The sequence below is a fragment of the Bradyrhizobium sp. genome (assembly GCF_028868675.1).
In the GTDB taxonomy this organism is placed as follows: Bacteria; Pseudomonadota; Alphaproteobacteria; order Rhizobiales; family Xanthobacteraceae; genus Bradyrhizobium.
The window spans coordinates 1-40,405 of the sequence record NZ_JAGWUA010000019.1 but is presented as its reverse complement, the minus strand read 5'-3'; the positions used below and the strand labels follow the sequence as shown (position 1 = coordinate 40,405).

At 66.2% G+C, this 40,405-nt stretch carries 37 protein-coding genes and 2 pseudogenes; 10 read left to right on the top strand and 29 right to left on the bottom strand.

Translation table 11 applies throughout. The annotated features are described in order from the left end of the window. Window positions 1–70: 70 nt before the first annotated feature. A pseudogene (locus KGM94_RS04810) lies at window positions 71–232 on the top strand (SMP-30/gluconolactonase/LRE family protein); the annotation flags it as partial. 85 nt (window positions 233–317) lie between these two features. Here the strand turns inward: KGM94_RS04810 and KGM94_RS04805 are convergent. Next, window positions 318–1,487 (bottom strand): Gfo/Idh/MocA family oxidoreductase, encoded by a 1,170-nt coding sequence (locus tag KGM94_RS04805; protein WP_300255480.1) that lies wholly within the window; start codon window positions 1,485–1,487, stop codon window positions 318–320. A gap of 119 nt (window positions 1,488–1,606) precedes the next feature. After that, window positions 1,607–2,044, bottom strand: a complete 438-nt coding sequence (locus KGM94_RS04800) for a hypothetical protein (protein WP_300255479.1) — start codon at window positions 2,042–2,044, stop codon at window positions 1,607–1,609. 154 nt (window positions 2,045–2,198) lie between these two features. Here KGM94_RS04800 and murJ point away from each other — a divergent pair, with 154 nt between their 5' ends. Then, entirely contained in the window at window positions 2,199–3,854 is a 1,656-nt protein-coding gene (murJ, locus tag KGM94_RS04795; RefSeq protein WP_300255477.1) for a murein biosynthesis integral membrane protein MurJ, read from the top strand. A 22-nt stretch (window positions 3,855–3,876) separates the two neighbouring features. Here murJ and KGM94_RS04790 read toward each other — a convergent pair whose 3' ends face one another. Further along, entirely contained in the window at window positions 3,877–4,233 is a 357-nt protein-coding gene (locus KGM94_RS04790; RefSeq protein ID WP_300255476.1) for a hypothetical protein, read from the bottom strand. A gap of 340 nt (window positions 4,234–4,573) precedes the next feature. Here KGM94_RS04790 and glgC point away from each other — a divergent pair, with 340 nt between their 5' ends. Together glgC and glgA are read left to right on the top strand one after the other, a co-directional pair. Continuing rightward, window positions 4,574–5,836 (top strand): glucose-1-phosphate adenylyltransferase, encoded by a 1,263-nt coding sequence (glgC, locus tag KGM94_RS04785; protein ID WP_300255474.1) that lies wholly within the window; start codon window positions 4,574–4,576, stop codon window positions 5,834–5,836. Continuing rightward, on the top strand, window positions 5,833–7,278 hold the full coding sequence (glgA, locus tag KGM94_RS04780) for a glycogen synthase GlgA (protein WP_300255472.1): 1,446 nt from the start codon (window positions 5,833–5,835) through the stop codon (window positions 7,276–7,278). Before glgC ends, glgA begins: the two co-directional genes overlap by 4 nt. 10 nt (window positions 7,279–7,288) lie before the next feature. Here glgA and KGM94_RS04775 read toward each other — a convergent pair whose 3' ends face one another. Beyond that, a complete protein-coding gene (locus KGM94_RS04775) occupies window positions 7,289–8,086 on the bottom strand; it encodes a class III extradiol ring-cleavage dioxygenase (protein ID WP_300255471.1) in 798 nt (265 codons plus the stop codon). Window positions 8,087–8,250: 164 nt separating this feature from the next. On the opposite strand from KGM94_RS04775, the gene KGM94_RS04770 reads away from it, so the two are divergent. Then, entirely contained in the window at window positions 8,251–8,430 is a 180-nt protein-coding gene (locus KGM94_RS04770) for a hypothetical protein (RefSeq protein WP_300255470.1), read from the top strand. An 8-nt stretch (window positions 8,431–8,438) separates the two neighbouring features. Here KGM94_RS04770 and KGM94_RS04765 read toward each other — a convergent pair whose 3' ends face one another. After that, entirely contained in the window at window positions 8,439–9,926 is a 1,488-nt protein-coding gene (locus tag KGM94_RS04765) for a carboxylesterase family protein (RefSeq protein WP_300255468.1), read from the bottom strand. 87 nt (window positions 9,927–10,013) lie between these two features. Then, a complete protein-coding gene (locus tag KGM94_RS04760; protein WP_300255466.1) occupies window positions 10,014–10,223 on the bottom strand; it encodes a hypothetical protein in 210 nt (69 codons plus the stop codon). Window positions 10,224–10,450: 227 nt separating this feature from the next. Here KGM94_RS04760 and KGM94_RS04755 point away from each other — a divergent pair, with 227 nt between their 5' ends. Beyond that, window positions 10,451–13,135: an alpha/beta hydrolase fold domain-containing protein gene (locus KGM94_RS04755; protein WP_300255465.1), complete on the top strand. Its 2,685-nt coding sequence runs from the start codon at window positions 10,451–10,453 to the stop codon at window positions 13,133–13,135. A gap of 271 nt (window positions 13,136–13,406) precedes the next feature. Continuing rightward, the gene (locus tag KGM94_RS04750; RefSeq protein ID WP_300255464.1) at window positions 13,407–13,775 is read left to right on the top strand and encodes a hypothetical protein; all 369 of its coding nucleotides are present in this window, start codon (window positions 13,407–13,409) and stop codon (window positions 13,773–13,775) included. Between the two features lie 66 nt (window positions 13,776–13,841). Here KGM94_RS04750 and KGM94_RS04745 read toward each other — a convergent pair whose 3' ends face one another. The 15 genes and pseudogenes from KGM94_RS04745 to KGM94_RS04675 form a co-directional block, all read right to left on the bottom strand. After that, complete coding sequence (locus KGM94_RS04745; RefSeq protein WP_300255463.1) at window positions 13,842–14,021, bottom strand: hypothetical protein; 180 nt, start codon at window positions 14,019–14,021, stop codon at window positions 13,842–13,844. A gap of 129 nt (window positions 14,022–14,150) precedes the next feature. Then, window positions 14,151–14,675, bottom strand: a complete 525-nt coding sequence (locus KGM94_RS04740; protein ID WP_300255462.1) for a septal ring lytic transglycosylase RlpA family protein — start codon at window positions 14,673–14,675, stop codon at window positions 14,151–14,153. Between the two features lie 162 nt (window positions 14,676–14,837). After that, window positions 14,838–16,487, bottom strand: a complete 1,650-nt coding sequence (locus KGM94_RS04735; RefSeq protein WP_300255460.1) for an NAD-dependent malic enzyme — start codon at window positions 16,485–16,487, stop codon at window positions 14,838–14,840. A 159-nt stretch (window positions 16,488–16,646) separates the two neighbouring features. Then, window positions 16,647–17,591, bottom strand: coding sequence for a tripartite tricarboxylate transporter substrate-binding protein (locus tag KGM94_RS04730; protein ID WP_300255482.1), 945 nt, complete (start codon window positions 17,589–17,591; stop codon window positions 16,647–16,649). An 827-nt stretch (window positions 17,592–18,418) separates the two neighbouring features. Next, a complete protein-coding gene (locus KGM94_RS04725) occupies window positions 18,419–18,688 on the bottom strand; it encodes a DUF3551 domain-containing protein (RefSeq protein WP_300255458.1) in 270 nt (89 codons plus the stop codon). Between the two features lie 98 nt (window positions 18,689–18,786). Beyond that, a complete protein-coding gene (locus tag KGM94_RS04720; protein ID WP_300255457.1) occupies window positions 18,787–19,722 on the bottom strand; it encodes a polyphosphate kinase 2 family protein in 936 nt (311 codons plus the stop codon). Continuing rightward, window positions 19,685–20,702, bottom strand: a pseudogene (locus KGM94_RS04715) (branched-chain amino acid ABC transporter permease); the annotation flags it as partial. The pseudogene KGM94_RS04715 and the gene KGM94_RS04720, both read right to left, overlap by 38 nt. Beyond that, on the bottom strand, window positions 20,699–21,580 hold the full coding sequence (locus KGM94_RS04710) for a branched-chain amino acid ABC transporter permease (RefSeq protein WP_300255455.1): 882 nt from the start codon (window positions 21,578–21,580) through the stop codon (window positions 20,699–20,701). The gene KGM94_RS04710 and the pseudogene KGM94_RS04715, both read right to left, overlap by 4 nt. A gap of 12 nt (window positions 21,581–21,592) precedes the next feature. Then, a complete protein-coding gene (locus KGM94_RS04705; protein WP_300255453.1) occupies window positions 21,593–22,297 on the bottom strand; it encodes an ABC transporter ATP-binding protein in 705 nt (234 codons plus the stop codon). A gap of 4 nt (window positions 22,298–22,301) precedes the next feature. Continuing rightward, window positions 22,302–23,069, bottom strand: coding sequence for an ABC transporter ATP-binding protein (locus KGM94_RS04700; RefSeq protein ID WP_300255451.1), 768 nt, complete (start codon window positions 23,067–23,069; stop codon window positions 22,302–22,304). Between the two features lie 29 nt (window positions 23,070–23,098). Further along, window positions 23,099–24,409: an ABC transporter substrate-binding protein gene (locus KGM94_RS04695; RefSeq protein ID WP_300255449.1), complete on the bottom strand. Its 1,311-nt coding sequence runs from the start codon at window positions 24,407–24,409 to the stop codon at window positions 23,099–23,101. A 138-nt stretch (window positions 24,410–24,547) separates the two neighbouring features. Then, the gene (locus tag KGM94_RS04690) at window positions 24,548–25,252 is read right to left on the bottom strand and encodes an NUDIX hydrolase (RefSeq protein ID WP_300255448.1); all 705 of its coding nucleotides are present in this window, start codon (window positions 25,250–25,252) and stop codon (window positions 24,548–24,550) included. Between the two features lie 15 nt (window positions 25,253–25,267). After that, entirely contained in the window at window positions 25,268–26,293 is a 1,026-nt protein-coding gene (locus KGM94_RS04685; RefSeq protein ID WP_300255446.1) for an ABC transporter substrate-binding protein, read from the bottom strand. 104 nt (window positions 26,294–26,397) lie between these two features. Beyond that, window positions 26,398–27,186 carry an ABC transporter permease gene (locus KGM94_RS04680; RefSeq protein ID WP_300255443.1) on the bottom strand — a complete coding sequence of 263 codons (789 nt, stop codon included), beginning with the start codon at window positions 27,184–27,186 and terminating at the stop codon, window positions 26,398–26,400. Further along, entirely contained in the window at window positions 27,186–28,010 is an 825-nt protein-coding gene (locus KGM94_RS04675) for an ABC transporter ATP-binding protein (RefSeq protein ID WP_300255441.1), read from the bottom strand. Before KGM94_RS04675 ends, KGM94_RS04680 begins: the two co-directional genes overlap by 1 nt. 128 nt (window positions 28,011–28,138) lie before the next feature. On the opposite strand from KGM94_RS04675, the gene KGM94_RS04670 reads away from it, so the two are divergent. Then, a complete protein-coding gene (locus KGM94_RS04670; RefSeq protein WP_300255439.1) occupies window positions 28,139–28,924 on the top strand; it encodes an ATP-binding cassette domain-containing protein in 786 nt (261 codons plus the stop codon). Next, window positions 28,921–30,480 (top strand): ABC transporter permease/substrate-binding protein, encoded by a 1,560-nt coding sequence (locus KGM94_RS04665; RefSeq protein WP_300255437.1) that lies wholly within the window; start codon window positions 28,921–28,923, stop codon window positions 30,478–30,480. Before KGM94_RS04670 ends, KGM94_RS04665 begins: the two co-directional genes overlap by 4 nt. Window positions 30,481–30,491: 11 nt before the next feature. Here the strand turns inward: KGM94_RS04665 and KGM94_RS04660 are convergent, their stop codons facing one another. The 7 genes from KGM94_RS04660 to KGM94_RS04630 form a co-directional block, all read right to left on the bottom strand. Beyond that, window positions 30,492–31,454 carry an ABC transporter permease gene (locus KGM94_RS04660; protein ID WP_300255435.1) on the bottom strand — a complete coding sequence of 321 codons (963 nt, stop codon included), beginning with the start codon at window positions 31,452–31,454 and terminating at the stop codon, window positions 30,492–30,494. Then, window positions 31,444–32,430, bottom strand: coding sequence for an ABC transporter ATP-binding protein (locus KGM94_RS04655; protein WP_300255433.1), 987 nt, complete (start codon window positions 32,428–32,430; stop codon window positions 31,444–31,446). Before KGM94_RS04655 ends, KGM94_RS04660 begins: the two co-directional genes overlap by 11 nt. After that, complete coding sequence (locus KGM94_RS04650; RefSeq protein ID WP_300255431.1) at window positions 32,427–33,491, bottom strand: NEW3 domain-containing protein; 1,065 nt, start codon at window positions 33,489–33,491, stop codon at window positions 32,427–32,429. Before KGM94_RS04650 ends, KGM94_RS04655 begins: the two co-directional genes overlap by 4 nt. Window positions 33,492–33,802: 311 nt before the next feature. After that, window positions 33,803–34,198 (bottom strand): rhodanese-like domain-containing protein, encoded by a 396-nt coding sequence (locus KGM94_RS04645; protein ID WP_300255429.1) that lies wholly within the window; start codon window positions 34,196–34,198, stop codon window positions 33,803–33,805. A gap of 91 nt (window positions 34,199–34,289) precedes the next feature. Further along, complete coding sequence (locus KGM94_RS04640) at window positions 34,290–35,222, bottom strand: aspartyl/asparaginyl beta-hydroxylase domain-containing protein (RefSeq protein ID WP_300255428.1); 933 nt, start codon at window positions 35,220–35,222, stop codon at window positions 34,290–34,292. Between the two features lie 104 nt (window positions 35,223–35,326). After that, complete coding sequence (locus KGM94_RS04635) at window positions 35,327–37,039, bottom strand: sulfatase-like hydrolase/transferase (RefSeq protein WP_300255427.1); 1,713 nt, start codon at window positions 37,037–37,039, stop codon at window positions 35,327–35,329. A 212-nt stretch (window positions 37,040–37,251) separates the two neighbouring features. Continuing rightward, a complete protein-coding gene (locus tag KGM94_RS04630) occupies window positions 37,252–38,109 on the bottom strand; it encodes an SDR family oxidoreductase (RefSeq protein WP_300255426.1) in 858 nt (285 codons plus the stop codon). Between the two features lie 409 nt (window positions 38,110–38,518). Here KGM94_RS04630 and KGM94_RS04625 point away from each other — a divergent pair, with 409 nt between their 5' ends. Continuing rightward, window positions 38,519–39,760: a DUF2336 domain-containing protein gene (locus KGM94_RS04625; RefSeq protein WP_300255425.1), complete on the top strand. Its 1,242-nt coding sequence runs from the start codon at window positions 38,519–38,521 to the stop codon at window positions 39,758–39,760. Between the two features lie 99 nt (window positions 39,761–39,859). On the opposite strand, the gene ilvC is transcribed toward KGM94_RS04625, so the two are convergent. Then, window positions 39,860–40,405: ketol-acid reductoisomerase (gene ilvC, locus KGM94_RS04620; protein WP_300255423.1), on the bottom strand; the 546-nt coding region annotated here is incomplete at its 5' end.

The window sequence follows — 40,405 nt, the reverse complement described above, 5'->3', positions numbered from 1 at the left end:
TAGACGAGAATTGACCGCATCTGCAACGCCAAAAGATGGTCAGCATAGGTGACCTTCCGTCGGCTTGACCGACGTCGTGAGCTGCGACGTCAACGTCTGGGCCTCCGGCAATGCCGGGTGCGCGGCAGGCTATAGCCGAGCGACGGCGTGGTCGCCGGCAGGCCAATTGCTCGGCCGCATCCGCATTCCCGAGGTGTGCGGCAACATCTGCTTCGGCGGCCCCAAGCATGACGGCACCGTGGCGCGGATGTGCCGAAAGAAGCCGATCCGCATATGCGATAGTCCTGCCCTCGTGAGCGAGGGTGGCTCGCCGCGGTTCAGAAGCTCACCCGCCTGCCCTCCGCCGCGGCCCAGTAGCCGGCGTAGTTGACCTTGATGGTCTCGAAGGCGAGCGCGAGGTCGGACAGCGGCTGGCGGCCGGTGGCCGCGCATTCCATGAAATCCTGGATCTCCTGCAGATAGCCGCGCGTCCATTCCTCCTCGAGGCAGACATATTGCCAGCCGGTCTTTCGGTCGACCTTTTCTGTGATGTAGATGGAGGCGAGCTTCTCCTCACTGGTCTGGTAGCTGACGAGATGCGTGTTCGGCGTAATGTTGGCGAACAGCGCACCGCCCGAGGTGTAGGTCTCGATCAGATTGCGCACACCACCCATGATCATGTCGCCGGAAAACACCGTCGCCTTGGTGCCGTCGGAGAAAGTCTGGGTCAGCGTGCCCCAATCCTCGACATCGACCGGATTGGCCTTGATGAACGTGCGCTCCTCCGCCTTCAGCCCGGCAGTGACGTTGCCGACGTCGCAGGTGACGCTCGCAACGGAGATCGCCTCGCCGCGCGCACGCGCCTCGACCTGCTTGAGATAGAGAATCGCCGACAGCGGATGGCACCCCATGCGGATCAGCGCGCCGCCGCCGGTCATCGCCCACTCCGCCGCGTGTGCGGCATGCGAGCCGGAGTGGCTCTCCTCGCCTTTCATGAACAGGATCTTGTCCTTCGTCGCCCTGACGATCTCGGCGGTCTTGGTCACCGCCGGCGCGTAGACCCAATCCTCCGCATACATGAAGAGCCGGCCGCTGTCCGCGATCGCCTTGCGCGTCGCCTCCATCTCCTCGAGCACGCGCTCGTACATCAGCGCCTTCGGCACATGCTTGCCGACCGGCTGTCTGTCGCCGTCGCGTCCGAAATAGCCGGCGAACGGCTTTTCGCAGATCACGTGCTTGCCGCCTCTCATCGCCGCGACGATCATCGCGGCATGCAGATTCGGCGGCGTGCAGATGTCGATCACGTCGAGCGCGCGGTCGGCGACGAGATCGGCAAAGCTGCGGTAGCTGCGCGGGATGCGGTGGCGACCGGCGAAGTCGACGACATGGTCGCCGCGTGCGGCCACCGCGACGACCTCGACGTCCACGCCATAGACGCGCCGGTAGGCATGCATGTGCAACTCCGCGACGAAGCCGCAGCCCACCAACCCGACCCTGATCTTCGTCATCGAACGCACCTCCGCCCGGGCCGCGTCAGGAGGGCAGGATAGCGGCCAGGCGCGCAAGAGACTGACCGGCCGCAAGCGACCGGTCGTCGTCCCTCAAACCAATGCCGTGACCCGTGCGATCACCAATAGCGCCGGTAGTAGTGGTGGCGGTAATAGGGCCGGTACGGCCGATAGTAGCCGTAGCGATAGCCGTAATACGGCCGATAGACGCGGCGATAATACGGGTACGGCTGGGCATAATACGGCCCGTAGCCGTAATAGGCCGGCGCGTAGCCATAGCCGTAACCGTAGCCAGGATAACCATAATAGGGGCCGCCGCCATAGTAGCCGTAGGGGCCGCCCGCGATGGCACCGCCGATGATCGCACCAGCCGCGAGCGCGCCGATGCCCCAGCCCCAGCCGCCGCCGCGCCAGTGCACCTGAGTGGTGTCGTCAGAAACGATCGCCTTCATGGCGCCGACATTGGTCGGCATCGGCGCCGCGGCGACCTGCTGGACCTCGCCGGCGATCAAAGCGCCTGCCAGCGTGCAGGCAATTGCGGTTTTCCAGGTACTCATCGCCATACTCCTTGGTTGACCTGCTTCATTGAAAAATGATCGCATGCCGCGATCAAGCTTCTTTGCGCTGAATCAAGGCTTTGTGTTGCGTGCGCCGCACAAGAAGGAACCCGCAAGACCAGGACAGGATCAGGATCTGGTTCGACCCACCCTCATGTCCCACCCTCCTCCGCCACATCCGCCGAGCCGGATCCGCGTCATCGGCATCGCCTCGCTGCTCTGGGCGGCCTCGATCTTCCTCAGCCGGCTGATGGGGCTCGTCCGCGAGCAGATCATCGGCCGGACGCTGGGGGCGAGCCGGCAGGCCGACCTCTATTTCGCGAGCTTCACGCTGCCGGACTTCCTCAACTATCTGCTTGCGGCCGGCGCACTGTCGATCGTGTTCATCCCGATCTTCCTGCAGCATATCGAGCGCGACGACGAGGAGCGCGCCTGGCGCGCGTTCAGCGCGATCGCCAACTTCATCGCGGTCGCCGGCACGATCGGGATCGCCGCGCTGATGATCTTTGCGCGGCCGCTGGCCGCGCTGATCGCACCCGGATTTACCGAGGCCGCCGAGATCGACACGCTGGTGCGGCTGACGCGCATCGTTCTGCCGGCGCAGTTCTTCCACGTAGTCGGCGGCCTCTTGTCGGCCGCGCTGCAGGCGCGCAACCAGCACGCCCTGCCGGCGATGGCGCCGCTGGTCTATTCGGCCTGCATCATCGTCGGCGGCCTGATCGGCAGCAGCTTTCCCGGGCTCGGCGGCGAAGGCTTCGCCTGGGGCGTGCTCGCCGGCTCGATCGCGGGACCGTTCGGCCTGCCGCTCTACGGCTGCCTCAGGCGCGGCATGCGCTGGCACAAGGTGCTGCCGCTGCGCGATCCGGATCTCGTGCGATACCTGGCGCTGTCGCTGCCGATCATGATCGGCTTCTCGATCGTGGTGGTCGACGAGTGGATCGTGAAGAACCAGGCCTCCTATCTCGCAGCCGGCGCGCTGTCCTACCTGCAATACGGCCGCACGCTGATGAAGGTGCCGATCGGCATTTTCGGCATGGCGGCCGGAGTTGCCTCCTATCCGACCATCAGCGCGCTGGTCGCGGCCGGCAAGGTCGCCGAGGCCTACGCCCTGCTCTGCCGCGCGGTGCGGCTGATGCTGGCGCTGACTTTTGCGGCGCAGGTCTGCCTGACGGTCGCGGGCTACGAGGCCGTCTATCTGATCTGGGGCTTTTTCGCCCGGCGCTTTTCGACCGTCGACGTGCAGCATACCGCAGATGTGCTGGGCTTCCTCTGCCTCGGCCTCGCCGGCTGGGCGGCGCAGACCGTCATCAGCCGCGGCTTCTACGCGCTCGGCAACACCTGGCTGCCGACCGTGGTCGGCACCGCGGTCGCGGCCGCGATGACCCCGCTCTACGTGATCCTGCGGCAGCAGAACGGCGCGGCCGGACTCGCGGTCGCGAGCGCGGTTGCGATCACCGTCTACGTGCTGCTCCTGGGCCTGTTGCAGCGCCGTCGCTTCGATCGCGAGGTCGCGGCGCGCGGCGAGAGCCTGGAGGGCGTGGCGATGCTCGGCGCGGCGCTCCGCATGGCGCTCGCCGCGGCGCTGGCGATCGGCTTCGGCCTCGCGGTGCGCGGGGCGCTCCTGCACGTCCTGCCGGGCACCGGCTTTGCAGCGGTCGTGCTGCGCGCCGCGTTGCTGTGTGCCTTCAGCCTCGCCGCCTATGCGGGACTGGCGCATCTGTTCGGCGTGCGCGACATCGTCGAACTGCGTGACGTGATCGTGCACAGGCTGTGGCGGCACGCCGAGCCCGTGGCAGCGGAGCCGCATTAAAGAACGTTCCCGCGCGCCGTGGCTATTTGGCCATCAGATGCGATACCGACACGACGAGGTCGCCGCCGTCGCGCTTCTCGCGCGAGAACCAGCTATGGCGCACATCGATGTTCTTCAGGGTGCCCGATCCGAGCAGGCAGCCCGCTCCCGTGGGGACGACGACGAGGTCGCCACCAAAGGTCAGCACGTCGACCCGATAGGCCCGCGCCGTCGCGTCGACAGGCTCCCAGCGTCCCTGCAGCCGCTGTCCGTGCCGGTCGCTGTTCAGCGTGGCGGCGCCGTCCTCCCGCAGCGACAGCGTCCAAGCGCCGTCGAACGAAACGGTCTCGGCGCAGGGCGACAGCATCAGCCAGGATTCGCGGAGATCTTGTCGCGGCATTGCGGGATTGAAAATCCCAGCCAAGGAAGCCAGTCCGGCCGAAATCAATCGAGCAAGCCCGAACAATTCATGAGCGCAGGCCATGGCAGCTCCAACAAATAAAAAATTGGCATTGAAATATCGTTCAACCTACCACGTTTTCCAGATGATCGGAAAGGCCTGCCGGAAGCACGTCGGGTCGGGCCTGGTCCGCCGGGCCGGGGCCGAGAAGGCACGAAGCGCCATGACCGTCGCAACCAACAACCTACTTTCCGACTTGATATCCGTGCCGCTACTATCCCTCGCTCCAGGCTCCCTGGCGGCGGGAAGACCAGGGATTTCAGGCGTGCGGGAGGATGACATGAGGACCGTCGGAAATGAGCCGCTCGCCCGCCAGGCGCTCGCCTTCGTTCTCGCCGGCGGCCGGGGCAGCCGGTTGCTCGAGCTGACCGACCGCCGCGCCAAGCCCGCCGTCTATTTCGGCGGCAAGTCGCGCATCATCGATTTCGCGCTGTCGAACGCGGTCAACTCCGGCATCCGCCGCATCGCGGTCGCGACCCAGTACAAGGCGCACAGCCTGATCCGGCATCTGCAGATGGGCTGGAACTTCTTCCGCCCCGAGCGCAACGAGAGTTTCGACATCCTCCCCGCGAGCCAGCGCGTCTCCGAGGCGAACTGGTATCTCGGCACGGCGGACGCGGTCTATCAGAACATCGACATCATCGAAGCCCATGGCGCCCGCTTCATCGTGCTGCTCGCCGGCGACCACATCTACAAGATGGATTACGAGCTGATGCTGAAGCAGCATGTCGAAAGCCGCGCCGACGTCACCGTCGGCTGCCTCGAAATGCCGCGCGCGGAATCTTCCGGCTTCGGCATCATGCACGTCGACGAAAACGACGTCATCCAGTCCTTTCTCGAAAAGCCGGCCGACCCACCGCCGATGCCCGGCAAACCCGACAAGTCGCTCGCCAGCATGGGCATCTACGTGTTCGACGCCAAATTCCTGTTCGAGGAGTTGAAGCGCGACGCCGCCGACCCGCACTCGAACCATGATTTCGGCAGGGACGTCATCCCCCATATCGTGAAGAACGGCCGTGCGGTCGCGCACCAGTTCAGCCAGTCCTGCGTCAGGTCGGGCAGCGAGGCCAGCGCCTATTGGCGCGACGTCGGCACGGTCGACGCCTACTGGGCCGCCAACATCGATCTCACCGACGTCGTGCCGGAGCTCGACCTGTTCGACCGCGCCTGGCCGATCTGGAGCTACGCCGAGATCACTCCGCCGGCCAAGTTCGTCCACGACGAGGAGGCGAGGCGCGGCCAGGCCGTGACCTCGCTGGTCTCCGGCGGCTGCATCATCTCAGGTGCGTCGCTCCGCCGCTCGCTGCTGTTCACCGGCGTCCGCATCAACTCCTACGCCAACGTCGAGAACGCGGTGATCCTGCCCTACGTCAGCGTCGGCCGGACCGCGCGACTGAAGAACGTCGTGATCGACCGCGGCGTGCAGATTCCGGAAGGGCTCGTGGTCGGCGAGGATCCGGAGCTCGACGTGAAGCGCTTCCGGACCTCGCCGCAAGGCATCTCGCTCATCACCCAGCCGATGATCGACAGGCTGAATGCATGAGCGACATCCGCGTCCTTTCGGTCGCCTCGGAGGTCTATCCCATCGTCAAGACCGGCGGGCTTGCCGACGTCGCCGGCGCACTGCCGGCGGCGCTGACGGCGCACGGCATCGCGACGCGGACGCTGCTGCCGGGCTATCCCGAGGTCCTGAAGGCGCTGCCCGCGGCGAGCGAGCTGTTGCACTGGGGTGATTTTTTCGGCGGGCCGGTGCGCCTGCTCGCAGCATCGCCCGACGGTCTCGATCTCTTCGCGATCGACGCGCCGCATCTGTTTGCGCGGCCCGGCAATCCCTATCTCGGGCCCGACGGCAGGGACTGGCCGGACAACGGGGTGCGCTTTGCCGCGCTGTCGCGGATGGCGGCCGAGATCGGCTTCGGCATCGTTCCCTCCTTCGTGCCCGATATCGTGCATGCACATGACTGGCAGGCAGGACTCGCGCCCGCCTTCCTCCACTACGACCATCGCCGCCGGCCCGGTACGGTGATGACGATCCACAACATGGCCTATCAAGGCAAATTCCCTTACGAGATGCTCGCCAGCATCGGCCTGCCGCCGGAATCGTTCAACATCCACGGCGTCGAATATTGGGGCGCGGTCAGCTACCTGAAGGCCGGCCTGCAATTTTCCGATCGCATCACGGCGGTATCGCCGACCTATGCGCGGGAGATCCAGAGCGACGAAGGCGGCATGGGCCTCGGCGGGCTGCTGCGCGAGCGATCGAACGTGCTGAGCGGCATCCTCAACGGCATCGACATCTCCGTGTGGAATCCGGAATCCGATTCCCGCATCGCCTATCGCTACAGCGAGCAGGACCTGCCGTTCCGCGCGGCCAACAAGGCGGCGCTGCAGCGGCAGCTCGGCCTCGACCCCGCGCCGGACGCGCTGCTGCTCGGCGTCATCAGCCGACTGTCATGGCAGAAGGGGCTCGACATCCTGCTCCATGCGGTCCCGGCCATCCTCGGCGAAGACATGCAGCTTGCGCTGCTCGGCAGCGGCGACGCCGAGCTGCAGGACCGCTATCAGGCCGCGGCCCGCGCGCATGCGGGGCGGATCGCCGTCGTGATCGGCTATGACGAGGACCTCGCGCATCTGATCCAGGCGGGCGCGGATGCGCTGGTGGTGCCGTCGCGGTTCGAACCCTGCGGCCTGACCCAGCTCTGCGCGCTGCGCTACGGCGCGGTCCCGATCGTCTCGCGCGTCGGCGGCCTCGACGATACGGTGGTCGATGCCGGGGAAGGTAGCGCCGCGACCGGCTTCAAGTTCGGACCGGTCACGCCGGACCATCTTGCGACCGCGTTGCGCAGGGCGAGCCTTGCCTTTCATGACAAGCCGGTGTGGCGAAAACTGCAGCAGAACGGCATGACCACGGATGTCTCCTGGCGCAACCGCGCCGGCCAGTATGCCGCGCTCTACCGCGATATCGTCGCTTCGCGCCGGGCGTGAGGAAGCCAAGCTAGGCGCCGAACTGATAGGACGCCATCGCGACGCTCGCGACCTCGTCGACGAACAGGCGATGCCCGGTGTCGCCGTCTGCGGCGCCGGCGGCCACCATCAGCGGCAGCAGGTGATCCTCGCGCGGATGCGCAAGCCGCGCGCTCGGCGCATTCTGCCAGCAGACCAGCATCGCGTTGCGCCGCTTCGGATCGCTCTGGCTCACCGCGTCGTTGAGATAGGCCTCGAATTCGTAGGAGACAGGCGTCGACTCCGGATGGCCGAAGCCGCGCATGTTGTGGTAGGTCAGACCGCTGCCGACGATCAAAATGCCGGCGTCCCTGAGCGAGGCGAGCGCCTGTCCCACCTTGATGTGCTCGGCCGGATCGTAGGTCGACTTCAGCGACAGCAGCACGATCGGCATGTCGGCATTCGGGTACATTAGCCCCAATGGCACGAAGGTGCCGTGATCAAAGCCCTGATTGGCGTCCTCCCTGCAGGTGACGCCGGCGAGAGCCAACAGGGCGCTCACCTCGGCGGCGAGGCCGGGCTCGCCGGGCGCGGGATATTTGAGATGATAGGTGTGCCCGGGGAAGCCGTAATAGTCGTAGACCATCGGCGGATGCGCCGCGGTCGACACCGTGAACTCGTCCGCCTCCCAGTGACCGGTGATCACCAGCACCGCCCTGGGCCTTGCCGGCAACAACTCGGGGATATGAGCGAACTGCTGCGCGGTCTTGGCATATTGCACGCGCCGGTCCTCCATGAAGGGCCAGGGCCCGCCGCCATGCGACAGGAAGAAGGTTGGAAATCTCGTCATCGGCGCGGCCTCGTCCGTTTCGCAACATGCCATTTGCGGGCATCGCTTCCCGGCGGACGGCGAGCATACGGTCCCCCGCATGGTTAGCAAGTCGTTAACGATTTGCCTCCCAAGATCGCGCCCGCCGCCGAAGCATTCGGCCGGTCAGGTAAGCAGGAAGTGAGATGGCCAAGTTTGCGCTGGGGGACGTCGTCAACAGTGACAAGGGACGCCGCGGCATCGTCCGCGCGGTCTTCAAGTCGAAGGAAGGGCAGCAGTGCTACGCCGTCGAGAAGGACGGCGCGATGGATTTTCTGGAGGAAGACCGGCTGACACCGGCGCCGCGCGTCGAGCTCGCGGCCTAGAGTCACTCTCACCCTTTCGGGCTGCGGCGCGCGAGGCGATCGAGCCGCGCCGACCAGGGGTCGGCGCCGCTCGTGATCCGCTCGTTCGAGATCAGGAGCAGGCGTTCGCGATCCGCGCTCGCGTCCCAACGCGGCAGGCCCTGCCCGTTCGGATCGCCGGTCTTGGCGAAATTGGTCCAGTAGCTGCGCAGCGCGCTGGCGACCTCGCGATCCCCGCGCGACAGCACGCCGGCGCCGGGCACGCCTTCGACACCGAAGACGAACTGCAACTCGCGGCCATGGCTGTCGTCGGCGTTTTGCGCCTCGGGCGAGCAGGCGAAGCGGTAACGGAAGGTCGACGCGCCCGTCGCCGCATGGCTGCGCGCCAGCAACCTGACGGGCTCGGTGAAGACCCGGTCGGTGTAGAGCTGCGCCGCCAGATTCACCGGCGCGGCGCCGACGTCGGGATAGAGTTTGCGCAACTCCTCCGCGGAGGCGCCGGCGAGATCGAGCTCCGTCTTGAGGTCGGACGCGCGGCCAAGACTCGTCTCGTCGTCGTTCGAGCCGATGATCAGGGGAATGCGGCTCTCTCGGCCCGCCGCAAAACCGTCGGCGACATCCTCCGTCACGAGTGCTCCGTCCACCATGGGTCCGAAGCGGCGCGAGGATCGCATGAGCAGCAGCTCTTCGGCCGCGAGCAGCAGCCTTGCATCCGCCGCGCGCGGATCAAATCCCTTGCCGACGCGCCCGACGATTTCGAGGAACTCTCTCGCCGTGGCGTCTGCCGCCGCCGTGGAAGGCAGACGCTCGCGACCGGGAATGGATTGGAGGATCGCCTTGTGAAATAGCGCGCGCGACTGCTCGGCGAGCATCAGCAACGCGATCATGGTCGCGCCCGATCCCTCGCCGAACAGCGTGACGTTGCCGGCATCGCCGCCGAACGCCGCAACGTTGTCGTGTATCCAGCGCAGCGCCGCGATCAGGTCCATCAGGCCGAAATTGCCACCACGCTCCGATGCGTCGCCGGTCAGGGCAGGATGCGCGAAGAAGCCGAACGCGCCGAGACGATAGTTCGGCACCACCACGATGAGGCCGGCCTGCGCCAGCTTGCTGCCGTCGAACAGGGGGTCGCTCGCGGCGCCGGCGACGAAGGAGCCGCCATGCACGAACACCATGACCGGCAACGGGCCGTCGACGCCGAACGGCCTGAACACGTTGAGCGTCAGACAATTCTCGCTCGTCTCGCGCACCGCCGGCTGCGGACAGGCCGCACCGTCGTCGTAGGCAGTGCGCATCTCCGAGCTTTCGGGCAAGGGCTGCGGCGCGCGCCAGCGCAGCCGGCCGAGCGGCGCGGCCGCATAAGCGAGTCCCTTGTAGGAGGCCACGTCGCCCTGCACCGCGCCGAGCATCTGTCCTTCGTGCGTCACCGCGAACGGGTACTGACCGACCCGGGCTCCGGCCGGACCGCCCTGAGCCAGAGTGACCGAAGCCGCAACGAGCGCCATCAAGTAACGCATCGGCAATGTCTCAACGGGCGGAATGTTTCGGGCGACAGCCTATGTCGGCGTGCCGCAGCGATGCAAGTTACGGCCACCGTCTCTGGCCTAGCAGCTCTTGCCGGTCAGTTCGGCGAGCGCGCGCCGCGCGACGATGCCGAGTTCACCCAGCGTCGTGTGTCCGGCCTCGACGGCCTTGATCAATCGCTCCGCGATGAATCTGCGGCTGTCGTGGTCGCCGCCATGCGGCAGTTGCCGGCAGGTCTCCTCCAGCACCACGTCCATGTTCGCCTTGGTCCGCTCGCTCATGTCGCTCATGGCGTCCTGCGGGACTGCGTTGCCCAGGGGGCGTCAGGGATCGTCAGCATACACAATTCGGCCACACTTGATGACTCCCAAACACGCCAACCGCCTCTGTTGTGCGTTGCGGCGCTGGCGTCCTCGCGCAGCATGCAGCGCGTCTACCGCAGATAGAATTTGTTCTGATGACAAGCCCGGCATGCGGGTCTAGCCTGCGCGCAAAACAAGTATATGGGAGGAATGGCATGCCAGACGCAGCAGTCGCAACGTGCACCGCGGACGCGGGCGACAAGACGCAGCAGGTCGACGTCGCGATCGTCGGCGCCGGGTTCGCCGGGCTCTATCTTCTGCATCGCCTGCGCAAGGCCGGCTTCACCACGGTCGCGCTCGAAGAGGCCGACGACGTCGGCGGCACCTGGTACTGGAACCGCTATCCCGGCGCGCGCTGCGACATCCAGACCATCGACTACAGCTACACCTTCGATCCGGAGCTCGAGACCGCCTGGACGTGGTCGGAGAAATACGCGACCCAGCCGGAGATCCTGCGCTATCTCGGCTTCGTCGCCGACCGCTACGATCTCAGGCGCGACATCCGCTTCGGCACCCGCGTCAGGGAAGCCAAGTGGAACGAGGCGAGCGCGCGCTGGCTGCTCACCACCAGCAACGGCGCGCCCGTCTCCTGCCGCTATTACATCATGGCGACCGGCTGCCTCTCCGCGCCAAAACCGCCGGAGATCGACGGCGTCAAGGACTTCAAGGGCGAGGTCTATTTCACCGGCCGCTGGCCGCACGACGAGGTCAAGCTAGCGGGCAAGCGCGTCGCCGTGATCGGCACGGGCTCATCCGGCATCCAGTCGATCCCGCTGATCGCCGAGCAGGCCGCGCATCTCACCGTGTTCCAGCGCACGCCGAATTTCGCGCTGCCCGCGCACAACGGTCCGGTGCCCGCCGACCGCGCCGGCCTGCTGAAGGCCGACCGCGCGGCCTACCGCGAGCAGGCGCGGCAGTCGCTCGCCGGGGTGCCCTACCCGCAGCAGATGGCCGTGAGCTGGCAACTGAGCGAAGCCGAGCGCCGCGCGCGCTTCGAGGAGGCCTGGGCTAGGGGCGATCTCGTCTACATCCTCACGCAACTCTGGGCCGACCAGGCCGTCGACGTCGACGGCAACAATCTGCTCGCCGACTTCATCCGCGAGAAGATCCGCGCGATCGTGAAGGATCCGGCCACGGCTGAGGCGCTCACCCCGCACGATCATCCGTTCGGCGCCAAGCGTCCCTGCCTCGATACCAACTATTACGCGACCTACAACCGGCCGAACGTCACGCTGGTCAATCTGCGGCAGGAGCCGATCAAGGCGATCACGGCCACCGGCATCGCCACGGACAAGCGTTCCTTCAACCTCGACGTGATCGTGTTCGCGACCGGCTTCGATGCCATGACCGGCGCCATCAAGTCGGTCCATCCGATCACGGGACGCGGCGGCAAGTCGCTGTCCGACGTCTGGGCCGGCGGACCGCAGACCTATCTCGGGCTGACGGTGGCGGGCTTCCCGAACTTCTTCATGATCACCGGACCCGGCAGCCCGTCGGTGCTGTCGAACATGGCGGTGTCGATCGAGCAGCATGTCGACTGGGTCGTCAATCGTCTCGCCGCGATGCGCGACATGGGCTTCACCACGATCGAGGCGACCGAAACGGCGCAGGCCGGCTGGGCGCAGCACATGGCCGACTGCTCCATGCTGACGCTGCATCGGCTCGCCAACACCTGGTACACGGGCGCCAACGTCCCCGGCAAGGCGCAGGGCGTGATGCCCTATACCGGCGGCGTCGGTCCCTATCGCAGCATCTGCGACGAAGTCGTCGGCCGCGGCATGCTCGGCTTCAGGCTGACCGGCCCGAACGGTGCCGCGCAATGCAATGACGGCGCGGCGGTCCGCCTGCAGCCGGACGTGCGGCTGGTGCTCGGCTTGCTCGCGTCGTTGAACCTGCCGCCGATCGAATCGATGGGAGCGCTCGGCGCGCGCGCCTTCGTCACCGAGTTCAACAAGAGCCGCCCCGCAGGCCGGCCGGTCGGCGAGGTCGTCGACGGCACGCTGCCGGGACCCGACGGTCCGCTGCCCTACCGGCTCTATCGTCCGGCGACGCCGGGGCCGCATCCGGTCGTGGTCTATTTCCACGGCGGCGGCTGGGTGCTCGGCGACGAGCAGTCCGACGATCCGTTCTGCCGCGACATGTGCCGACGCACCGGCATGATGTTCGTCAGCGTCGGCTATCGCCACGCGCCCGAGCATCCGTTCCCGGCCGCGGCCGAGGACGGCTATACGGCGACGCGCTGGATCGCCGAGCATGCCGCCGCGCTCGGCGGCAAGCCGGGAGCGGTGCTGGTCGCGGGCTGGAGCGCCGGCGGCAACATCGCCGCCGTCACCTGCCAGCTCGCGCGCGACCGCGACGGACCTGCGATCGCGGGCCAGCTCCTGGTGTGCCCGGTCACCGACTGCAGCACCGACCGGCCGTCCTACAGCGAGAACGCGGAGGGCTACTTCCTGACGCGCTCGCTGATGGACTGGTTCTGGGACAATTACTGTCCGCCCGGCGAGCGCGCCGACCCGCGGGTCTCGCCGCTGCGCGGCGAACTCAAGGGCCTGCCGCCGGCCTTCGTGGTGACCTGCGAGTTCGATCCGCTGCGCGACGAGGGTGTGGCCTATGCCGAGGCGCTCGCCTCCGCCGGCGTTGCCGTCGAGCAGCTCAAGGCGCGCGGCCACTTCCACTCGTCCTTCACCATGGTCGACGTGGTGATCACCGGCGTGCCCGGTCGCGTGCAGATGGCGAACGCCCTGCGGCGCTTCGCAGGGCTGCCGCCGGAGGCGCGGCAGGGCGATGAGGCGAACCGCAGCCAGACAACCCCGCCGAAGATCGCAGCGGCTGCGGGATAGCAGGCGTCTCTTGCGGATCTCCGATGCGGGCCTGGATCGATTCCGGGCCCGCACGGCTTTCCGGGTCGCGCGTGTTGGCTCGGAACAAGTTTCCCGCGACCGAGTTATCGGCTCGTGGCATTGAGACGCAGCGATAGGCCCTGGCACGCGAAGGCGCGCGCCAGGGCTCTTTTTGCCTAAAGGCGTTGGTGGCGGACGCCACGCGGGCTCGGAACCATCTGGTGCCTTTTCCCGTTGGTGAAGATCGCAAGCGCAAGCGCGAGGTCTCGAGATGGGTGAAGCGGGCCTGCAACGGATGGTGCCCTACGGCGCGGACCAGACGCTGTTCGTGATCGTCGATCGCATCGGGGTGGACAAGGAGATCCGCGTCGAGCGCCCCGATCTCGAAACCGCGCTCGGCGATCTCGTCGCCGGCTGCTTCAGCGATCCCGTGCGCGTGATCGCCTTCAACACGCTGGAGCATTGGGTCAAGGACGTCTCGACCGAGGTCGCCGCCGAGATCCAGTCGCGCTGCGACATCGATGGCGAAGCGCTACCCGATCACATCAGGGAATTCGTGGAAAGCTGGACCTGCCCGGCACGGCGCACCGAGCCCGAGCTGCGGGGCATTCGAGCCCCGCGGGCGCACCTCCTGCGGTGAGGTGGATCATGCCGAAACGAAGAACGCCGCCGTCGCGGCGCCTTTCAGCTCCAGCACGGCCTGCCGCTAGCGCATGGTGTGGAGGGACGGCTGGGTTCGCCGGCTCTTTCCGGCGATCGCGTCGATCTCGCGGCGGCGATCGCCGGCGAAGGCGAGGAGCTTTTCGATCGTCGACGTGTCCGTGATCCGTTTCGCCAGGCGCTCCGCGCGGGCCGCCTGATCTTCGAGATACTGGATCGTGCTCACGCCGGCCGCCTCCCCGAATCGCGATTTGAAGCGATTGTCCGGCACCCATGGTGCGGCATGGGAAGCTAACAGCCGGTTAAGTCCCCGCTTGCGATGCGCTGCAATGCAGAGAGGTCGGCGGGCGCGGATCTATCGCACGACGTCCAGCCTGACATTGGCGACGCCCGACCCGACCATGCCGAGCTTCTCGGCGGCGGAGTAGGAGACGTCGACGATGCGGCCGGGGACGTAGGGACCGCGGTCGTTGACGCGAACGGTCACGGAGCGGCCGGTGGACACGTTGGTCACGCGCAGCCGTGTGCCGAACGGCAGGGTGGGATGGGCCGCGGTGAGCTCGTTCCTGTCGAACCTTTCGCCGCTCGCGGTCTCTTCGCCCTCGGAGTAGAAGCTCGCCACACCCTGGGCAGCCGCCGGCGCCGGGCTCGCCGTGAGGCCCGTCGACTCGGGCCGGCTGGCCGGCCTGGCGAACAGGCTCGCCATCGCGCGCCGCTCGTGATGGCGCTCGACCGCAGCCTGGCGGCTCGACGCGGCCAGCTCGGACTTCTGCCTGCCGACCGGCGATTGCGCGCAGGCCGCAAGCGACGCAGCGCCGATGGCGGCGAGCGCCAGTCGGGCGAGCCTCGCGCACGGCGCTGACGGTGTGACAGTGGACATGGCATGCGCCTCCGACCCCTGCGAGTTCGGCGGGCAATGAGGGCAGAAGCTTGTCGGAAACAGAGCCGGTCTGCGGCTACGGTCGTTTCAGCCGCGCTGTGGCCGCTCCACCACAGTCGCTGTCCTGAATCGGGACAACGCCCGCCCCGGCAGCGCCGTCAGTCAGTAGTGCGGCTCGTACATCCGGGACTGGACGTGCCCCATCATGTCATTGGGCGCAGGACCGTCGGCAAGACCGCGCTGCCAGGCGACCTGCGCCACGGCCGCGGCGATGCGGGCGGAGACCTCGCGGATGCGGGGCAGCGCGGGATAGAGGCTGCCCTGATCGAGATCGTCCCGGCCGACGCAATCGGCGAGCGCATGCGCCGCCGCCATGAACATCTCGTCGGTGACGAGCTTCGATCCGCTGGCGATGACGCCGAGGCCGACGCCGGGGAAGATGTAGGAATTGTTGCCCTGGCGCGGCACGAAGGTGCGGCCGTTCAGCGTCACCGGATCATAGGGGCTACCGCAGGCGAACAGCGCGCGGCCGCCGGTGTAGCGATAGGCATCCTCGGCCGAGCATTCCGCCTTCGAGGTCGGATTGGAGAGCGCGAACACGATCGGCTGCCGGTTGAGCTCGGCCATCGTCTTGAGCACGTCGGGCGTGAAGGCACCGCCGACGGCGGCGACGCCGATGATGGCGGTCGGCTTCAGGGTACGGATCGCAGTAAGGAAGTCACCGATCGGCGCCTGGTCGTGGGCGTAGCGGAGCTTGTGGCCGGACAGGCCGTCGCGGCCCTTGACGACGAGGCCGCGGGAATCCACCAGCCAGTTGCGCCCGAGCGCCTCGGCCTCCGAGGCGCCTTCCGCCATCATGGCCGAGACCACGAGATCGGCGATGCCGGTCGCGGCCTCGCCCGCGCCGAGGAACAACAGCCGCTGGTCCCTGAGCTTGCCGCCGCTGACGCGCAGTGCCGAGAACAGGCCGGCCAGCGCCACGGCCGCCGTGCCCTGGATGTCGTCGTTGAAGACGCAGGCCTCGTCCCGGTACTTGTGCAGCAGGCGGAAGGCAGAGTGGTTGGCAAAGTCCTCGAACTGAATCAGCACGCCCGGGAAGGTCTTGCGCGCCGCCGTCATGAACTCGTCGACGAAGGCGTCATAGGCCTCGCCTGCCAACCGCCGCTGACGCAGACCGAGATAATAGGGATCGCGCAGCAGCTCCTCGTTGTTGGTGCCGACGTCGAGCACGATCGGCAGGCACTCTTCCGGATGAACGCCCGCGCAGGCGGAATAGAGCGACAGCTTGCCGACCGGGATGCCCATGCCGTTGGCGCCGAGATCGCCGAGACCGAGGATGCGCTCGCCGTCGGTCACGACGATCAGCTTCGGCTCATAGGGCCAGTTCTTCAGCAGCTCGGCGATCTGGCCGCGATCGCGCGAGGAAATGAACATGCCGCGCGGCCGCTGGAAGATCAGCCCGTACTTCTGGCAGGCGAGGCCGACGGTCGGCGTGTAGATCAGCGGCTGGATCTCGTCGATGTTGTCGCAGACGACGCGGAAGAACAGCGCCTCGTTTCGGTCGTGCAGCGCGTTGAGCGCGACGTATTTCTCCAGATCGCTCGGCAGGTTGCGCAGGTTGATCAGCACACGCTCCGCCTGGTCCTGCATGGTGAGCACGCAAGGCGGCAACAGGCCGCGCAACCCGAGCGCGGCACGCTCCGATTCGGTAAAGGCGGTCCCCTTGTTGAGCAAGGGGTCACGCAACAATGACATGCCGCGCGGCGGATTGGAGAGCGTTGTCTGGGCGCCGACCCGATCAGGTCTGTTCACGAATTCCCCCGAAAGATTTCTTATTCGACAAACATTGTCGGTCAGGCGTTGATGGAGATCAAGAACGTTGGATTTCGCAGCGCAGCGATGCCTTCCTGCCGTGCAGGATGATGCAGACCGCCACCGGATTTCGCGACCCGGAAGACGGATGCGGGCACGCTACTCCGGCTTGATGTCGGCTGCCTTGACGATCGGCCACCACTTCTCGGTTTCCGCCTTCTGGAACGCCCCGAGCGCGGCGGACGATTGCCGATCCAGCGGCGGAATCTCCTGGCCGAGTTCCGCAAAGCGCGCGCGAACAGCGGGATCGGCGAGCGCGGCCACGATCGCCGCGTTGAGCTTGTCGACGATGTCCTTCGGCGTGTTCTTCGGCGCCCAGATGCCGTGCCAATAGGCGATGTAGAGCCCAGGGACGCCGGCCTCGTCGACGGTCGGAATGTCGGGCGCCGACGCAAGCCGCGTCGGCGAGGTCACCGCAAAGGCCTTGATGGCGCCGTTCCTGATCTGCGGCAGCGAATTGGTCGCCTGGTCGAAGATCATGTCGATCTGGCCCGCAACGAGATCGATCATGGCCGGGCCCGCACCGCGATAGGGTACGAACTGGAATTCAGTGCCGGTCTTGCTCTTGAAGAAGACGCCGGCGACATGCGCGCCGGAGCCGGGGCCCGCCGTTCCGGCGGTGGCCCCGTTCGGATTGTCCTTCAACCATGCGATCAGCTCCTTCAGCGTGTCGGCCTTGAGCGCCTTCCTGCCGACGATGAGCTGCGGCCCGCTCGCGATCAGCGCGACCGGCTCGAAATCCGCCATCACGTCGTAGGATAGTTTGTAGATCGCACCGTTCAGCACATGCGTGCCCCAATGGCCAATGGTGATCGTGGTGCCGTCCGGCGTCGCGCGGGCGACGCGAGCGCCTGCGATGCTGCCGGAGGCGCCGGCGACGTTCTCGATCACGACCGTTCCGTGGATCTCGGCCGCCGCCCGTTCGGCCAGGATTCGCGCCAGCGTGTCGGTCGGCCCGCCGGCCGCAAAAGGCACCACCAAAGTGACCGGACGCGACGGGAAGGATTGGGCGACGGCGGGCGGCGCGACCGCGGCGAGCCCCATCCAGACGCCAAGAGCAGTCACGGCGCCGCAAAGCGCGGCCTTGGCCGAACACGTCATCCCCTCCCCCATCCTTCCGGCGCCGCCAGCGCAAGCCGGCACACCTGTTACCTCAGGCAAATGAATGCCGATGCCGGAGCCGAGGCAAGAGCGAAGTTTGAGGAAGCGCGCCAACGCGCGCCTCCCGTCATTCCGGGGTCGCACAACCACGTGCCCCGAAACGACGGCGAGGAGGAGGGAGAACGACACGCGAAAACCATCTTTCCGACGACGGCATCGCCGGAAGAAAACGCGGAATTATTGGAATACAGCGCCGGGCCGGTAAGGGGCCTTGCCTCACTGATGCAGCCCGCTTCACCATGACCCGGCGTGCCGTTCGCGGTTGTCGCCGCTATGCGATAGTCCGAACGAGCTCCATCGCAATCAACGCGGCTGGATTTGCGGAGGTGGAGTCATAGACCTCCCCTTGCTCATGATGTGGACAACATGCGTCGCCGATGGCGACCAACGACATGCTCCTCCCATGACATCAGGCTGTCAAGACGGATCAACGGCGCAGGCCGGCGAAAACGGCCGCTTCGTCCGCATGGTTCCGAGCATACAACGAGTTCCAGATTTCGGCATCGTGCGTTCGCGCCACATGCGTTCGCCATTAACCTAATCCAGGTCATGAACGGCAGTTAAGCGCCGCAACCGAGGCATTTACCTCGCCGACGCGAAGTCGGCGCGCGCGAACACGATCCCTACATTCTTGAGCATCTCTTAGACAACAGCATGTTGCATCGGCGCGATCGAGGTCGTTCCGATGAAGACAATGCCCACCCCGCCACTCAGTGCTTGCGCCGCCCCGACGACTGCGACCGCATCGGCGGAGCGGGTGCGAAATAGGGGTTGACCAGGCACATCGCCGGACGGCCGAAGGCCGAGGCGCGGCAGTGCTCCAGCGAGGTGAAGATGCAATCCATCCGCTCGCCTTCCAACTCGCCGAAGACGTGCATGCAGACTGGATAGGCCGGATCGTAAGTCTGGGCGCGCGCCGGCCCGGCGACGACGACAGCAGCAGCAGCGAACGCGAACAGCGCGAGAGCCGGTCTGAGCACGAAATCCTCGAATCGAAAACGCAGTGACGCAAACCTCACCGTAGAGCATTTGCCGGCCCGATCAAGCGTCCGTTCCCGCCTGCGCCGCGGCCGCGCCGTCACCTCGTCCGCTTCTTGTCCTTGCCCTTCTTCCCTTCCCGCTCGAGCGCCTTGCGCACATCGTCGAACTCGCGCAGCGAGGCCTTGTCGGCGCGCGGGAAATGCAGATCAAGCCGCTCCAGAGCCGCCACGATCACCGAACCGATCACGACGCGGGCGAACCACTTGTGGTCGGCCGGCACGACGTACCAGGGCGCGAAGGAGGTCGCGGTATGCCGAACGATGTCCTGGTACACCGCTTGGTAGCGCGGCCACAGCGCCCGCTCGCTGATGTCGCCCATGGAAAATTTCCACTGCTTGGCAGGGACCTCCAGCCGCTCCAGAAAGCGCTGGCGCTGCTCCTCCCTGGAGACGTTGAGGAAGAATTTCAGGATCACCGTGCCGTTGCGCGTCAGATAGCGTTCGACGGCGGAGATGTCCTCGAACCGCTCCCGCCAGATGCCCTTGGTGACGAGTCGCGGCGGCAGCTTCTCCTTGGCGAGGAGATCGGGATGCACCCGCGTCACCAGGCATTCCTCGTAATAGGAGCGGTTGAAGATGCCGATGCGGCCGCGCTCCGGCAGCGCGACCATGCAGCGCCAGAGGAAGTCATGGTCGAGTTCGTGGCTGGTCGGTTGCTTGAAGGCATAGACCTCGCAGCCCTGCGGATTGACGCCGTCGAAGATCGCCTTGATCGCGGAGTCCTTGCCGGCGGCGTCCATGCCCTGGAAGATCAAGAGCACCGACCAGCGGTCCTGGGCGTAGAGCCGCTCCTGAAAATCGGAGAGATACTTCTTGTTCGCCTCGAGGATCTCCTCCGCCGCCTGCTTGTCGAGCCCGCCCTTGGCGCTGGTCTCGTGCGACTTCAGGTGGAACTTGCCGGACCCGTCGAACCGGAAGGGCGCGATGAAGGGATCGAGTTGCGCGGCGAGCGATTTCGAGGACTTCCTGTTCATGGGCTCGGCGATGCCTTGCGTTGCGGCTTCAGTCGTTCGAGCACGCTACCAAGGATGCCTTTGGGAAGGAAGATGATGAAGAGCACGAGCAGGACGCCGTAGACGAGGTTGTCCCAGCCGACCGCCCTGGTTCCGAAGCCGATGCGCAGCGTCTCCGCGAGCAGGATGGTGATGACGGCCCCGACCGTCGGTCCGAGCGAGACATAGAGCCCGCCGACGATGGCGGCGAATACCATCTGCAGCGACACCGAGATGCCGCTCACCGTGTCAGGGGTAACGAACATCTGGTATTGGCAGTAGACCGCGCCCGCCAGCGCCGTCATCAGCGCGCTGATCAGCGTGATCTTCAATTTCTCCGCCGTCACGTCCACGCCGGCGGCAGCGGCAGCGTCTTCGTCCTCCGAGATCGCCTCCAGCGCTTGGCGGCTCATGCTGCGATCGACCCAGTGCCAGATCGCTAGGCCGGCGAGCCAGACCGCGAGCGCAATCAGGTACCAGGTAGTCTTGTCGTCGAACTGCAGCGCCAGCAGCCGGTTGGTCGCGGCGCGGTTCGGGGTGTAGCCGAGCGAGCCGCCGGTGTAGTCGCGCGTGGCGGTGATGACCTGCAACACGATGCCGGACAGCGCCAGCGTCACCAGCACGAAATAGTGTCCGGTGATACGGAAGCGGAAGCAGGGATAACCAACCAGCAGCGCCAGCAGACCGGCCGCCGCCATGCCGATGGGGATGCCGATCCACGGCGTCAGGCCGAGATGGTTCCAGAGCAGCGCGGTGACGTAGGCGCCCACCCCCATGAAGCCGCCGTGGCCGAGCGAGACCAGACCGAATCGTCCCATCATCGACCACGACGTATAGGCGAAGGACCAGATCAGGATCAGCACCAGAATGTGCAGGTGATAGGGATCACGATAGACGAAGGGCAGCGCGACGAGCGCCGCGAGCCCGATCCCCCACGCCGCAAGCCGGCCCTGCGACGTCATGAGCGCCTCGCGAGCAGGCCGGCCGGCCGGATGAACATCATGACGATGAAGAAGGCGAACGCCAGCACGTAGCCCCATTCGAGGTCGGAGAACAGACCGCCGAGCGAGATGATCTCGGCGAACACGAAGGAGGCGATGAAGCCGCCGATGAAATTGCCGAGGCCGCCGAGCACGCAGATCAGGAAGGTGATCGGCCCGAACGTCAGACCGACGAACGGATGCACGTCGTACTGCAGCACCAGGAGGCTCGCGGCGAGCCCCGCCAGCGCGCCGCCGAGCGCGGAGGTGACGAGATAGATCCGCCTGGTGTCGACCCCCATCAGCGCCATGATCTGGCGATCCTGCGAGATGGCGCGGATCGCGGTGCCGGTGAAGGTGCGCGTCATGAACAGATAGACCGCGACCATGCCGACCACCGCTGCCAGGAACGACAGCAGCCGCGCATAGCTGAAATTCATGTCGCCGAGGGCGAGCACCGGCAGGCGGATGCCGAGATTGCGGAAGTCGATGCCGAACGCGACGGTCGCAAAGCTCTGCAGCACGAACAGCACGCCGCCGGTGGCGAGCAATTGGTTGATCGGCGGCGCGGTCAGGAGCGGCGCGATCACGAGATAGTGCAGCGCTGCGCCGAGGATCGCGACCAGCAGGATGGTGAGCGGCGCGGCGATGAAATAGCTGACGCCATAGACCTGCACCAGGAAATACATGGCGTACATGCCGATCATCACGAGTTCGGCATAGCAGATCCAGGTCACGTCGATGACGCCGAAGATCAGGTTGAGACCGAGCGCGAGCAGCGCCAGCACGCCGCCGAGCAGAATGCCGTTGATCACTGCCTCCAACAGGTAGATGTCGAAGACGTCCAGAAACGCCTGCATGGTCCGCCGCCCTCACACCCCGAGATAAGCTTCCTTGACCGTGTCGCTCGCCAGCATCTCGGCCGAAGAGCCGGAGGCGCGGATGGTGCCGGCCTCGATCAGATAGGCGCGATCGACCGCGTGCAGCACCTGCTGCACGTTCTGCTCGACGATCAGGACCGTCAGGCCGCTGGCGCGGATGCGCTTCACCAGTTCAAACACCTGCTGCACCACGACGGGCGCCAGGCCCGCCGAGGGCTCGTCGAGCAGCAGCAGCTTCGGGCCCGACATCAAGGCGCGGCCGATCGCGCACATCTGCTGCTCGCCGCCCGACATGGTGCCCGCCATCTGGTGGCGGCGTTCCTTCAGGCGCGGAAACAGGCCGAACACGATCTCCAGCCGTTCGGCATAACGGGCGCGCGCCTCCGGCATGAAGGCGCCCATCTTCAGGTTGTCGTCGACCGACAGCCGCGGAAACAGCCGGCGGTTTTCCGGCACATGCGCGATGCCGAGGCCGACGATGCGGTGCGCCGGCGTCGCCACGACGTCGGCGCCCTCCATTTTGATGCCGCCGCGCGAGGGCCGGATCAGGCCGGAGATCACCCGCATCAGGGTGGTCTTGCCGGCCCCGTTCGGTCCGATGACGCCGACGGCTTCGCCCGCCCTGACTTCGATATTGACGTCGAACAGCGCCTGGAAGCTGCCATAGCCCGCATCGACGTTTCGAAGCTCGAGCATGGCGCTAGCCTCCGACACGGCGGCGCGCTTCGGCGGCCGCGGCCTGCGTGGTCTCCGCGTCGGTGCCGAGATAGACCTCGATGACCCTGGGGTCGCCGGCCACCGCGCTCGGCGAACCTTCGGAGATCTTCTCGCCATGATCGAGCACCATGACGCGGTCGACGACCCGCATCAGCACGCCCATGATGTGCTCGACCCAGATGATGGTGATGCCGAGATCGTCGCGGATCTTGCGCAACATGTCGGCGGCCTGGTCCATCTCCGCCTCGTCGAGACCGCCGAGGCTTTCGTCGGCGAGCAGGAGCCTTGGCCCGGTGGCGAGCGCCTTCGCCAGTTCGAGCTTCTTCAGGCCGGCCGCGCCGAGGCCGTCGACGGCGGCGTGGCGGTCGGTCGGCAGCCCGACCATGGCGAGCGCACGCTCGGCCGCCTGCTCGGCCTTGGCGCGGCTGTGCCGGCCCTGGCCGTAGAAGCCGGCAAGAGACACGTTCTCGAAGATGGTCAGACGGCGGAACGGCCGCGGAATCTGGAAGGTGCGGCCGATGCCGCCATTGATGATCCGGTGCGGTGCAAGGCCGCCGATCTCCGCGCCAGCGAACACGATCGAGCCCGACGTTGGCGCTTGCGTGCCGGAGAGCATGTTGAAGATCGTACTCTTGCCCGAGCCGTTGGGGCCGATCAAGCCGAGGATCTCGCCCCGATCGACCCTGAACGACACGTTGTTGACGGCCGTGAAGCCGCCGAAGCGCTTCACGAGCCCCTGGACCTCCAGCACCGCCACTCTCCCCGTTTGCGAGGCACGCGTTACTGGTTGCTGTAGGTGGTGCCCTTCGGCAGTGGCAGCACGGCTTCGCGCTGCGCCTGGCTCTTCGGCCACACCACATACGACTTGTCGTCGACATACTGGATCACGACCGGGAAGGAGCGCTCGTTCTGGCCCGCCATCGGCGTTCCCTCGCCGTAGAACTTCACGCCGAAGCCCAGCATCGTGCCGCCTTCCGGAAGGTCGGTATCGAGCGCCGCCTTGCGCAGCGCCTCGGGATCGATGCCGCCATATTTCTTGATCGCGCGCGGCAGCACGTCGGCCATGAAGACGTAGGTATTGGAGGCGCCGATACCGACATGGGCCGAACGGATGGCAACGCCCGGCTTGATCTTGTCGAACTCCTCGCCGACCGTCTTGATGACGGGCGCGAGCTTCGGATCCATCGTCTTCTGGTTGGCGAGCCAGATCGAGATCGGGTCGGTGTTGAAGACGTAATTGGCGTCGACGCCAAGCCCCTCCTTGAGCTTCTCGTAGACGCCGTAGCCCGCTCCGTGCCCGACAAGCGCGCCAAACTTCAGCCCTTGCTCGCGGGCCTGGCGCGCGAACAGCGTGATGTCGGGATTGTAACCGGTGTGGAAGATCACGTCTGGCTTGGCGCGCTTCAGCTTGGTGACCAGCGCCGAGAGATCCGGCGCGGTGGCCGAATAGCCTTCCTTCAGCACGACGTTGAAGCCCGCCTTGGCGGCGCCGGCCACGTTGCCCTTGGCGACGTCGACGCCATAGGCGCCATCCTCGTGGATGATGGCGACGCGCAGATCCTTCGGCTCCTTGCCGAATTTCGCCTTGGCGTTCTGCGCGATGAAGTCCATCGTCATCATGCCGAACTGATCGCCGCTCGCCTGCGGGCGGAACACATATTTGTAGTTCTTGCCATCGAACACGGCCGACGAGATGCAGGTCGTCATCCACATGAACTTCTTCAACTGCTCGACACGCGCAGCCACCGGCACGCATTGCGCGGAGGAGAAGAAGCCGAGCACCATGTCGACCTTCTCCTGTTCCAGGAGACGGACGGACTCATTGATGGCGACGTCGGGCTTGCTCTGGGCGTCGGCGTAGACCGCCTCGACCTTGTAGCCCTCGACGCCGGTCTTGCTGAACTGGTCGAGGACGATCTTGGTGCCGATGAATTCGAGTTCGGACCCGCCGCCCGCGAGCGGGCCGGTCAGGTCGAAAATCACGCCGATCTTGATCTTCTTCTCCTGGGCCTGGGCGGAAACCGCCAAGCCCGTCGCTGCCGCGGCGACCAACAGCCCACGCACGAAATGGGCAGCTCTGCGCAAGCGCATCAAACCCTCCCTGGACTATCTTGTGATGGTGTCGTCGTTGTTTTCTTTGCATCACAGGGGCAGAGCCGGGCGATGTCAAGCCGAATAAGCGAAGCGAGATGACTGGGGTACCTTGCCGCTCAACCGGACGCGGCGCCATCAGTGCGCGGCGAACTGCTGCTCCACGAAGGCCGTGACGAAGCGCGGCATGGTCGGGGTGAGATCGGTGGTACCCCGCACCAGGTGAATGGCGGAAAGCTCCGGCTGCGCCTGTGCCGCGAGATTGGCCTCGATCCGGCCCCGGATCGCTTCGCCCGGCAGGTCGACGTCGAGGATCCGGATCAGGGCGATCGCGCGGCCCGAGACCACGCAATGCCAGTGCGGCTCGGCCCGGTAGTCGCCGGGCTTCAGCCCGGTCTCCTCCTCGATCTCGCGCACGACACTGCCGGGAATGTCGAGCATGCCGTCCCTGACGTCGTCGAGGTCGGGCGTGCCGGACGGGAAATAGATGCGGCCGGCATTTGCGGTGTGCTGGCCCATCTCGCCCATGACGAAAGCGCCGTCGGAACCGCGCAGCGCGCCCATGCCGAAACCGTTGAACACGGCGGCGTCGGGAAAGCCCCAGTCGCGCCACGCGAGGAAGCTCGCAAAGTCGGTCGCGAAATAGGTCGCCGCGAAGCGGCCGTCCGCGAATACCGGGGCGCGGCCGAGCAGGATGCGACCATTCCACATCTGCGGCCGTTCGCGCCGCTTCTCGGCGAAATGGGCTGCGATCTCGGCGCGCCGTTCCCCGGCGAACGGCCACGCGACGTCCCGCACGGCGAACTCAAGCGTCGTGACGCGGTGGATGACCGGCTCCGTCATGACGCCCGAACGTCGCTACTTGGCGTTCCCCGTGGTCTTCCTGGCCTGCTCGACGAACGTGTTGGTGAAGGTCTTGCTGACGTCGACCTTGGCATTGGCGACCTCGGGCGAGCCGACGCTGAACACCGCGAGCACGGCATCGGCGCCTTTCGGATCCATCTTGCCGGTCTCCGAATACATCGGGATCGTGTTCTTCAGCGCGGCGAGATAGAGGTCCTTGTTCTTGCCGACCGTCTCCTCGGGCATCTTCGCCATGATCTCCTCGGGCGAATGGGAGTGGATCCAGGCAAGCGTGCTGACGATCGCGTTGGTGAGCGCCTGCGTCTCCTTCTGGTGGCCGCCGATCCAGGCCGCCGTCGAATAGAGTGCGCCGCCCGGATATTCGCCGCCGAAGGTCTCGAGCGTGTCCTTTTGCGTGCGGGTGTCGCTGAGGATGCGCAGGTCCTTGTGGCTTCCCTGCAGCACGGTGACGGAGGGATCGAGCATCACGGCGGCATCGATCTGGCCCTGCTCCATCGCCGCCACGGCGGTTGCGCCGAGCCCGACGCCGATCACGGCCGTGCCGGCGGGATCGAGCCCGTTCTTCTTCAGGAGATATTTCAGGAAGAAGTCGGTGGAGGAGCCGGGCGCGCTGACGCCGACCTTCTTGCCGGCGAGGTCCTTGACCGACTTGATCTCGCCGGTGTGCGAGGGCGACACCACCAGCACGAGGCCGGGATAGCGGTCATAGACGACGAAGGCCTGAAGCTCCTGCTTCTTGGCGGCGAGGTTGACGCAATGGTCGAAATAGCCGGAGACCACGTCGGCGCTGCCGCCGAGCACGGCCTTGAGTGCATCCGAGCCGCCCTTGAGGTCGACGAGATCGACGTTGACGCCGGCCTTGTCGAATTCCCCGAGCTGCTTGGCGAGCACCGTGGGCAGATAGCACAGGCAGGCACCGCCGCCGACCGCAATCGTGACCTTGCTTTGCGCTGCAGCAAGACCGGTCGACAAGGTGATAGCGAGCAGCGCGCCCGCGAGCCGGGCAAAAGTGTTCTTCATTGGTTTCCTCCGTACCGGCGGCACCATAGAGCAGCGCCCGAGGCTTGAGAAGCGCAACCCGGCGACGAGGAGGGTGCCGGTGAAGCCCGGCGACCTCGTCATGCCTAGCCCCGCCCGTCGGCCGCCATCGGTCGCCACACCAGGAGCCGACGCTCCACCAGCGTGACGCCCATGTCGATCAGGATGACGAAAGCCGACAGCACGAACATGCCTGCGAACACGCCGGCGACGTCGAAGATGCCCTCGGCCTGCTGGATCAGATAGCCGAGGCCGGCCGCCGACCCCAGATACTCGCCGACCACGGCGCCGACCACCGCGAAGCCGACCGAAGTGTGCAGCGAGGAGAACATCCAGGACAGCGCCGAGGGCCAGTAGACGTGGCGCATCAACTGCCGCTCGCTCATCCCGAGCATGCGGCCGTTGTCGAGCACGGTGCGGCTGACCTCCTTCACGCCCTGGTAGACGTTGAAGAAAACGATGAAGAACACCAGCGTCACGCCGAGTGCGACCTTGGACCAGATGCCGAGCCCGAGCCACAGCGTGAAGATCGGCGCCAGCACGACGCGCGGCAGCGCGTTGATCATCTTCACGTAGGGGTCGAACACCGCCGCGACCCGCGGCTGACGCGCGAACCAGAAGCCGACCATGATGCCGCCGAGCGATCCGATCGCAAACGCGAGGATCGATTCCCACAGCGTGATGGCGAGGTGCCTCCAGATCACGCCGGTGGAAAACCATTTGACGATCTGGCTGAACACGTCGACCGGGTTCGAGAAGAAGAACGGCGGCAGCAAAATCTTGCCGAACACGGGGATGGCGGAGAAAAATTGCCAGAGCACGATGGCGACGATGGCGACCAGCAATTGCAGCGAGAGCAGCGTGAGACGCGACATCACACCGCCTCCATGGCTTGAGAGGATTGCGCGTAGCCCTTCATCACCTCGTCCTTGAGCACGCTCCAGATCTCCCGGTGCAGCGCGTGAAATTCCCTGTCGAGCCGCACCTCAAAGATGTCGCGTGGACGGGGCAACGCCACGCGCCAGTCGCCGATGATGCGCGAGGATGGACCTGCCGACATGATGACGACGCGGTCGGCGAGCGCGATCGCCTCCTCCAGGTCATGGGTGACGAACAGCACGGCCTTGCGATCGGCGCTCCAGAGTTCGAGCAGCAGATTGCCCATGACCTGCCGGGTCTGGGCGTCGAGCGGACCGAACGGCTCGTCCATCAGCAGGATTTTTGGATCGCGGATCAGCACCTGCGCCAGCGCCACGCGCTTGCGCTGGCCCCCGGACAACATGTGCGGGTAGCGGTTGGCGAACGCGCCGAGTCCGACCGAGGTCAGCCAGCCCTGTGCACGCTCCAGCGCCATGGCCCGCGGCGCGCCCTTGATCTCGAGCCCGATCGCGACATTGTCGATCGCCGTCTTCCAGGGGAACAGCGCGTCGGCCTGGAACAGGTAGCCCGCGTCGCGGTTGAGGCCGGCCAGCGGCCGGTCGAACACCCTGACGCGGCCCGACGCAGGCTTGAGCAGGCCGGCGGCGACGTTGAGCAGCGTGGACTTGCCGCAGCCGGTCGGCCCGACGATGGCGACGAACTCGCCCGGCGCGACCGCAAGATGCGCCTCTTCCACCGCCGTATAGACACGGCCGTCCCCGAGCCGGAATGCGACCTTGGTATCCTCCAGCGCCACCGCCGTGGGCGTCGTTGTCTGCATGTTTCCTCCGCGCTCAGGGGCATGCCTTACCGTCTTGCACGGCCAAGTTCAATCGAGCGGCCCGCCGTGCTAGGCATGAACGGCTGCACGTGTCCCTCCCTGGAGGGCATGGAGGGGAAGGGTAAGACGTGGCTCGATCGCAGACGGCAATCGGCTATGCGCATGTCGCAAAGAGTTTTGGCCGTGTGGCCGCCGTCGACGACGTCTCGCTCGACATCGCGGAGGGCGAATTCGTCGCCATCGTCGGGGGCTCCGGCTCCGGCAAGACCACGCTGTTGCGGCTGACCAACCGCCTGATCGAGGCGGATGGCGGCCGGATCACCGTCGAAGGCGAGGACGTGCGAGGGGTCGACCCGGTCGCCCTGCGCCACCGCATCGGTTACGTCTTCCAGAACGGCGGGTTGTTTCCGCATTTGAGCGTCGCCGACAATATCGGCATCACGCCGAGGCTGCTCGCCCTGCCCGCGCCGGAGATTGCCGCGCGGGTCGACGAACTGCTCGATCTGGTCCGGCTCGACCGCGCCGCGCATCGCGATCGGCTGCCCGAGGCCTTGTCCGGCGGACAGCGCCAGCGCGTCGGCGTGGCGCGGGCGCTCGCGGCCCGCCCGCGCATCGTGCTGATGGACGAGCCGTTCGGCGCGCTCGATCCCCTCACCCGCGACGCGCTCGCCGAGGATTATTGCAGCCTGCACCGCACGCTCGGGCTGACCACCGTCATGATCACCCATGACATGACCGAAGCGATCCTGCTCGCCGACCGCATCGCGGTGATGCGCGAAGGGCGGCTGCTGGCGCAGGGCGCACCGGCCGAGCTCGCGCGCAGCGCGGATGCGTATGTGGCGGAGTTGTTGCGCGCGCCGCGCCGCCAGGCCGAACGGCTGAACGCGGCGCTGCCGCAGGATGGCGCGGCATGAGTTTCGTCTCCGATCCGCGCTGGGGCGAGGCGCTGGCCCATTTGCCCGACTATCTCGGCAATCACGTCCGGGTAAGCCTCGCCGCGCTCGCGCTCGGTCTCGCGCTTGGCCTGCCGCTTGCAATCCTCTGCCGCAACCGCCCGGTGGCGCGGAGCGTTTTGCTCGCGCTCGCCAGCGTCGTGCAGACCGTGCCCGGACTGGCGCTGCTCGCGCTGTTCTATCCGCTTCTGCTGCTCGCGGCCGCCGTAACGCTGTCCTGGTTCGACTTCTCCTTCTCGGCCTTCGGCTTCCTGCCGGCGATGCTGGCGCTGGCGCTCTATTCCATGCTGCCGGTGCTGCGCAACGGCATCACCGGCCTGAACGGCATCGACGCCGCCCTGCTGGAAGCCGCGCGAGGCGTCGGCATGACGCCGCGGCAATCGCTCATCATGGTCGAGCTGCCGCTGGCGCTGCCAGTGATGATGGCGGGCATCCGTACCGCCGCGGTGTGGGTGATCGGCACCGCGACGCTGTCGACGCCGATCGGCCAGACCAGCCTCGGCAACTACATTTTCGCGGGCCTGCAGACCCAGAACTGGGTGTTCGTGCTGTTCGGCTGCATCGCCTCCGCCGCGCTGGCGCTCGCGGTCGACCAGTTGCTCGGCCTGATCGAGACCGGCTTGCGACGACGCAGCCGCCTGCGCGCCGCGCTCGGCGGGCTCGGCATCGCGGCGCTGGTCGCCGCAACGCTGGTGCCGTCGCAGGCGCGCAACTCGACGGCCTATGTGATCGGCGCCAAGACGTTTGCCGAGCAATATGTGCTGTCGGCCCTGATCCGGGATCGCCTGCAGGCGGCCGGCCTTGCCGCGACCACGCGCGCCGGTCTCGGCTCGAACGTGATCTTCGCGGCGCTGGAGGCCGGCGACATCGACGTCTACATCGACTATTCCGGCACGCTCTGGCTCAACCAGCTGCACCGTAGCGAGATCGAGCCGCGCAAGGAGCTGCTGGCCGAATTGAAGACCGCGCTCGCCGGGGACAAGATCACCCTGCTCGGCGAGCTCGGCTTCGAGAACGCCTATGCCTTGGTGATGCCGCGCCGGCGCGCGGAGGCGCTTCGGATCCGCTCGATCGCCGATCTCGCCGCGCATGCGCCGACGCTGTCGATCGCAGGCGACTACGAGTTCTTCTCGCGTCCGGAATGGGCGGCGCTGCAGAAGGCATACGGCCTCGCCTTCCGTGCCCAGCGCCAGATGCAGCCGGATTTCATGTATGCAGCTGCGGCCTCCGGCGAGGTCGACGTCATCGCGGGCTACACCTCGGACGGTCTGATCGCGAAATACGACCTCGTGACGCTCGACGATCCCAGGCACGCGATCCCGCCCTACGACGCGATCCTGCTGCTTGCGCCGAAGCGCGCAGCCGACGAACGACTGAAGGCCGCGCTCACGCCGCTGCTCGGCAAGATCGACATCGCCACCATGCGCGAAGCCAATTTGCGCGCCAGCGGCAACGACGCGAACTCGTCGCCGGATGCGGTGGCGAAGTGGCTGTGGCAGAAGGTGGGTGGGCGATAGATCTTCCTCCCCTACGCGCGCACCTCCTGGCGCTGGAACAGGACGTAGCCGAACGCGAACAGGATGATGGTGCCGGCGACGAGGCCGACCGTCTGCGGCCAGGCGATCATCATGCTTTCGCCGAATGGCAGCGGCGCGCCCATCACCGCGCCGCGGAGCTGGTCGAGGAAGACGGGGCCGAGCGTGCGCGTGGTCGGCGACAACACCGCGAGCATCGCCTCGCCGAACAGGTCGTTCGGCGACAGCCGCTGCAGCTCCTGCGTCCATATCGACGTCGCCGGATCGCTCAACCCCAGCAGCGCATAGCGCGGGTCGGGCGGCGCGACCGCTTGCGCGATGGCGGGCGCCAGCATCGGCCACAGCACGGTCAGGAACAGCCAGATGCCGAGCGAGACCAGTGCGGCCGTCGCCGGGGAGCGGAACACGATCGACAGCAGCATCGCGAGCGACAGCCAGACGCCGGCGTAAAAGATCGCCACCACCAGGAACACCAGCGAGCGCGCGATCTCTTCGCCGCCCGGCGGCACGCCGAGGAAGATGAGACCGAGCCCGATGACCAGGAGCCACAGCGCGGCCAGGCTGATGCCGATGGTGGCGAGCGCAGCGAGATATTTCCCCATCAGCAGCGCGTCGCGGTAGATCGGCTGCGCCAATATACGCGACAGCGTGCGCCGGTTGTGCTCGCTGTTGACGGCGTCGAAGCCGAGCCCGATCGCCATCAGCGGAATCAGGAAGCCGAGGACGGCGACAAAGGAGGGCAGCGGCGCCTGATCGATGGTGAAGAGCCGCAACAGGAGGAAAGGATCTTCCGCCGTGTTCTGCCGGAGGCTCGTGATGGCCTCGTAGAGCGCGGCGAGCGCGGTGAACAGGATCAGGAGCTCCAGCATCAGCATGCGGACGCTCGAGGTGTGATCGGCAAGCTCCTTCACGAAGACGGTACCGAGCCCCCGGACGGGTGAACCCTCACGCCGCATGACGAACGCCTCCATCGCCTTGCGCCTGGAAATAGCGGGCGTAGATCGCCTCCAGGCTCGGCTCGTCGACCGACAGCCGCCGCAGCGAACCGTCGACCGCGACGACGGCGCGGGCCGCATCCGGGCGCACGTCGCGCTCCGCCGTCATGCGGAAGCGGTCCGGGGCCAGCGTCTCCACCTGCGTCACGCCGGGAATCATGGCGAGCCGCCGGGCGATCCCGACGCCTTCTGCCTCGACCTCGACCGCAAAGCCGGCACCGAGCACCTGCACCGACAGCTCCGGCACCGAGCCCATCAGCACGACTCGTCCGCCCTGGAACAGGGCGGCGCGATCGCAGATGCGCTGCACCTGGTCGAGCAGATGCGACGACAGCAGCACGGTGACGCCTTCGGCCTTGAGCTCGCCGATCAGCGCGAGGAATTCGAGCGTCGCCTGCGGATCGAGGCCGGTGGTCGGCTCGTCCAGGATGGCGATCTCGGCGCGCTTCACGATGATCTCGGCGAGGCCCAGCCGCTGGCGCATGCCGCGCGAAAAGGTAGCGACGCGCTTGTCCGCCACGCCGCCGAGCCCGACCCGCGCCAGCGCCGCGTCGATCCGCCTTGCCCGCTCGGCGCGCGACAAGCCCATCAGCCTGGCGGTGTAGGCGAGATTCTCCCATGCGGTGAGCTGGTCGTAGAAGCCGACCGCATCCGGCAGGTAGCCGACGCGCTCCTTGACCTTCAGCGGCTCGCGCGCCGGATCGAAGCCGAGCACGCCGATGCTGCCCGAGGATATCTCGGTGAGGCCGAGCATCATCAGGATGGTCGTTGTTTTGCCGGCGCCGTTCGGACCGAGCAGGCCGAACACTTCGCCCCGAGCGATGTCGAAGTCGATGGCATCCACCGCCGCGGCGTCGCCATAGCGTCTGGTCAGGCCGCGTGCGGCGATGACGATGTCGGGCGCGCCGCCGGCGGCTTGTTTCCGAGGATCGTTCATCGCCGTCCGAACCTCGCGACTGCGCCGAGCATCAGGAGCAACGCCACGCCGATCACGCCGGCGCCCGCCATGCCCCACACCGTCGACGTGCCCACGGTGATACGAAACTGACCGGATGCGCTCTCGCCGCGCGAGGTGGCGCGGATCGTCGCCTGGTAGTCGCCGGCGAGCGACTTCTCGCTCGGCGTCAGCAGCGCCTGCACCTCGCTGTCCTTACCCGGCACCAGGCGCTCGATGGTGGCCGGCTCGAACGTCACCTTCCAGCCGCTCGGCGCGGTGGCGGCGAGCGTGATGTTCTCGGCCGGAGCAGTACCGCTGTTGGTCACGACGATCGGGATCGAGCTCTGTTTGCCCGCGACCGCGCGGGCGCTGAGAAGACCGTCGCGGCCCGAGACATGAAGCTGCGGCTGACCGACCACGTCGAGCGCGAGCTCGGTCGTGGCCGAGGCGTCGGCTGCCTTCACCGTCACCTTCACCGGGAAGTGTCCGGCGTCGACCGTGCTCGGCGGCCGCACCTTCAGCTTGATGTCCTTGGACTGGCCGGCATCGATCGGGAGGGAGGATACTTCCTGCGTGCCATAGGCCTCGGTGAAGGAGGTCTCGAAGTTCGCCGGCGCCTCCGCGCCGAAGCTCGCGACGAGGTTGCGCCCGGAATCGTTCTTGATCGAGAGCGTGTAGTCGAAATTGGATTTCGGGCTGCCGCGCAGCGAGGGCAGGCTCGACTTGACGCTGAGCTTGGCCGGCAGCTCCTTGGCGAGCGACACCGCAATCGGCAGCTCCGCATTGGTGCCGGCGCCTTGCGCCTTCACGGTCAGCGTCTGCTGGCCGAGGTCGCTGGTTGCGGGAACGTCCAGCCTGAGCTGCAGCGCGACGCTGGAGTCCTCACCCGGCATCGCCGCCCCGACCGGCTGCCCGCCACCGAGCAGGGTCGCGGTCCACCCGCTCGGCACGCCCGCAATCGAGAGCTGGTAGCGCTCCGGCGCGAGGCCATAGTTCTGCAGTCGCAGCGAGATGTTGGAGGTGGTGCCGGGCCGCACCGTGACCGCGGGATAATCGGTCATCAGAAAGAGCCCCTTGATGTCATGCGCCGGCTCGGCGGCATGAGCCGGGGGACCGACAAAGGCAGGACCGATCAAGGTGAGAATGAATGCAAGACGCGCAGCATCAAGCGCTCGCATGGACGACACTCCTGCAAGGGACAAGGATCAACGACGGCTATCGCGCGCCGGCAAGACGATGGCGGCGGCGTGTCACATGATGGGAGCAATCGTGACGAAGTTGTAGCCGACCCAGTTACAAGTCGGTGATCCCAGGCATTTTCGGCTCAGACTTTAGTTCGAAACGTGCGTGCGGATTGGAGGCGATCCGCGCACTACATCCCCGGCTCGATCGGCTTCTCGATCGCGCCGCCGGCATCGGCCCAGTCCTTGAAACCGCCGATGTTGTAGACCTGGCCGTAACCCATGTCCTTGAGCACCTTGCCGGCGAGCGCGGCGCGGCCGCCGGAGGCGCAATAGAGGATCACGGTCTTGTCCTTGGAGAACTTCTTGTCGTGATAGGGCGAGGCCGGATCGGCGCGAAACTCCAGCATGCCGCGGGAAACGTGCAGCGCCCCGTCGATCTTGCCGCTCTTCTCGACCTCGGGGGCGTCGCGCACGTCCAGCACGAGCACGTTGCCCTTGCCGATCATCTCCTGGGCCTGCGCCGGCGAAATCTTCGGCACGGCGGCATTGGCGGCTTCGAGCATCTCTTTGACGGTGAGCAACATGGCGGGACTCCTTGGTTCTTGATCGTCGGTCTGTCGAAGCCGGTCATTCCGCCTCTTCGAGGCGCCCCCCAAATGACAAAGAGACAATCGATCACGCAAACGCGGTGGCGAGGAATGCGGTGAGGACGGCACCGATCAGACCGAACTTAATCGCATAGTAGACACGCTTGTTCCAGGCTTTCATCCGCTTGCCGAGCAGGCGGACCTGATAGGCGCAGGCGAACACGCGGTTGATCCAGCCGACCCGCTCGCCCTCGACGTTCTGGGTCGCGCTTTCGCGGATGATGTGATTGGAGAACCAGCGATTGACCGCGGTCATCGCCTTGCTCGTCAGCGGCCGCTCGATGTCGCAGAACAGGATCAACCGGTCGTCGGCAGTGGTGTTTTCGGCGTAGTGCAGATAGGTCTCGTCGAAGATGAGCGCCTCGCCGTCGCGCCAGGTATGGGGATCGCCGTCGATGAAGATGCGGCACTCGCCGGGCGATTTCGGCACCTGCAGACCGAGATGATAGCGGATCGAGCCGGCATAGGGATCGCGGTGCTGCACGAGGCGCCCGCCCGGCGGCAGGTTGGTGAACATCGCGCCCTTGATGTTCGGGATCGAGCTCAGCAGCGCGACCGTCCTCGGACAATTGGCGACCGCGGAAGGCAGCGGCTCGTCGTACCATTTGAGGTAAAAGCGCTTCCAGCCGGTGCGGAAGAAGGAGTTGAAGCCCCAGTCGTTGTACTTGTCGGCGGCCTTGATCCGGCCTTGCGCGAACAATTGCCGGGCCTCCTCGCGGATTTCCCGCCAGTTGTCGCGCAGCACGTTCATCTCGGGGAACGATTTCTCCTCGAGGATCGGCCGGTTCGGCACCGCCGAGAAGATGTACATCAGCACATTGTACGGTGCCATCAGGGTCGAGTGATCGGTGAACTGGCGCCAGAAGCCGAACCGCACCTTGCCGCGGAAATGCACGGCGAACGTCGAACCGATGAAAGCCCATAGCACCAGAAACTGGGGCGATAGCAGGCGTAACACCATGGCCGAAATCCAGGAAAAATAACTCCTGCCCGACCTATTAGCAGGAATGGGCGGCCGCTCTCAAGGCAGCCGCCGCCTGCCGCCGCGAAACCATGGCCGCGGGGCTACAGGCCGCGTATCAGGCCGGCATCGATCAGCAGGCGGTTGAAGCGGCGCGCCTCGGCGCCGTCCTTGCAGCCATAGAACAGACCCTTGCAGCGCAGCATGATGTTCTTCTGCTCGGCAAAGGACGGATCGAGTGGAATTCCGGCGGCTTCCTGGATGACCAGCGGCAGATAGGGCCCGTCGACCGTGTCCATCACCACCTCGCTCCTGACCGGCTCGAAATTGACGGCGTCGATCGCGTAGTAGGTCGCATAGAGACGCGGATCGTATTCCTCGAGCTTCTTGCCCAGGCTGCCCTCATCCAGCCCGGGCTCGAGGATGGCAGGCGCAAATTCCGGCTGGTGATCGCCATAACGCACAATCAGGAACGGCTCGCTCGGAAATTTCTTCTTCAGGTCCGCGACGAACGCCTTGTACTGCTCGGCGCTCATCGCCTGACGACGCAGATATTCGTCGATCGACGGCGCATTGCCGGGCGGACGCCATGACGGCATCAACTCGGGACGGAAGCGCGTCTCCCAGGGAAAATGATTGGCGCCGAGATAGACGAACGTGAACAGCGGCTTGTTTGGCGGCCGCTCGCCCATCAGCTGCAGTGCCTTGCCGTAGAAGAAGCTGTCGGGCTCGACGTCCTTGGCGCCGAGATCGGTAGCGTCATAGAAGCGTTCGATACCGGTGGTGAGCTGGAAGCTGCGCGCGCTCATGAAGCCGCCATAGGCCGGATAGAGCGACATGGTGTCGTAGCCGCAGCGGCGCAGCGCGAGCGGCAATCCGCGCTCGACGCGGCCCGAGGCGATGCGGGTGACGAAATAGGCGAAGCGGCCGAATGAACGCGACGACAGGCCCGCGAGCACGTTGTACTCGGTGAACCAGCTCGGCCCGCCATTGCTCTCGGCCAGGAATGCGCGCTCTTTGCCGTCATAGGACTTGAAATGGCCGCCGTAGCCGGGGGGCACCTTGATGCCCGCGGCGGCACGGATGTCGAAGCTCGATTCATCATGGATCATGATGATGTTCGGCCGCCGCCCGGCGGGATGGCAGGCATCGAGCAGCGGCACGTTGAGCCGCTCGTTGGTCGTCGCGGCCGACTCCATGAAGCCGTACTGGACGAAATCGGACACCGCGGTGACACCGGAACGGAAGAATTTCGACAAATAGCCGTCGTCGTAATAGCCGCGCCAGGCCTCGTCGGGATGGCTGATGGAATAGCCGACGAGCCCCGCGAGGCAGGCGAGCTTGCAGGCCAGCGCCGGCAGGCGGCGGACGCGGAACGGATCGAGCCACCACAGCGCGTACATCAGCGGCAGCGTCACGAGGCCGGCCAGGATCACCGACCATCGCAGGTTCGGAAAGATCGTGAACAGGAACGCGGCGGTGTCGCGGTCGATCATCATGAGATCGACGAAGTTCGCCGTCATCTGCACGACGTCGTGCTTGAGCCGCGACAGCAGCACCAGCACCACGACCAGGGTCAGCGACAGAGCGCCCGATAGCGCCGGACGGCGGAGCAGCGCGAGCCAGAAGAAGTTGAGGATGCCCCAGGCGAGGACGAAGCCGAGCCGGGAGCCGAAATCGCTTTCGGTCTCGAACATCAGCGCCAGCGCGGCGAGCTGCGGCACGGCGACCGCGAGCAGCCGCCAGATGCCGATCTCGGCGACGTTTGCCCGCACAACGGTGGCGGCGGAAGGACCTGGATTGGGCGCGGGCGCCATCGACGACACGCAACACACGGGTCCGGCGCGGTGAGCCAGGCCCCCTGGCGGGGGCCAGAGGCGTCCGGTGCAGCCGGAACCCACACCGTGTCACAAATCTGTAATGGAACGACTATCGCTGCGCAACGAGGTCGGCGATCCGACCTTCGCTCAGGTCCGCCGGCGCGGCTGGCCGATCGCGATGGCGCCGCGCGCAGGGCCGTCACGGCCGGCTAGGTCGAGCCCGGCGGCAGCAGGCCGAGGCGCCTGGCGATGATGCGGTCGACGGCGCGCTTGGGCAGCGTCGCCTGCAACATGTGCCGCATCGGGTCCGGCGTGACCTGGTAACGCACCTTCGGCCGCGGACTGGTCAGCGCCTCGAGCACCACCTCCGCGATCCGCTCGGCCGGCAGGCCGTTCTCGCCCAACTGCAGCATGAACCGAAGCAGCCTCTGCATCACCGGCAAATAGGGCGAGTTGCGGTAGGGAGCCATGTCGATCTGCTCGCCCTTGCTCCAGATCGGCGTCTTCACCGCCCCGGGCGCCACGACCACGACGTCGATGCCGTAGAGCATCAGCTCGCGGCGCAGGCTTTCCGACAGCCCCTCGATCGCGTGTTTCGAGGCGGTATAAGGCGCGGTCAGCGGATTGCCGCTCCTACCCGCCACCGAGCTGATCATGACGATCCGCCCCTTTGGACCGTTCAGGGATGCATCGGCGCCGAGCAGCGGGCCGAAGGCCTGGGTGGCGATGACCGGACCGATGACGTTGATGTCCATCTGGCGGCGGAATTCGTCCGCCGGCAACTCCAGCACGGGGCCGGCGACCGCGACACCGGCATTGTTGACGAGGCCGGCGAGTGTCTCGCCGTTCAGGGCGTCACGGACCTGCCGCGCCGCCGCAAGCACCGCAGCCTCGTCGGTGACGTCGAACAGCAGGGGCTTGAAATTGGCTCCGAATTCGCTCCCGAGCCGGTCCGCATCGGCCTGCTTGCGGACGCTGCCGAACACGTGAAAGCCGCGATCGATCAGCAATTTTGCGGTTGTCCAGCCGATACCGGTGGACGCGCCGGTGACGACGACAGATCGCATTTCCGATCCCCATTCGAGTACCGGATGAGCATGGCACCCCTCCCCGATCGAGACAAACCCTGCCGCAAAGAATGTGGATGACACATCTGCAGCTGAGCCTACGCTTCCGAAGAAAAAGATACTTGCGGATCGCAAGCCAGACGAGAGATCAGCACGATCAATCTGATCTTGCTGGCCTTTTTGTACCTGAGATTTTGGTTGAAGAGGTTCACACGTAGAAGGAAGACCGCGCTTCACTTCTTTGAAGGGCACCTGCAGCGAGAAATTCAAGAAATTGCATGAAGATGCAGTTCTTGAAACCCTGGCTCCGGCTTGGCGCAGCCGAGGCCTTGACCTTACCTGCAAATGCTTAAGGTTCAGTATCGCTGCACGGGCCATCGGCACGAATAGGCAGCAGCCTACGGTGGTCATGCACAGGGAATACGCGGCCTTCGTCGCGTGGCCAACGGAAGTCGCAGTAATACTACGGACGAGGTTCCGGCCGGGAACTAACGAGTCCTTAGACTTACTCTGCCAATCTTTTCGATCACAAGCACAACAACCAGCGCAGAATGCGATGAGTGTCTCAGAACAATCCATCATTTCCGAGCTCGAGGATGCCGTCCGGACCGGCACCGCGGATCAGCGCGTCAATACGCTCCGCCGCGTGACCGATCTCTTCCTGCGTGACGAACAACGGCTCTCCGAGGAACAGGTCAAGGTGTTCGATGATGTGCTGGGCCTGCTCGTCACCCGTGTCGAGACCCGGGCGCGCGCCGAGCTCAGCCACCGGCTCGCCCTCGTCGACAATGCGCCGAGCGACGTCATCCAGAAGCTCGCGCTCGACGACGAGATCTCCGTCGCCGGAGACGTGCTGATCCATTCCAAGCGCGTCACGACCGACACCCTGGTCCAGGTCGCCCGAACCAAGGGCCAGGACCATTTGTTCGCGATGTCGGGACGCGACGGCCTGCCCGAGAGCGTCACGGACGTCCTCGTCCAGCGCGGCGAAAAGCGGGTCGTTCGCAATCTCGCCGGCAATGCGACGGCCCAGTTTTCCGAGACCGGCTATGCCGGGATGGTGGCCAAGGCGAGCGGCGACGACCAACTCGCCGAGCTCCTGGGCGTGAGGGTCGATCTGCCGCTGAAATTCCTGCGTGATCTCCTGCAGCGCGCCACCGACGCGGTGCGCGCGCGCCTCGTCGCGATCGCGCCGCCGGCGTTGCAGGAAGAGATCAACCGCGTGCTGAGCACCATTGCCGGCTCGATGAAACCGGCGCTCGCCGATGCCCACCGCGATTTTAGCCTGGTCGATGCCATGGTCAAGGAGATGCAGGAACGGGGCGAGTTGAACGAGCAGGCGCTCATCCGCTTCATCCGGCAGAAGATGTTCGACCATCTCGCCGCCGCCCTCGCCCTCCTCAACGGCGTCGCGACCGATCTGATCGCCAAGGCCCTCGAGGGGCCCCGCGCCGACCTCATCCTGATTCCGTGCCGGGGCGCCGGGCTGAACTGGAACACGGTCGAGAAGATCCTGACGCAGCGGCCCGGCGGACATCCGATCAACGACGCGATCCTGAACGTCGCGCGCCAGGATTTCGGCAGGCTGTCGGTCCCCACTGCCCAGCGCACCCTCCGCTTCTGGCAGTTGCACAACAAGATCGGGAAATAGACGGAGCGGCGCGTTGCCGCACCGCCCCATGTTCATCGCAATAGCCTCGTCGTGCCGGGGCGCGACGAAGCCGCAACCCCAAAAACGAAGGCTTTGCCGTCAGTTCTTGCTCTTGTCCACCAGCGCGCCCTTCTTGATCCAGGGCATCATGTCGCGCAATCTTGCGCCGACTTCCTCGATCGGATGGGCGGCGAGCTTGGCACGGGTGGCCTTGAACGAGGTCTGGTTGACCTTGTTCTCCAGCATCCAGTCGCGGGCGAACTTGCCGCCCTGGATGTCGGCCAGCACCTTGCGCATCTCCTTCTTGGTCTCGTCGGTGATGATGCGCGGGCCGGTGACGTACTCGCCGTACTCCGCGGTGTTGGAGATCGAGTAGTTCATGTTGGCGATGCCGCCTTCATAGATCAGGTCGACGATCAGCTTCACCTCGTGCAGGCACTCGAAATAGGCCATCTCCGGCGCGTAGCCGGCCTCGACCAAGGTTTCGTAGCCGCCCTTGATCAGCTCGACCAGGCCACCGCAGAGCACCACCTGCTCGCCGAACAGATCGGTCTCGCACTCTTCCTTGAAGGTGGTCTCGATGATGCCGGCGCGGCCGCCGCCGATCGCCGAGGCGTAGGACAGGCCGAGGTCGTGGGCGTTGCC

What these genes read in the sequence shown, in the direction of transcription:
- KGM94_RS04805 (WP_300255480.1), bottom strand. Translation starts at nt 1,487, where the DNA reads ATGACGAAGATCAGGGTCGGGTTGGTGGGCTGCGGCTTCGTCGCGGAG.
- KGM94_RS04800 (WP_300255479.1), bottom strand. Translation starts at nt 2,044, where the DNA reads ATGAGTACCTGGAAAACCGCAATTGCCTGCACGCTGGCAGGCGCTTTG.
- murJ (WP_300255477.1), top strand. Translation starts at nt 2,199, where the DNA reads ATGTCCCACCCTCCTCCGCCACATCCGCCGAGCCGGATCCGCGTCATC.
- KGM94_RS04790 (WP_300255476.1), bottom strand. Translation starts at nt 4,233, where the DNA reads ATGCCGCGACAAGATCTCCGCGAATCCTGGCTGATGCTGTCGCCCTGC.
- glgC (WP_300255474.1), top strand. Translation starts at nt 4,574, where the DNA reads ATGAGGACCGTCGGAAATGAGCCGCTCGCCCGCCAGGCGCTCGCCTTC.
- glgA (WP_300255472.1), top strand. Translation starts at nt 5,833, where the DNA reads ATGAGCGACATCCGCGTCCTTTCGGTCGCCTCGGAGGTCTATCCCATC.
- KGM94_RS04775 (WP_300255471.1), bottom strand. Translation starts at nt 8,086, where the DNA reads ATGACGAGATTTCCAACCTTCTTCCTGTCGCATGGCGGCGGGCCCTGG.
- KGM94_RS04770 (WP_300255470.1), top strand. Translation starts at nt 8,251, where the DNA reads ATGGCCAAGTTTGCGCTGGGGGACGTCGTCAACAGTGACAAGGGACGC.
- KGM94_RS04765 (WP_300255468.1), bottom strand. Translation starts at nt 9,926, where the DNA reads ATGCGTTACTTGATGGCGCTCGTTGCGGCTTCGGTCACTCTGGCTCAG.
- KGM94_RS04760 (WP_300255466.1), bottom strand. Translation starts at nt 10,223, where the DNA reads ATGAGCGACATGAGCGAGCGGACCAAGGCGAACATGGACGTGGTGCTG.
- KGM94_RS04755 (WP_300255465.1), top strand. Translation starts at nt 10,451, where the DNA reads ATGCCAGACGCAGCAGTCGCAACGTGCACCGCGGACGCGGGCGACAAG.
- KGM94_RS04750 (WP_300255464.1), top strand. Translation starts at nt 13,407, where the DNA reads ATGGGTGAAGCGGGCCTGCAACGGATGGTGCCCTACGGCGCGGACCAG.
- KGM94_RS04740 (WP_300255462.1), bottom strand. Translation starts at nt 14,675, where the DNA reads ATGTCCACTGTCACACCGTCAGCGCCGTGCGCGAGGCTCGCCCGACTG.
- KGM94_RS04730 (WP_300255482.1), bottom strand. Translation starts at nt 17,591, where the DNA reads ATGGGGCTCGCCGCGGTCGCGCCGCCCGCCGTCGCCCAATCCTTCCCG.
- KGM94_RS04720 (WP_300255457.1), bottom strand. Translation starts at nt 19,722, where the DNA reads ATGAACAGGAAGTCCTCGAAATCGCTCGCCGCGCAACTCGATCCCTTC.
- KGM94_RS04710 (WP_300255455.1), bottom strand. Translation starts at nt 21,580, where the DNA reads ATGCAGGCGTTTCTGGACGTCTTCGACATCTACCTGTTGGAGGCAGTG.
- KGM94_RS04705 (WP_300255453.1), bottom strand. Translation starts at nt 22,297, where the DNA reads ATGCTCGAGCTTCGAAACGTCGATGCGGGCTATGGCAGCTTCCAGGCG.
- KGM94_RS04695 (WP_300255449.1), bottom strand. Translation starts at nt 24,409, where the DNA reads ATGCGCTTGCGCAGAGCTGCCCATTTCGTGCGTGGGCTGTTGGTCGCC.
- KGM94_RS04690 (WP_300255448.1), bottom strand. Translation starts at nt 25,252, where the DNA reads ATGACGGAGCCGGTCATCCACCGCGTCACGACGCTTGAGTTCGCCGTG.
- KGM94_RS04685 (WP_300255446.1), bottom strand. Translation starts at nt 26,293, where the DNA reads ATGAAGAACACTTTTGCCCGGCTCGCGGGCGCGCTGCTCGCTATCACC.
- KGM94_RS04680 (WP_300255443.1), bottom strand. Translation starts at nt 27,186, where the DNA reads ATGTCGCGTCTCACGCTGCTCTCGCTGCAATTGCTGGTCGCCATCGTC.
- KGM94_RS04675 (WP_300255441.1), bottom strand. Translation starts at nt 28,010, where the DNA reads ATGCAGACAACGACGCCCACGGCGGTGGCGCTGGAGGATACCAAGGTC.
- KGM94_RS04665 (WP_300255437.1), top strand. Translation starts at nt 28,921, where the DNA reads ATGAGTTTCGTCTCCGATCCGCGCTGGGGCGAGGCGCTGGCCCATTTG.
- KGM94_RS04660 (WP_300255435.1), bottom strand. Translation starts at nt 31,454, where the DNA reads ATGCGGCGTGAGGGTTCACCCGTCCGGGGGCTCGGTACCGTCTTCGTG.
- KGM94_RS04655 (WP_300255433.1), bottom strand. Translation starts at nt 32,430, where the DNA reads ATGAACGATCCTCGGAAACAAGCCGCCGGCGGCGCGCCCGACATCGTC.
- KGM94_RS04650 (WP_300255431.1), bottom strand. Translation starts at nt 33,491, where the DNA reads ATGACCGATTATCCCGCGGTCACGGTGCGGCCCGGCACCACCTCCAAC.
- KGM94_RS04645 (WP_300255429.1), bottom strand. Translation starts at nt 34,198, where the DNA reads ATGTTGCTCACCGTCAAAGAGATGCTCGAAGCCGCCAATGCCGCCGTG.
- KGM94_RS04640 (WP_300255428.1), bottom strand. Translation starts at nt 35,222, where the DNA reads ATGGTGTTACGCCTGCTATCGCCCCAGTTTCTGGTGCTATGGGCTTTC.
- KGM94_RS04635 (WP_300255427.1), bottom strand. Translation starts at nt 37,039, where the DNA reads ATGGCGCCCGCGCCCAATCCAGGTCCTTCCGCCGCCACCGTTGTGCGG.
- KGM94_RS04630 (WP_300255426.1), bottom strand. Translation starts at nt 38,109, where the DNA reads ATGCGATCTGTCGTCGTCACCGGCGCGTCCACCGGTATCGGCTGGACA.
- KGM94_RS04625 (WP_300255425.1), top strand. Translation starts at nt 38,519, where the DNA reads ATGCACAGGGAATACGCGGCCTTCGTCGCGTGGCCAACGGAAGTCGCA.